The sequence below is a fragment of the Kitasatospora sp. NPDC058046 genome (assembly GCF_042885595.1).
GTDB lineage: Bacteria > Actinomycetota > Actinomycetes > Streptomycetales > Streptomycetaceae > Kitasatospora.
Genome location: NZ_JBHVRS010000006.1, coordinates 342462 through 400132, shown reverse-complemented (window position 1 = coordinate 400132; position 57671 = coordinate 342462). Strand labels below are relative to the sequence as shown.

At 73.8% G+C, this 57671-nt stretch carries 46 protein-coding genes (1 of these 46 only partly in view); 22 read left to right on the top strand and 24 right to left on the bottom strand.

Annotated elements, in window-relative coordinates; translation table 11 throughout:
- From ACFVU7_RS16170 to ACFVU7_RS16135, 8 genes are all read right to left on the bottom strand, one after another.
- On the bottom strand, positions 1–659 hold the 5' portion of the coding sequence (locus ACFVU7_RS16170; protein WP_388045519.1) for an RNA polymerase sigma factor. It extends 616 nt beyond the left edge of the window; the window shows 659 of its 1275 coding nt (coding positions 1–659); its start codon is at positions 657–659; its stop codon lies off the left edge, out of view.
- Positions 660–695: 36 nt separating this feature from the next.
- Entirely contained in the window at positions 696–1295 is a 600-nt protein-coding gene (locus tag ACFVU7_RS16165; protein ID WP_380739363.1) for a dTDP-4-dehydrorhamnose 3,5-epimerase family protein, read from the bottom strand.
- Between the two features lie 60 nt (positions 1296–1355).
- On the bottom strand, positions 1356–2618 hold the full coding sequence (locus ACFVU7_RS16160; protein ID WP_380739365.1) for a methyltransferase domain-containing protein: 1263 nt from the start codon (positions 2616–2618) through the stop codon (positions 1356–1358).
- Positions 2619–2676: 58 nt separating this feature from the next.
- Entirely contained in the window at positions 2677–3798 is a 1122-nt protein-coding gene (locus ACFVU7_RS16155; protein WP_380739367.1) for a DegT/DnrJ/EryC1/StrS family aminotransferase, read from the bottom strand.
- A 19-nt stretch (positions 3799–3817) separates the two neighbouring features.
- Entirely contained in the window at positions 3818–5074 is a 1257-nt protein-coding gene (locus ACFVU7_RS16150) for an acyl-CoA dehydrogenase family protein (protein WP_049650263.1), read from the bottom strand.
- Positions 5075–5124: 50 nt separating this feature from the next.
- Entirely contained in the window at positions 5125–6318 is a 1194-nt protein-coding gene (locus tag ACFVU7_RS16145) for an acyl-CoA dehydrogenase family protein (protein ID WP_117486086.1), read from the bottom strand.
- A 127-nt stretch (positions 6319–6445) separates the two neighbouring features.
- Positions 6446–7834 (bottom strand): NDP-hexose 2,3-dehydratase family protein, encoded by a 1389-nt coding sequence (locus ACFVU7_RS16140; RefSeq protein ID WP_388045516.1) that lies wholly within the window; start codon positions 7832–7834, stop codon positions 6446–6448.
- Positions 7835–7938: 104 nt separating this feature from the next.
- Positions 7939–9462 (bottom strand): FAD-binding protein, encoded by a 1524-nt coding sequence (locus ACFVU7_RS16135; RefSeq protein WP_388045513.1) that lies wholly within the window; start codon positions 9460–9462, stop codon positions 7939–7941.
- Between the two features lie 408 nt (positions 9463–9870).
- On the opposite strand from ACFVU7_RS16135, the gene ACFVU7_RS16130 reads away from it, so the two are divergent.
- A complete protein-coding gene (locus ACFVU7_RS16130; RefSeq protein WP_074002840.1) occupies positions 9871–10617 on the top strand; it encodes a DUF2306 domain-containing protein in 747 nt (248 codons plus the stop codon).
- A 25-nt stretch (positions 10618–10642) separates the two neighbouring features.
- Here the strand turns inward: ACFVU7_RS16130 and ACFVU7_RS16125 are convergent, their stop codons facing one another.
- Complete coding sequence (locus tag ACFVU7_RS16125; RefSeq protein ID WP_234348258.1) at positions 10643–10987, bottom strand: YciI family protein; 345 nt, start codon at positions 10985–10987, stop codon at positions 10643–10645.
- Between the two features lie 157 nt (positions 10988–11144).
- On the opposite strand from ACFVU7_RS16125, the gene ACFVU7_RS16120 reads away from it, so the two are divergent.
- On the top strand, positions 11145–12731 hold the full coding sequence (locus ACFVU7_RS16120; RefSeq protein WP_388045511.1) for an MFS transporter: 1587 nt from the start codon (positions 11145–11147) through the stop codon (positions 12729–12731).
- A gap of 131 nt (positions 12732–12862) precedes the next feature.
- Positions 12863–13552, top strand: coding sequence for a DUF899 domain-containing protein (locus tag ACFVU7_RS16115; RefSeq protein ID WP_049650269.1), 690 nt, complete (start codon positions 12863–12865; stop codon positions 13550–13552).
- A gap of 65 nt (positions 13553–13617) precedes the next feature.
- Here the strand turns inward: ACFVU7_RS16115 and ACFVU7_RS16110 are convergent, their stop codons facing one another.
- A complete protein-coding gene (locus ACFVU7_RS16110) occupies positions 13618–14250 on the bottom strand; it encodes a streptomycin biosynthesis protein StrG (RefSeq protein ID WP_241852903.1) in 633 nt (210 codons plus the stop codon).
- Between the two features lie 156 nt (positions 14251–14406).
- On the bottom strand, positions 14407–15087 hold the full coding sequence (locus ACFVU7_RS16105) for a TetR/AcrR family transcriptional regulator (protein ID WP_049650271.1): 681 nt from the start codon (positions 15085–15087) through the stop codon (positions 14407–14409).
- 152 nt (positions 15088–15239) lie between these two features.
- On the opposite strand from ACFVU7_RS16105, the gene ACFVU7_RS16100 reads away from it, so the two are divergent.
- The 3 genes from ACFVU7_RS16100 to ACFVU7_RS16090 all read left to right on the top strand — a co-directional run bounded on the left by ACFVU7_RS16100 (position 15240) and on the right by ACFVU7_RS16090 (position 19242).
- A complete protein-coding gene (locus ACFVU7_RS16100) occupies positions 15240–16724 on the top strand; it encodes an MFS transporter (RefSeq protein ID WP_388045509.1) in 1485 nt (494 codons plus the stop codon).
- 169 nt (positions 16725–16893) lie between these two features.
- Positions 16894–17697 (top strand): TIGR03084 family metal-binding protein, encoded by an 804-nt coding sequence (locus ACFVU7_RS16095; RefSeq protein ID WP_388045507.1) that lies wholly within the window; start codon positions 16894–16896, stop codon positions 17695–17697.
- Between the two features lie 153 nt (positions 17698–17850).
- Positions 17851–19242 carry an FAD-dependent oxidoreductase gene (locus ACFVU7_RS16090; RefSeq protein WP_388045505.1) on the top strand — a complete coding sequence of 464 codons (1392 nt, stop codon included), beginning with the start codon at positions 17851–17853 and terminating at the stop codon, positions 19240–19242.
- Positions 19243–19368: 126 nt separating this feature from the next.
- Here the strand turns inward: ACFVU7_RS16090 and ACFVU7_RS16085 are convergent, their stop codons facing one another.
- Positions 19369–20526 (bottom strand): epoxide hydrolase family protein, encoded by a 1158-nt coding sequence (locus ACFVU7_RS16085; RefSeq protein WP_388045503.1) that lies wholly within the window; start codon positions 20524–20526, stop codon positions 19369–19371.
- Between the two features lie 256 nt (positions 20527–20782).
- Entirely contained in the window at positions 20783–21196 is a 414-nt protein-coding gene (locus ACFVU7_RS16080) for an SgcJ/EcaC family oxidoreductase (protein ID WP_049650275.1), read from the bottom strand.
- A gap of 279 nt (positions 21197–21475) precedes the next feature.
- Here ACFVU7_RS16080 and ACFVU7_RS16075 point away from each other — a divergent pair, with 279 nt between their 5' ends.
- The 4 genes from ACFVU7_RS16075 (at position 21476) to ACFVU7_RS16060 (ending at position 27117) form a co-directional block, all read left to right on the top strand.
- Entirely contained in the window at positions 21476–22708 is a 1233-nt protein-coding gene (locus ACFVU7_RS16075) for a cytochrome P450 (protein WP_049650276.1), read from the top strand.
- Between the two features lie 20 nt (positions 22709–22728).
- Positions 22729–23748, top strand: coding sequence for an alcohol dehydrogenase catalytic domain-containing protein (locus ACFVU7_RS16070; protein ID WP_388045501.1), 1020 nt, complete (start codon positions 22729–22731; stop codon positions 23746–23748).
- A gap of 430 nt (positions 23749–24178) precedes the next feature.
- Positions 24179–26107: a CRTAC1 family protein gene (locus ACFVU7_RS16065; protein ID WP_181970774.1), complete on the top strand. Its 1929-nt coding sequence runs from the start codon at positions 24179–24181 to the stop codon at positions 26105–26107.
- Positions 26104–27117 carry an enediyne biosynthesis protein gene (locus tag ACFVU7_RS16060; RefSeq protein WP_375872994.1) on the top strand — a complete coding sequence of 338 codons (1014 nt, stop codon included), beginning with the start codon at positions 26104–26106 and terminating at the stop codon, positions 27115–27117. Before ACFVU7_RS16065 ends, ACFVU7_RS16060 begins: the two co-directional genes overlap by 4 nt.
- 90 nt (positions 27118–27207) lie before the next feature.
- On the opposite strand, the gene ACFVU7_RS16055 is transcribed toward ACFVU7_RS16060, so the two are convergent.
- Positions 27208–27939: a maleylpyruvate isomerase family mycothiol-dependent enzyme gene (locus ACFVU7_RS16055; protein WP_387827675.1), complete on the bottom strand. Its 732-nt coding sequence runs from the start codon at positions 27937–27939 to the stop codon at positions 27208–27210.
- A gap of 318 nt (positions 27940–28257) precedes the next feature.
- On the opposite strand from ACFVU7_RS16055, the gene ACFVU7_RS16050 reads away from it, so the two are divergent.
- From ACFVU7_RS16050 to ACFVU7_RS16040, 3 genes are all read left to right on the top strand, one after another.
- Entirely contained in the window at positions 28258–29295 is a 1038-nt protein-coding gene (locus tag ACFVU7_RS16050) for a DUF1702 family protein (protein ID WP_387827673.1), read from the top strand.
- A gap of 88 nt (positions 29296–29383) precedes the next feature.
- Positions 29384–30358 (top strand): DUF1702 family protein, encoded by a 975-nt coding sequence (locus ACFVU7_RS16045; protein ID WP_380740991.1) that lies wholly within the window; start codon positions 29384–29386, stop codon positions 30356–30358.
- 2 nt (positions 30359–30360) lie between these two features.
- Positions 30361–31719, top strand: coding sequence for a cytochrome P450 (locus ACFVU7_RS16040; protein ID WP_310593085.1), 1359 nt, complete (start codon positions 30361–30363; stop codon positions 31717–31719).
- 117 nt (positions 31720–31836) lie between these two features.
- On the opposite strand, the gene ACFVU7_RS16035 is transcribed toward ACFVU7_RS16040, so the two are convergent.
- Positions 31837–32628 (bottom strand): helix-turn-helix transcriptional regulator, encoded by a 792-nt coding sequence (locus ACFVU7_RS16035; protein WP_234348608.1) that lies wholly within the window; start codon positions 32626–32628, stop codon positions 31837–31839.
- A 578-nt stretch (positions 32629–33206) separates the two neighbouring features.
- Between ACFVU7_RS16035 and ACFVU7_RS16030 the strand changes: the two genes are divergently transcribed.
- From ACFVU7_RS16030 to ACFVU7_RS15995, 8 genes are all read left to right on the top strand, one after another.
- Positions 33207–33737, top strand: a complete 531-nt coding sequence (locus tag ACFVU7_RS16030; RefSeq protein ID WP_234348609.1) for a DUF5987 family protein — start codon at positions 33207–33209, stop codon at positions 33735–33737.
- On the top strand, positions 33734–35389 hold the full coding sequence (locus ACFVU7_RS16025; protein ID WP_380740993.1) for an FAD-dependent oxidoreductase: 1656 nt from the start codon (positions 33734–33736) through the stop codon (positions 35387–35389). The genes ACFVU7_RS16030 and ACFVU7_RS16025 overlap by 4 nt, the downstream gene beginning before the upstream one ends.
- Positions 35390–35592: 203 nt before the next feature.
- Positions 35593–36660, top strand: coding sequence for a carboxymuconolactone decarboxylase family protein (locus ACFVU7_RS16020; RefSeq protein ID WP_388045499.1), 1068 nt, complete (start codon positions 35593–35595; stop codon positions 36658–36660).
- Positions 36661–36949: 289 nt separating this feature from the next.
- Positions 36950–42841: an SDR family NAD(P)-dependent oxidoreductase gene (locus ACFVU7_RS16015; RefSeq protein WP_388045497.1), complete on the top strand. Its 5892-nt coding sequence runs from the start codon at positions 36950–36952 to the stop codon at positions 42839–42841.
- Entirely contained in the window at positions 42841–43338 is a 498-nt protein-coding gene (locus ACFVU7_RS16010; protein WP_074002823.1) for a thioesterase family protein, read from the top strand. Before ACFVU7_RS16015 ends, ACFVU7_RS16010 begins: the two co-directional genes overlap by 1 nt.
- 98 nt (positions 43339–43436) lie before the next feature.
- Positions 43437–43913, top strand: coding sequence for a flavin reductase family protein (locus ACFVU7_RS16005; protein ID WP_388045588.1), 477 nt, complete (start codon positions 43437–43439; stop codon positions 43911–43913).
- A 16-nt stretch (positions 43914–43929) separates the two neighbouring features.
- Positions 43930–44961: an NAD-dependent epimerase/dehydratase family protein gene (locus ACFVU7_RS16000; protein ID WP_388045495.1), complete on the top strand. Its 1032-nt coding sequence runs from the start codon at positions 43930–43932 to the stop codon at positions 44959–44961.
- Between the two features lie 172 nt (positions 44962–45133).
- Positions 45134–46318, top strand: coding sequence for a cytochrome P450 (locus ACFVU7_RS15995; protein ID WP_388045493.1), 1185 nt, complete (start codon positions 45134–45136; stop codon positions 46316–46318).
- A gap of 45 nt (positions 46319–46363) precedes the next feature.
- On the opposite strand, the gene ACFVU7_RS15990 is transcribed toward ACFVU7_RS15995, so the two are convergent.
- Positions 46364–47734: an ammonium transporter gene (locus ACFVU7_RS15990; protein WP_388045491.1), complete on the bottom strand. Its 1371-nt coding sequence runs from the start codon at positions 47732–47734 to the stop codon at positions 46364–46366.
- 278 nt (positions 47735–48012) lie between these two features.
- Between ACFVU7_RS15990 and ACFVU7_RS15985 the strand changes: the two genes are divergently transcribed.
- Positions 48013–48327 carry a DUF6968 family protein gene (locus ACFVU7_RS15985; RefSeq protein WP_388045490.1) on the top strand — a complete coding sequence of 105 codons (315 nt, stop codon included), beginning with the start codon at positions 48013–48015 and terminating at the stop codon, positions 48325–48327.
- Between the two features lie 39 nt (positions 48328–48366).
- Here ACFVU7_RS15985 and ACFVU7_RS15980 read toward each other — a convergent pair whose 3' ends face one another.
- The 8 genes from ACFVU7_RS15980 to ACFVU7_RS15945 all read right to left on the bottom strand — a co-directional run bounded on the left by ACFVU7_RS15980 (position 48367) and on the right by ACFVU7_RS15945 (position 57542).
- Positions 48367–48837, bottom strand: coding sequence for a nuclear transport factor 2 family protein (locus tag ACFVU7_RS15980; protein WP_388045488.1), 471 nt, complete (start codon positions 48835–48837; stop codon positions 48367–48369).
- A 114-nt stretch (positions 48838–48951) separates the two neighbouring features.
- Positions 48952–49587 carry a TetR/AcrR family transcriptional regulator gene (locus ACFVU7_RS15975; protein ID WP_380779208.1) on the bottom strand — a complete coding sequence of 212 codons (636 nt, stop codon included), beginning with the start codon at positions 49585–49587 and terminating at the stop codon, positions 48952–48954.
- 79 nt (positions 49588–49666) lie between these two features.
- Positions 49667–51277: a benzoylformate decarboxylase gene (mdlC, locus tag ACFVU7_RS15970; protein WP_388045486.1), complete on the bottom strand. Its 1611-nt coding sequence runs from the start codon at positions 51275–51277 to the stop codon at positions 49667–49669.
- Between the two features lie 144 nt (positions 51278–51421).
- Entirely contained in the window at positions 51422–52258 is an 837-nt protein-coding gene (locus ACFVU7_RS15965; protein WP_388045484.1) for an alpha/beta fold hydrolase, read from the bottom strand.
- Between the two features lie 168 nt (positions 52259–52426).
- A complete protein-coding gene (locus ACFVU7_RS15960; protein ID WP_388045482.1) occupies positions 52427–53683 on the bottom strand; it encodes an MFS transporter in 1257 nt (418 codons plus the stop codon).
- Positions 53676–54875, bottom strand: a complete 1200-nt coding sequence (locus tag ACFVU7_RS15955) for a cytochrome P450 (RefSeq protein ID WP_388045481.1) — start codon at positions 54873–54875, stop codon at positions 53676–53678. Before ACFVU7_RS15955 ends, ACFVU7_RS15960 begins: the two co-directional genes overlap by 8 nt.
- Positions 54876–54922: 47 nt before the next feature.
- Entirely contained in the window at positions 54923–55639 is a 717-nt protein-coding gene (locus tag ACFVU7_RS15950) for a DUF5825 family protein (protein ID WP_380781897.1), read from the bottom strand.
- Positions 55620–57542 (bottom strand): RiPP maturation radical SAM C-methyltransferase, encoded by a 1923-nt coding sequence (locus ACFVU7_RS15945; RefSeq protein WP_388045479.1) that lies wholly within the window; start codon positions 57540–57542, stop codon positions 55620–55622. The genes ACFVU7_RS15950 and ACFVU7_RS15945 overlap by 20 nt, the downstream gene beginning before the upstream one ends.
- Positions 57543–57671 lie beyond the last annotated feature (129 nt).

Genomic DNA, 57671 nt, shown 5'->3' with positions numbered 1-57671 from the left:
CGGACCAGGCGCAGCGCCCACGCCGTCAGGTCCGGGCGCACCACGTTCGACCCGCTGGACGCGGTGTGCCCCTCGTTGAAGATCAGGTACAGCACCTGGAGGACCACCTGCACCCGCGCGGCGCCCTCCTCGCCGACGGGCATCCGGAACCCGCCCCCGACCTCCTTCACCCGCTGCTTCGCCCGCCGGATCCGCTGGCTCATGGTGGCCTCCGGCACCAGGAAGGCACGGGCGATCTCCGCGGTGGTCAGCCCGCCGACCGCACGGAGCGTCAGCGCGGCCTGGGCCTGCGGCGAGAGCTCGGGGTGGCAGCAGAGGAACAGCAGGCGCAGGGTGTCGTCGGTGTCGCCCGGGCCGGCCTCGTCGGCCGGGGGGACGGCCGGCTCGCCGGCGGCCGACCGGGCCACCACCACGGCCTCGCGCCGGTGCCGGGCGCTCTCGCTGCGGATCACGTCCTGGAGGCGGCGGGTGGCGACGGTGAGGAGCCAGGCGACCGGGTTGTCCGGCACCCCGTCCCTCGGCCACTGCACGACCGCGGCGAGCTGCGCCTCCTGCATGGCGTCCTCGCAGTGGTCGAACTGCGTGGGGTGGCGGCGGGTGAGCAGGCCGAGCGCGCGCGGCGCCGACCGGCGCAGCAGTTCCTCGACGACGACCGCCACCCGGACCTCCCCAGCGTTGCGGTCCAGGCTAGCCGATCACCGCCCTCCGGACCCGGCCCGCCGGCACTCCCGGTAGTCGGGCAGCAGCCCGGCGGAGCGGGCCTCGGCGAGCGACGGCGCGTCCCGGTCGCGCGGCGAGAGGAGCGTCCGGGACGCCTCGGGGACGGGCAGGGCCAGCGCGGGGTCGAACGGCGACAGCGCCAGCTCGTTGCGCGGGACGTACTCCCGTGACAGCAGGTAGGACACGACGGTGTCGTCCTCCAGCGCGAGGAACAGGTGCCCCACGCCCACGGGCAGGTACACGGCGCGGTACCGGTCCGAGCCGAGCTCGACGGAGTCCCACCGCCCGAAGGTCGGGGACCCGACCCGCAGGTCGACGACGACGTCCAGGGCCCGCCCGCGCGGGCACGTCACGTACTTCTCGCAGCCGGGCGGGGTGGCCGTGTAGTGCACCCCGCGGAGCACCCCGCTCCGCGACCGGCTGTGGCTGGCCTGTCGGACGGCGAACAGCGTCCTCCCGGTGGCCGCGCGGAAGTCCGCCTCCTGGTAGCCGGACAGGAACTCCCCCCGGTCGTCGGGGAAGACGCGCGGGGTGAACTCCAGCGCGCCCTCGACCGCCAACTCCCGTACGTCCATGGCACTCCTCTCCTCGCGGGCCGGCCGGGGAAGGCCGTTCCCCGGCCGGGCGGGCCGCGGTCAGTCGACGCGTACCTCGGGGACGTAGCGGATCCACCGGCCGCCGGCCTCGCGGAAACCGGTCTCCTTGGCCATGATCTCGTCCGCGTGGTTCCAGGCGAAGAGCAGCGCACAGTCCGGGTACGGGTCGGCGAACGCCTCGGCGGGGCGCACCGGGATGTGCGTTCCGGGGGTCAGGCGGCCCTGCTTGGCCGGGGTGGTGTCGCAGACGAAGGAGACCAGGTCGGGGCCGATGCCGCAGTAGTTGGCGACCGTCGCGCTCTTGGCGGTCGCGCCGTAGGCCACCACGGTGCGGCCCTCGTCGCGGAGCCGGGTGAGCAGTGCGAGCAGGTCGTCCCGGACCGCCGCCACGGCGTCGGCGAAGCCGCGCAGGGTGTCCGGGGCCGCGAGCCGCCGCTCCTGCTCGTGGGCGAGCAGCTCGCCCACGGCCGGCGAGGGGCGCCGGGTGCCGGGCCGGGCGAGGGTGTACCTGATCTCCCCGCCGTGCACCGGCAGTCGGCGGACGTCGACGAGCTCGAAGCCGAAGCGTTCGGCCATCGCGTGGACGGAGCGCGCGGTGAAGAGGTAGAAGTGCTCGTCGTAGATCTGGTCGAAGGAGGTCTTCTCGACGACGTCGCCGAAGTACGGGTCCTCGAAGACGAAGACGCCGTCGGGTGCGAGCAGTGCGTCGACGCCGCGGAAGACGGACTCCAGGTAGGGGATGTGACAGATGGTGTTGGCCGCGTAGATCACGTCGGCGGGCCCCTCCGCGCGCCGGACGTCGGCGGCGGTCGCCTCCTCGAAGAAGTCGCCGCGCACCCGCACGCCGGCTGCGCGCGCGACCTCGGCGACCTTGCGGGAGGGTTCGAAGCCGAGGTGGCGGACGCCGGCCTCGCCGACGGTCCGGAGCATCACCCCGTCGTTGCAGCCGATCTCGACGGCGAACGCGCCGTCGCGGGCCAGTTCCGAGGCCAGGAACCCGCCGGCGGTGCGGGCGAAGTGCTCGCGCATCACGGCCGACCCGGAGGAGTAGTACGGGTAGTCCTCGTGGAACATCCGCTCCCTGGGCACCTCGTCGACCAGCTGCACCATGGTGCAGGCGGTGCAGCGGGCGACCCGGAGCCGGTAGAAGAACTCGTCGGCGACGGGCGTCCGCGCCGGGAAGGCGTCGGAGAGCGGTTGGCGGCCGAGGTCGAGGAACTCCTCTGTCGCCGCGCCGCAGATCCGGCACGGGTGCGGTGGGGCGGGCGGGGCGGGCGGCGCGGTGTCGATCCGGTCGGTCATCGTCGGGCCTCCATCGTCATCGTCGTCGGCACGGCTGCGGGCGCGGGGGAGCGGGAGGTCAGAGCCCGGCCAGGACCTCGCGCAGGGCCTCGATCACCCGGTCCTGGAGGTCCGGGGGCAGCGAGGGGTACATCGGCAGCGAGAAGATCTCGCCGGCGAGCCGCTCGGTCACGGGCAGCGCGCCCTCGCCCACGCCGAGGTGGCGGAACCCCTTCATGGTGTGGACGGGCCACGGGTAGCTGATGTTCAGGGCGATGTCGTGCCGGAGCAGTTCCTTCAGGACGAGGTCGCGCCGCGGGTGGCGCACCACGTAGAGGTAGTGGACGTGCTCGTTGCCGGGCGTGGTCCGGGGCAGCACCAGGCCGTCGGGGGCGGCGAGGTCGGAGAGCGCCTCCTCGTACCGGCGCGCCACGCTCCGGCGGCCCTCGATGTACGCGTCCAGGCGGGTCAGTTTGCGCCGGAGGATCTCGGCCTGCACCTCGTCCAGCCGGCTGTTGTGGCCGGGGGTGTCGACGACGTAGTAGGTCTCCTCCATCCCGTAGTAGCGCAGCCGCCGCAGCGCGCGGTCGGTGTCCGGGTCGCGGGTGACCACGGCCCCGCCGTCGCCGTACGCGCCCAGCACCTTGGTCGGGTAGAACGAGAAGGCGCCGGCGTCGCCCATGGTGCCGGCCGTCCGGCCGCGGTGGCGTGCCCCGTGCGCCTGGGCGCAGTCCTCCAGGACCGCCAGGCCGTGGTCGCGCGCCACCCGGAGCACCGCGTCCATGTCGACGCACTGGCCGTAGAGGTGGACGGGGACGATCGCCCTGGTGCGGTCGGTGACGGCCGCCGCGAGCAGGTCGGTGTCCATCAGGTAGTCGTCCTCGCGCACGTCGACGAAGACGGGCACCGCCCCCACGGCGTCGATCGCGACCACGGTCGGGGCGGCCGTGTTGGACACCGTGACGACCTCGTCGCCCGGCCCGACGCCGAGCGCCTCCAGCCCGAGGACGATGGCGTTGGTGCCGTTGTCGACCCCGACGCAGTGGTCCAGCCCGTGCCAGGCGGCGAACTCCGCCTCGAAGCCGCGCACGCTCGCGCCGAGCACCAGCTGCCCGGAGCCGAACACCGTCTCGACGGCGTCGAGCAGGTCCTCGCGTTCGTTCCGGTACTCCGGAAGGTAGTCCCATACCCGCGTTGTCATCTGCGCCCTCCTCGGTGGGTCAGCGCCGCCCGGCGGGGCGGGCGGCGCGGGTGCTCATGTAGTCGTCGTCCCGGTCGATGCGCAGCGCCCGCGCGCTGAGGTGGTCGACGGCGTCGGGGTAGGTGTAGGGCTGCATGAACCACCCGGCCCGGACGTCCCGGTAGAGCCGGGCCAGGCTCGAACTCCCGGCGTACGAGGCGCCGCCGACGATGGTGAGGCAGTCGTTGACGATGTCGGGCGCGAGCCGGTTGAGCGTCAGCTTCGCGCACTGGAACGCCGTCATCATCCGGGGGCCGCGCACCGCCGGATCGGGCACGCCGGCGGTCAGCGCGTCGGCCTCGGCCAGGGCCGCGGCGGTGGTGGCGCGCGCCGCGTACAGACGGGCCTCGACCTCGGCGACGAGCGTGCGGACGGCGGCGGGCGCGCCGGGGCGCTCCCGCTGCCACTCCACGGCGGCGTCGCGCGCGGCCCGGGCGACGCCCAGGTAGATGCCGAGCATGGTGATCGAGCTGACGGTCTGCCCGGCCAGCGCGGCGTCGCCGCGTTCCCCGACCGGGCCCCGCACCAGCACGTCGGCGTCCGGTACGGGGCACCGGTCGAAGGCGATGTCCCAGGTGCCGGAGGCGCGCATCCCGAGGCCGTCCCAGGTGTCCAGGACGGTCAGGCCGGGGGTGCCGAGGGCGACGAGGGGCGCCGCGAGGCAGGTGCGGCCGTCCGCCTCGACCAGGGCGTAGGCGAAGAAGTGGGTGGCCACCGGGGCCATGCTCACCAGCGTCTTGCGGCCGGAGAGCAGCCAGCCGCCGGAGCCGTCCGGCTCCAGCCGCGTCACGGTGCCCGGGGGGTCCTTGACGGCGCCGCACACCCGCGCCTCGCCGGTCGCCATGGCGCGCAGCACCCGCTCGGCGAGCGCCGCGGCCTCCGGCTTGCCGTTGCGCCACTCGTACGCCAGCGTCAGGCCCCGGCTGAACTGGACGTGCAGGGCGAGCGCCGTCGAGGCGTCGGCCCGGGCCACCTCCTGGAGCGCCAGGGCGACGTCGTGGAGGCGGTCCACGCCGAGCCCGCCGAGCTCCGCCGGGACGGTGCCCCCGAGCACGCCGGCGCGTGCGAAGCGTTCGAAGACCTCGACCGGGAAGGTGCCGGTCCGGTCCCGTACGTCGGCGTCGGCGCGGATCGCCGGCACCTGCTCGGAGACGAGGCCGAGCAGCCTGCGGCCCGCCTCGCTGACCGGCGCGGACAGGTCCGGGCGCGCGGCCTCGTTCGCGGCCTCCGTCAGCACAGTTCGCCTCCCGTTTCGTTCCGGCCGGGCATCGCGCTCGCACCGGCGGTTCAGAGGTACTGGGTGTTCGGTGCCTGGCCGCACAGCAGCCGGCCGTAGAGTTCGAGGTTGGTGTTCGGGTGCATGACGGCGTGCAGGTGGAGGGTCCGGACGTCCCGCTCGATCCGCTGGATCGGCACGTCCAGGTAGACCGAGGACGCCCCGCTCGCGGTGGCCAGGATGTCCACCGCCTCCTTGACGCGCGCGCAGACCGCGCCGGTCTCCAGGCGGGCCAGGGCGCGTTCCTCCAGCGTCCAGGGCTCGGCGGCGGCGTTCTTCGCGTCGACGAGGTCCGCGAGGCGGTAGCAGTGGAACTCCGCCTCGTCGATCTTCACCGCGGCCTCCGCGACCTGGAGGTGGGTCAGCGGCGCCTCGCGCTGGTCGGTGTAGTCGGTGTAGGTGATCCGCCGGTCGGGGAGGCGCTCGAAGAAGGCGTCCTTCGCGGCGATCGCGAGGCCGAGGGCGGTCGCGCTCACCGTCGCGCAGGCCGTCGGCATGATCGGGGCCCGGTAGATCTCCGAGCCGGCGTTGCTGCCCGCCCCGCCGCCGCCGATCATGACCGGCTCCATCGGGATGTAGCGCTCCGCGGGGACGAAGACGTCCCGCGCGACCGTGGTGACGCTGCCGGACCCGCGCAGCCCCACGGTGTGCCAGTCGTCGACCACCTCCAGGTCGGAGACCGGGATCAGCGTCATGATGGGCCGGGGGGCCGCGTCGGGGGTGAGCAGGACCGCCGCGTTGGTGTCCCAGGTGCTGTGCTGGACGCCGCTGTTGAACTTCCAGGAGCCGTTGACGAGGATGCCGCCGTCGACCGGGACGGCGGTGGCCGTCGGGCTGATGATGCCGCTGACCAGGGCGTCCGGGGAGGCGAGGACCCGGTCCTGCACCTCGTCCGGGAACAGTGCGGCGACCCAGGCGCTGATCGACCAGACGCCGGCCGTCCAGGACGCCGCGCCGTCGGCGCGGGCCAGCTCCACCAGGAGCTCGGCCTGGGTGCGCATGTCGACCTCGTAGCCGCCGAGGCGCCTGGGGATCCGGGTGCGGAGCAGGCCGGCGTCCGCCAGGACCGAGACGGTCTCCTTCGACAGGCGCCGGTTCTCGTCGCCCCAGGGCGCGTTGTTCCTCAGGACCGGCGCCACCTCGCGCGCCCGGCGGAGGATCTCGGCGCGGTCGGGGACGGCGGTCGTTGCGGTGGTGTCCGTCATGACGTGCTCTCCCTGGTGAAGGACGGGGCAGCGGAATTCGGGGCATGGCGGGGGCGGGTCCACCGGTCGCGCGGTGGCGGTCCCGCACCCCGTGGACGGCGTTGCGGGGGGATCGGAGCCGGGGGGATCAGAGCCGGACGGCGCGCGTGGTCAGCGCCGAGAGCAGGGTGCGGGCCTGGACGTTCACCCGCCCGCCGCGGGTCACCAGCGCGGAGAGTTGACCAGGCGTCACCCAGCAGTACCCGGGCGGTGGTTGGGACGGCGCCTGCGCTCCGTCCGCCTCCACGATGGCGTAGCGGCTCACCGCGTTCAGGAAGCGGCCGCCCTCCTCGGAGTGGAGGGCCGAGTAGCGGACGCGGGAGGGCGCGGCGGTCTCGACGACGTCCAGGAAGTGGTGGCGGGGCCCGCGGGGGCGGCCGCGGTGGTGCTCCGGGGTGCACTGCACCGTCGGCGCGAGTTCCGCGATCTCCTGGAAGCCGACCTCCACGCCGGCCCGGGCCAGCAGGTGCGGCACGCCCGAGAAGTACCGCAGCACGAAGGCGCTCAGCCCCAGCCGTACGGGTTCGACCAGCGGCTGCGTCCACTGGGCCACCTCGCGGCTGCCCGCCTCGACGGCCACCGCGACCACGCGGAAGTGGCGGTCCGGGACCCGGCGGATCGCGTGCGCGGTCCGTATCCAGCCCCCGGTGTCGCGCAGCGGGACGCGCCGCACCCGCAGCGAGCGGCGGGCCCGCTCCGCGGCCAGCCAGCCCTCGATGTGCTCCACGGAGATCAGCCCGCTCGCTCCCGAGACGGGGAGGGGGAGGCAGGAGAGCACCGTGCGGGCGTCCATGTTGACGAGGTTGTCGCGGTGCAGCAGCGCGGCGATCCGGTCGAGGGTCAGCCAGCGGAAGTTCTCGGCGACCGGCACCTCCTCGTCGACCAGCACGATCGTGTTCCGGTTGAACTTCCGGTTGAACCAGTCGCCGTGCTCGGACTGCAGCACGTCCGCGACGGGACGCCCCCGGGACGGATCGAGGAAGTACTCCAGGTAGGCGACCGGCGCGCCCTTGTGCACGCCGGTGTAGTTGCTGTGGGTCGCCTGCACGGTGGGGGAGAGCTGGACGATGTTGGGGTTGCCCGGCTCCATCTTCGCCTGCATCAGGTAGTGGCGCACCCCGCCGAAGTCCTTGGCGATGATCCCCAGGATGCCGACCTCGGGCTGGTCGATGATGGGCTGGCGCCAGGTCGGCACCGGGCCGTCGGCCGTCTCCACCTCGACGCCCTGGATCGAGAAGAAGCGCCCGCTGTCGTGCACCAGGTCGCCGGTGTCCGGGGCGAAGGACCACCCGCGGAGCCGGTCGAACGGGATGCGCTCGACCCGGAAGCGGTCGGCCCGCACCCGGGCGGACAGCCAGTGCGCTATCTCGTCGGCCGAGGCGCCCGGACCGTCCCGTCCCGGTGCCGTGACGGGGCGCCGGGTGAGGGCCGGAAGCCGGGTGCCGATGCCTCCACGAACCGTACCGATGGTGCTCAACTCCACGTCCTTTCAGGGGAATCGGCTGTCACGGGAATCGGCGCGGAGGTCACCCCGGGGGGCCGGCCCCGGCCGGGCGGCGCGAACCGCCCGGCCGGAACGCGCTAGGACGGGAGTTCCACCGACATCGCGTGGCGGAAGACGTTCCCGGGGTCGTACCGCTTCTTGACCGCCTGCAGCCGGGCGTAGTTGTCCCGGTAGTACAGCGTCGTCCAGGAGACCCCGGAGTCGTTCAGCTTCGGGTCCAGCAGGTCGACGTCGGGGTAGTTGATGTAGCTCCCGGAGTTCCGCTCGTCCGGGAGCGGGACGCCGCCGGTGGCGGCGTAGACGTCGCGGTAGAAGGAGCGGACCCAGTCGAGGTGCTCGGCGCCCGAGCCCCCCTCCCAGTTCCCGGTGGAGTAGACGGCCTTCACGATCGCGTCCCGCTGGGCCGTGGCGGTGGCGTCGGCGGGCAGCGCGTTGACCTGGCCGCCGAACCCGGAGAGGCCGAGGTTCGCGGCCGGGTTGTGGTAGTCGGTGCTGCTCAGGTACCTCCAGATGACCGCTATCTGCTCGTCCGTGTACCCCTTGCGGAGGTCCCCGGCCTTGTGCTTGTAGTTCCCGGACGGCTCGTAGGGCCAGTTCTGCGGGGACATCCAGGGGATGACCTGGTCGGTGTCGATCACGGGCGTGGCGCCGACCCCGGCGGTGAGGAAGTCGACATGGGTGTTCAGTCGCTCCGACGCGCCCGGGAGCGCGTCGTCGATGACGGAGATCAGGCCGAGCATGCCCCCCGAGCGGTGGAAGAGCTGGAGGACCCCCCAGATGTCGCAGGCCGGCGTGCCGGGATCGCTGTTCCGCTCGTACCAGGTGCCGTAGTTGCGGATCAGCGTGCCGAACGACGCCTCGTCCATGCCGTCCCAGGAGTACATCACCGTCCGCCGGCGCGCGTTGCCGGGGGCCTTCGGCAGCAGGTCCGCCGGCCGGTCGGAGCGCACGCCCCGGCTGCGCAGCCAGAACCGGGTGACGACGCCGAAGCTGCCGCCCCCGCCGCCGGCGTGCGCCCACCACAGGTCCCGGTTCGGGTCGCCCTCCTCGCGGGTGGCGACGACGGTGCGGGCCCTGCCCTTCTCGTCGACGACCACCACCTCCACCGCGTACAGGTGGTCCGCCACCAGGCCGTCCCGGCGGGAGAGGTGGCCGTAGCCGCCGCCCGTCAGGTGCCCGCCGATCGCCACGTCCATACAGGCCCCGGCCGGCAGGGTGACACCCCACTCCTTGAAGAGGGTGCGGTAGACGTGCCCGAGCGTGGCGCCCGGACCGATCGCGAAGGCCCGGCGCTCCGGGTCGTGGCGGACCTCGTCCAGCAGCGACAGGTCGATCAGCGTCTCGACCTCCGGAGCGAAGGTGAAGCCCTCGAAGCAGTGGCCGCCGCTGCGCACCCCGATCCGCTTCCCGGCCCGCACCGCCTCCTCGACGACGGCGACGACCTGCTTGGTGCCGTGCACCACGCGCACCGAGTCGGGGCGGCCGACGAACCGTTGGTTGTGGCCGATGGTCAGGCTGCTGTACCGGGTGTCCTCGGGGCGGACGACCGTCCCGTCGGCCCGGGCCGGGGCGAGACCTCCGGGATCCGTCACATCACTCACGTACTACCTCCGGAAACAGTGGGCGGAGTTGTCTCCCCGGCGGCTCTCGGCGAAGCCTCCGCACGTGGGCGCGGACCGGCGCGGTGACCGGGGCGGCCACGCGGCGGCACGTCGAGGCCCGGGGGTTCGTTCGACGAACTCCGTCAGCGTACAGGTGAGTTGACGAACCATGAGATCGATCCGACCGGACCCCGGACGCTGCGGACCCGACCGGTCCCCGACACCGTCCAGCACAGCCGTCCCTCCTCGCCCGTCGCCCCGATCGGCTCCAGACGCATCGTCGTCCGTCGCAGCGGCCCCTGTCTTCTCGTGGATTGCGCAGGAGGGACAGCAAGCCGGGAGGTGCCGTCCGGCCGCTCGGTTTGTGAAGCTGGCGGCCATTCGTCACCCGGGCGGGGAAGGACACCCATGGCTCAGCAGACCGACAGCACCGCCACCGCCGCGCTCCCCGAGTCCGGCCGGCGCCGCGACTCCGGCGGGCGGGACGAGTCCGGCGGAGGGGGTGCGGACGGCGGGCGGGGCGCGGGGCGGGCCTCCGCCCGCCGGTGGGCCGCGCTGCTCGCCCTGCTCGTCGGGCTCTTCCTCGTCGACGAGCTCCCGCCCTACCTGCGCTTCGATCCGGCGAAGGCGCGCATCAACCTGGACCCCCAGGTCCCGTGGCACTACGCGGTCCTGGTGGCGCACATCGCCTTCGGGTCGATCGCGCTGGTCACCGTCGTGCTCCAGCTGTGGCCCGGGCTGCGGCGGACCCGCCCGCGGGTGCACCGGCTCAGCGGCCGGCTCTACGTGTACGCCGGCGCCCTGCCCTGTGCCGTCACCGCGCTGGTGATCATGCCGCTGATGCCCGAGTGGCGCGGCGACATCGGGATCGCGCTCCAGGCGCTGCTGTGGATCGCGACCACGGTGGCCGGGACGGTGGCGGCCCGCCGGCACCGCTGGGCCGAGCACCGCCGGTGGATGCTGCGGAGCTTCGCGCTCGCCGCCGGCGTGCTGTGGGGCCGCGCCATGGTCGACGTCATGGTCCACACGGGTGCGCCCGTCCCGCTCGACTACCTGTTCGAGGTCGCGCGCTGGCTCGGCTGGATGGTCAACCTCGTCCTCGTGCAGCTCTGGCTGGACCGGAAGCCGCGGCGACGGCTCCCGGTGTCCGCCTGAGGGAAGGGCCGCCGGGCCCCTCCGGTCACGCCTCCGGCCCCACCATGGGCCTGATCTCCACCCGGGCCAGCCGGGCGTCGGGAATGCGGGCGGCGATCTCCGCCGCCCGCTCCATGCCGTCGCAGTCGACGATGTCGTAGCCCGCCAGGTGCTCCTTGACCTCGGCGAACGGACCGTCCACGACCTGCACCGCGCCGTTGCGGACCCGCACCGCCCGGCTCCGCTCCGGGGGAGCCAGCACCGAGCCGCCGACCCACTCCCCGGACGCCTCCAGTTCGCCGATCAGCGCCGCGTGCTCGGGGCCGAGCGAGGCCCGCTCCGCCTCCGTGAGCGCCTCCCACACCACCGGGTCGCTGTAGATCAGCAGCATGTACTTCACGCACGTCCTCCGCGGCCTGTTCCGGAACTTCGTGGACGACGATAGCGAAGCGGATGTCGGATCGCAGGCCGCGGCTCCGACCCCGGGGTGACGGACGCCCTCCGGGGGCGGTCCCGTCCCGTACAACCCGACTCTGGAGGACGTACCCATGACCTCGCCGACGACCGCGGCCTCCCCGCCGCGAGCGGGGCGCCGCGAGTGGACGGGCCTGGCGGTTCTCGCCCTGCCCACACTCCTGCTCGCGCTGGATCTCAGCGTGACCTACCTGGCGCTGCCCAGCCTGACCGACGACCTCGGGGCCAGCGCCACCGAGCAGCTGTGGATCACCGACGTGTACGGCTTCCTGACGGCCGGCTTCCTGGTCACCATGGGCACGCTGGGTGACCGCGTCGGCCGCCGCAAGCTGCTGCTGTACGGCGCGGTGGCCTTCGGGATCGCCTCGGCGGTGGCCGCCTGGTCGACCAGCCCGGGCATGCTGATCGCGGCGCGCGCCGCGATGGGCGTCGCCGGGGCCACCCTGATGCCCTCCACGCTCGCGCTGATCAGCAACATGTTCCAGGACCCGCGGCAGCGCGGCATGGCCTTCGCCGTGTGGATGAGCTGCTTCATGGGCGGCGCGGCCGCCGGGCCGGTCATCGGCGGCGCGCTGCTCAGCCACTTCTGGTGGGGCTCGGTGTTCCTGCTGGCCATCCCGGTGATGGTGCTGCTGCTGGCCGTCGGCCCGGTGTTCCTGCCCGAGTACCGCTCCCCGCAGGTCCGCGGCGCGGACCCGCTGAGCGTCGCCCTGTCCCTGCTGGCGATGCTTCCCCTGGTCTACGGCATCAAGGACATGGCCCGGGACGGGGTCCAGCCGCTGGGCGCGGCCGCGGCCGTCGCCGGCCTGGCCTTCGGGGCCGTGTTCGTGGCGCGGCAGCGCCGGCTCGACGACCCGCTCCTCGACGTCCGGCTCTTCAAGCGGCTCGCGTTCACCGCGGCGCTGGTGATCCTGATGCTCGGGGTGGCCACCCAGGGCGGGGTGATGTTCCTGATCAGCCGGTACCTGCAGTCGGTCGAGGGGTTCACCCCGCTGCACGCGGGCCTGTGGCTCGTCCCGTCCTCGCTGGCGATGGTGGTCGGGAGCATGCTGGCGCCGCTCGCCGCACGCCGGTTCACCCCCCGGGTGGTGATCGCCGCCGGCATGGGCCTCGCCGCGGTCGGCTTCGCGCTGCTCGCGGTCCTGGACACCTCGGACGGGCTGTCCCAGCTGGTGGGCGGCATCATCCTGGTCTTCCTCGGGATCGGGTTCGTGGGCGCGCTCGGCCAGGACCTCGTGGTGGGTTCCGTGCCCCCCGCGAACGCCGGGGCGGCGGCGGCGCTCTCGCAGACCAGCGGCGACTTCGGCATCTCGCTGGGGGTGGCCGCGCTGGGGAGCATAGGAGCCGCCGTCTACGGTGCCCGGATGGACGGCTTCAGCCCGTCCGGGGCCCCGGCCGGCGCGCTCCCCGACGTCCGGCAGAGCGTCGAGGCCGCCGCGCAGGAGGCCGGGCGGCTGTCCGGGGACGCGGGCGCGCGCCTGCTCGAGCACGCGCGCGACGCGTTCACCTCGGGCCTGAACGCCGCCGCCGTGGTCAGTGCCGTCCTGGTCGCCGCCCTCGGTGTCCTGGCGCTCGGCGCGCTCGGGTCGCGCTCCGCGGCCGGGGCGGTGTCCCCGGCGGCGGAGGAGTCGCCCGCACCGACCGCCACGGCCGTGGAATGACCCGCCGCAGCAGAGCGCCGCGGAACACCGCGGCCCGGAACACCGCGGCACGGAACACGGCAGTACGGAGCACGGCAGTACGGAACACGGCAGTACGGAACACCGCACCGCACGAGAGGAAGAACGGCACCATGGACACGGAACCGCAGTCGGAGCTCCCCCGGGTCGTCGGGCGGGAGGAGTGGCTCGCCGCCCGCCGGGAGTTCCTGGTCAGGGAGAAGGAGTTCACGCATGCCCGGGAGGCGCTGAGCGCCGAGCGCAGGCGGCTCCCGATGGTCCGGGTCGAGGAGGACTACGTCTTCGAGGGCCCCGACGGCAAGGCGTCCCTGGCCGACCTCTTCGAGGGGCGCCGGCAACTGATCGTCCATCACGTGATGTTCGACCCGGAGTGGGAGGAGGGCTGCCCCAGCTGCCGGTTCCAGATCCGGGAGATCGGGTACCTGCCGCACCTGCACGAGCGGGACACCACGCTGGTGCTGGTCTCCCGCGCGCCGCAGGAGAAGATCCGCCGGTACAAGGAGCGGATGGGCTGGGACATCCCGTACTACTCGTCGTACGGGAGCCGCTTCAACTACGACTTCCACGCCACGCTGGACGAGTCCGTGACCCCGCTCCTGATCAACTTCCGGACCAGGGAGGAGCACGAGGCCGCCGTCGGCCCCTGGGACATCTGGGGCCACGAACTCCCCGCGGTCAGCGTCTTCCTGCGGGACGGCGAGGAGGTCTACCACACCTACTCGACCTTCTCGCGCGGGCTGGACATCCTCCTCGCCGTCCACAACTACCTGGACCTGACGCCGCTGGGCCGGCAGTTGGGATGACCGCGCCGGTGCGCCGCCGGCCCCGCGTCACGGACGCGGGGCCGGCGGCGCCGGAGCGGAACCGGTCAGAAGACGTCGAAGTAGTCCCCGATCCACAGCCCCCGGCCGGCGTCCACCGTCCGCAGGTCCGAGGCGCGGTAGTCGGCGAGCCGGATGCAGCGGAAGTCGAAGCTCACCCGGGTCGAGTCGGTGTCGTTCACCTTGTTCCCGTGGTTCCAGCCGACCGCGTCGAAGACCAGCAGCTGCCCCACGTCGAGTTCGGTCGCCGCGTAGTCCTCCGACCCCTGCTCCCGCTCGACCCACACGGAGTTGGTCCCCCAGGCCCGGGTCAGCGGCAGCCAGAAGTTCACCTCGCCGTCGGCGTGGTGGTAGTCGCCGTCCTTGTGGAACTCGCCGACCGCGACATTTCCCGGGAAATGGATCCGGAAGGTGGGAACGCGCTGGAAGCAGAACTCGTCGGTGCCGAGCACGTCCGGCACGAAGGATTTCACGAAGCCGCGGTACAGGTCCCGGAGCCTGGGCTCGAACTCCCGGTAGAAGGCGGCGTGGAACTCCGTGGACTGGTCGGTCCGCCAGGTGAGCAGCTCCATCGGGGCGTCCGGCCGCAAGGCGCTCAGGTCCTCGGTCCGGTAGATCGACCGCACCGCCGCGGCGAAGTCGAACACGGCCGGATCGTACTCGTAGGTCTTCGGCTGCATGCTCTCCCACACTCCCCGAATTCTCCTGGCGGATGGCGGACAATGCCTCCTGTTCGAGAAGCTAGCGCAGCGGCCCTTCTCCACCAAGACGTTCCGAACGGCAAGAGCACGACGGGAGAAAGCGGTCCGGAAAGAGTTCGGGTGCCCGGCGCCGGACTATTCCGGCCCCGCCGCGTCCACCACCGGCACCACCTCCTCCCGCAGCCGCCGGGCCGAGGCCGCCACCGATCCGGCGGCGGCCTCCCGGGTGTCGCCGACACCGACCATCAGCCCCACCAGCTGCGCCTCCAGCAGGCGGTCGGCGTCGCAGGGCTCGATCAGGTAGCCGCCGAGCTCCAGGACGACCAGGCCGTGCACCGCCGACCACATCTGGTGCGCCACCAGTTCCGGGTCCGCCGGGCGGAACCGGCCCGCCCCGACGCACCGGGCCGCGCACTCGGTCACACCGGCCAGCGTGTAGCGGCCGTACTGGCGGTCCTCCTCGTCGAGCGAGAACCCGGCCAGCGAGGAACCGCCGAACATCACCGCGTACAGGTGGGGGTTGGCCAGCGCGTTGCACCGGTACGCGCGGCCCAGCAGCGCGAGGTCGCACACCGGGTCGTCACTGGGCCGCACCTGGGTGAAGTGCTGCTGGAGCCGGGCGAACCCCTCGTGGACGATGGCCCGCGCCAGCCCGCGCATTCCGTTGAAGTGGGTGTACAGGGCCATCGTCGAGGTGCCGACCTCGCTCGCGATGCGGCGGGTGGACAGTGCCTGCGGCCCCTCCTCCGCCAGCAGCCGGGCGGCGATGGTCACCAGCCCCGGGCGGGCACGGGGATCCGAGCGACGCGGACTCATGTCCCCAGTCAACCAAAACGCCGTGGTGCCGGAACCGGTCGCGGGTCCACAACTCCCGATCCCAGCACACTGCGAGAAGCGGCCCTCAGTACGCCCGGCGTAGCTTCCCAGTCACCCGGCGCGACCGCCGCCCCCGACCGAAAGGCCGCCCCGTGTTCTCCAGACCCCTCGGCGCCGCGATGCTCCTGTACGCGGGCAGCGCGATCGTGCTGGTCTCCTCCGCACTGGCCTTCCACCACGCCTTCGCCATGGACCCCGCGATGCCGATGCCGATGGAGATGGCGCACGCCCCGGCCGACGCCGGACGGAAGCTCGGCGGCATGCCGCTGGCGGAGATGCCGGAGATGTTCACCGCCTTCGCCGGACTGCTGCTCGTGGTGGCCGGCGCCGCCCTGCGCGGACGGCCGCGCTCGGCCCCGACCGAACTCCGTGGCGGCCGGCGCGGCCGGCTGCTGATCGCCGTCATCGGTACGGCCGCCCTGACCGTCGACATCAGCAAGACCTCCACGCTGGGCTTCGTCATCCCCGGCATGCGGGCCGACTACGGCCTCGACCCCCGGACGGCCTCCCTGCTGGCGGTCTGCGGACTGACCGGGACGGCGGCCGGGGCGCTGCTGTTCGGTGTGCTCACCGACCGGATCGGGCGCCGCAGCTCCTACCTGATCGCCACCCTCGGCTTCACCGCCACCAGCATGTGCGGCTCGATGCCCACCTTCCGCGGGAACCTGCTGATGTGCGGGCTGATGGGCCTGGCGGTCGGCGGCCTCGCCCCGCTGCTGATCACCCTGCTCACCGAGGCGGTCGGCGGGCGGGTCCGCGGCTCGGTGGTGGTGGCGCTCTCCGTCGTCGCCACCGCCGTCGGCTACCTGATCGCCGCCGGCTCGGCCCTGTGGCTGGAGCCGGTGTTCGGCTGGCGGATCCTCTGGCTGATCGGCGCCCCCACCGGCGCCGTGCTGGCCGTCCTGACGCCCTTCGTTCCCGACTACGTGGCGCTCTCCGCCCCGGCGGCGCGGAGCGCAGCGGTCCCGCGGCGGGACTCACGGTCCGCGCGGGCCCTCACCCACGGCCTCCAGCGGGCGTTCGCCACCCTGATCGGCCTGCTCACCTTCGGCCTCACCACCTGGGTGCCGAGCCTGGCCCGGATCGGCGGTGTGCCGGTGCGCACCGCGAACCTGATGCTGACCGTGGCGGCGGTGGTGATGGTCCCGTGCGCCCTGCTGCTGATGCTGGGCTACCGCCGGTTCGGCCCGACCAGCATGGCGGCGGGCCTGGCCACCGTCACCGCCGTGCTGCTGCTGGCGCTCACCGCCAGCGGCGCGGTGGCCCAGGTGGGCTGGATCTGCGCGGGCGCGCTGGTGGCGGCGCTGTTCTCGGTGAACTCGATGGCCGCGATCTTCCTGCCGATCGCGGCCGACCTGGCCGATCCGGAACGGCGCGGCCGGACCACCGGCTGGGTCTCCTTCTTCAACCGGCTGGGCGGCCTGTGCGGGCCGCTGCTGCTGGCGGGCCTGGTGTCCTCGGCCTCCGACGTCCTGCTGGCGGTCTCCGTGCTGGCGCTGCTGTGCGGCGCGGCCGCCTGGTACATCAGCCGCCGGAGCCGGCTCGCGGCCCCGGCGCTCGGCGCGGCCTCCGAGTGACGGGGGCCCGAGTGACGGGGGCGCGGGAGCGGCCGGTGGCAGAGCACGGGCGGAGAAGCCCGCCGATCTCCGGGAACAGATACTGGATTCGCCCAACTCGCCATGGTTCGAGGCGGATTGGGAGTGCGCCGGGCATCCGGCCGGGTTCCGCTCAACGGAAGGAAGAGGCATGGTCGACCGACAGGACGTGATCTCCGCGCTGGTGCTGGACGGCGAGGCCGTCGACGCGCTGGTGGCGAACCTGCCCGAAGCCGACTGGGCACGCCCCACGCCGGCCCCCGGCTGGACCGTCGCCCACCAGGTCGCCCACCTCACGGCCACCTTCAAACTGGCCGGACTCGCGGCGGGCGACCCCGAGGCCTTCCGGGCGGTCGCCGCCGGCATCGGGCAGGACATGGACGGTGCGGTGCAGCAGGCCCTCAGGCCCTACCTGGCGAAGGCGCCGAAGCTCCTGCTGGAGAGCTGGCAGACCGAGCGCCGGGCCGCCGAGGAGGCCCTGGCGGCCGTTCCGGTGGACCGGCCGCTGCCGTGGCTGGTCCGCCCGCTGACGGCCCCCGTGCTCGCCGCCGCCGGCATGATGGAACTGTTCGGCCACGGCCAGGACATCGCCGACGCGCTCGGGGAGCGCCGCGAGCACACCGACCGGATCCGCTACCTGGTCGAGTTCGCCGTCCGTACCTGGGACTTCGGCTACCAGGCCCGCGGGCTCACGCCGCCGGAGACAACGTTCCGTTTCGAGATCACCGCTCCGTCGGGCGCCCGGTGGGAGTTCGGCCCCGCCGACGCGGAGCAGCGCGTCAGCGGACCCGCCGTCGACTTCTGCCTGCTGGTGACCAGGCGCCGGCACCGCGACGACCTCGCCCTGACGGCCCGTGGCGAGGACGCCGAGGCCTGGCTCGACCTCGCCCAGGCCTACCGCGGCCCGGCCGGTCCGGGCCGCACGCCCGGCCAGTTCCGGTCGAACGGGCACTGACCGGGCACTGACCGCAAGCGCCACCGGGTCCGCGGCACCGGGCGGGGGTGCCGCGGACCCGCGCGCACGCGCGCTCCGGGCGAAGACCGACAGCGCGGCGGCGCACCAGCACGGGGACCGCCACCCGTCCCACACCCGACAGAAGGGACCGTCATGGGCACCCGTACCGACGAATGCGCCGTGGTTCTCGGCGGAAGCATCGCAGGCCTGCTGGCAGCGAGGGTGCTCGCCGAGTCCTATCCCCGGGTCGTCGTCGTCGAACGCGACCGGATCCTCGGCGTCCGCGGGCCGCGGCGCGGCGTCCCGCACGGCAACCACGCCCACGGGCTGGTCGCCCGCGGCCACCAGATCATGGAGTCGCTGTTCCCCGGCCTCACCGACGAACTGGTCACCGCCGGGGTGCGGCCCGGCGACTTCAGCGCCGACATCCGCTGGTACTTCAACGGGCTGCGGCTGCGGCCGGCGCACACCGGCCTGCCGTCCGTGCCCGCCACCCGGCCGGTGCTCGAACACCATCTGCGCGAGCGGGTGCGGGCGCTGCCGGAGGTGACGTTCCTGGAGGAACACGACGTCATCGCCCCGGTGACCGACACCACCAGGCGCCGGGTCACCGGGGTCCGGGTGCAGCGGCGCGCCCCCGGGAGCGCGGAGCGCACGCTCTCCGCGCACCTGGTCGTCGACACCACCGGCCGCGGCTCGCGCACCCCGCGCTGGTTGGCCGACCTCGGGTACGAGGCGCCCACCGAGGAGCGGATCGAGATCGACCTGGCGTACACCACCCGCCACTACCGGCTCAAGGGGGATCCGTTCGGCAGCGACATCGCCATCATCCCCGCCGCCACGCCCTCGCACCCGCGCGGGGCCTTCTTCTACCGGGTGCCCGGCGAGGACAACCGGGTGGAGCTGTCGGTGACCGGGATCGTGGGCGACCACCCGCCCGTCGACCCCGAGGGGTTCCACGCCTTCGTCCGCTCGCTGCCCGTCCCGGAGATCCACGAGGCGATCCGCGACGCCGAACCGCTCGACGAGCCCCTGCGGTTCCGCTTCCCGGCCAGTGTCCGCAGGGACTACCACCGGCTGGAGCGCTTCCCCGCCGGGCTGGTCGTCCTGGGCGACGCGGTGTGCAGCTTCAACCCGGCCTACGCCCAGGGCATGACCTCCGCCGCGCTGCAGGCCCTGGTGCTGCGGCGGCACACCGCGGGGCGGCGGCTGCCGAACCCCCGGGCCTACTTCCGCGACGTCGCGCGGGAGATCCGGGCCCCCTGGTCCTTCGCCGCGGTGACCGACCTGGGCTACCCGGGCGTCGCGGGCCGCCGCACCCCGCAGACCCATCTGGTCAACCGCTACGCCGCGCTGGCCCAGCGGGCGGCGGTCCACGATCCCCGGATCACCGAGGCACTGGTGCGGATCGCCGGACTGGTGGCCACCCCGCAGTCGCTGATGCGCCCGCGCACCCTGCTGCGGGTGCTGCGCGCCGCCCGCCGACCCGTCCCGCCTCCGGCCGGCGCCCACGCGGGCGCTCCGGAGCTCTCCGGCCGGAACTGAGCCGTCGGCGGCCGATCGGAACGGGCCGCCCGCCGGAACAGCCGCGCCCGCCGGTACGGCCGCCCGCCGGAACGGCCGCGCCCGGCACCGGACCCCCGGTGCCGGGCGACTCCGTGGACGGTCCGCTCAGCGGACCCGACGCGCGAACTCCCGGACGTCGTCGACGAACAGCCCGGGCTGCTCCAGGGCGGCGAAGTGCCCGCCGCGGTCGAACTCGGACCAGTGGGCGAGGGTCGGCAGGATCCGTTCGGCCCAGCGCCGGATCGGCCGGACCGCGTCCTCGGGGAACACCGCCACCCCGACCGGTGCGGACAGCGGCCAGGGGCCGGCCCAGGTGCGGAGGAAGTCGGCGTCCAGCCGGTTGGACTCGTAGTAGAGCTGGGCGCTGGAGCCGGCGGAGGCGGTGAACCAGTAGATCGCCACGTCGGTCAGCAGCCGGTCCCGGTCGACGACGTCCTCGGGAACCGTCCCGGCCGCCGTCCACTCCATGAATTTCTCGACGATCCAGGCGAGTTGGCCCACCGGCGAATCGGTCAGGCCGTACGCGAGGGTCTGCGGCCGGGTGGACTGGATCTTCCGCCAGCCGGCCCCGTCCTGTTCGAAGTACCCGGCGAACTCCAGCCGGGCCCGGTCCGCCGGGTCCAGCCGGGCGAACTCGGCCGGGTCCTGCGGCGGGAAGGTGGCGAGCATGTTGAGGTGGACGCCGGCCACGTGCTCCGGGTCGGCCAGGCCCAGCTGCAGCGAGACCGGCATGCCCCAGTCGCCGCCCTGGACGAGGTACCGGTCGTAGCCGAGCCGGCGCATCAGCTCGGTCCAGGCCCGGGCGACCCGGGCGGTGTCCCAGCCGGCCTCCCGGGGGTGGCCGGAGAAGCCGTAGCCGGGCAGCGAGGGTATGACCAGGTGGAACGCGTCGGCGGGATCGCCGCCGTGGGCCCGCGGATCGGTCAGCGGGCCGATCACGTCCAGGAACTCCGCCACCGAGCCGGGCCAGCCGTGGGTGACGACCAGCGGCAGGGCGTCCGGCTCGGGCGAGCGGACGTGCAGGAAGTGGACGTCCACGCCGTCGACTTCGGTCAGGAACTGCGGGAAGGAGTTGAGGTGCGCCTCGGCCTTGCGCCAGTCGAAGCCGGTGCGCCAGTACTCGGCCAGTTCCTTCAGGTAGCCGAGCGGCACGCCGCGCCGCCAGCCGGCGCCGGGGACTTCGCCGGGCCAGCGGGTGGCCGCGAGCCGGCGGTCCAGGTCGTCGAGGGCTTCTTGCGGGATGTCGATACGGAAGGGACGCATCCGAGTCCTCTCAGCGGGACCGTGCGCCGACCCGGGCCGGCGCCGGAGGGGTGGCGGCCGGCGTACCGGCCGGTCCGTGCGGGGGTGCCGCAGCCGTACGGCACCGTCCCGCACGGCACTGTACCGGCCGCGCGGCGCCCCGGAGCGTCGATCGGCCGGGCCGCCGGGGGAGGGCCGGCGGTCGGTGCGGAGCCGGGGCCGCCGCGCGGTCTCCGGGGGGAGAACAGGCGACGGCCCCGCCGCTCCGGCTCCGGGCTCAGGCGGCGACGGGGGTGTTCTGGTACGAGGCGATCCGCCAGTCGGCGCCCTGCCTGGCCAGCACCCAGGTCGCCCGGATCGCCCGCTCGGGCGTCACCTCGGTGTCCCCGGGGGCCAGCACGCCGCCCTTGGTGACCAGGACGGCCACGTCGTCGGCCAGCGGGCGGACCGACTGCGGCTCACCGGTGACCTGGGTGCCCTTGAACGGGCCGGCGAACGCCTGCGCCATGAAGGCGCGGATCTGCTCGCGGCCGGTCAGGTAGACGTCCCCGGGCAGGATCAGCGTCGCGTCGTCGGTGAAGACCGAGGCGAAGCCGTCGGCGTCGTGCCGTGCCCAGGCCGCGATGATGAGTTCCGGGACGGCGCGCAGCGCGGCGACGTCGGCGGCGGTGGGCGGGGGAGTGGCGGACATGGCTCTCTCCTTATCCGGCGGTTCCCGGCCGCGATCACCACGGCCCGGTGACGGCCAGCGTCACACCGGGCCGTCGGCCGCCGCATCTTCCCGATTGCGCTGGGCGGCCGCCCCGCCGCCCGGCGGGGGGACGCCGCAAGCCGGGAGATGCGGGCACCCCGCGCGGGTGCCAGCCTCGACAGGGCCGGTCAACGGCCCTGGCCCCGCTGCCGCGTGGCCCCGCGACCCGGCGACTCCGTGACTCCGCCCGCGCCCCGCTCCGACCGCCTGGAGGCTTCCGTGTCACTCCCCGCCCCCGTCGTCATCGACCGAGCCGGACGTGACATCCACGCGGAGGGCGCCCGGATCCGGGCGAACGGCCCGGTCGCCCGGATCGAACTGCCCGGTGGCGTACCGGCCTGGTCGATCACCGGCCAGGACGTCGCCCGGCTGGCCCTGGCCGACCACCGCCTGTCCAAGGACCCGCGCCGGCACTGGGCGGCGTTCGCCGAGGGCCGGATCGGCGCGGACTTCCCGCTCATCGGCTGGGTGCTGATGGACAACCTCACCACCCGCTACGGCGCCGACCACACCCGGCTGCGGCGGCTGACGGCCGGCGCCTTCACCCCGCGCCGGGTCGAGGCGATGCGGGCCGAGGTGGAGAAGGCCGTCGAGGAGCTGCTGGACGACCTCGGCCGCCTCGCGCCCGGCGAGGTGGTCGACCTCAAGGCCCGCTTCGCCCATCCGATGCCGGCCCGGGTGATCTGCGACCTGTTCGGCGTGCCGGCCGGGGACCGTGAGCGGATGCTGCGCGGCGGCGAGGTGAACGTCGACACCACCATCACCCCGGAGGAGTCCGCGGCCAACGTCGAGCGGTGGCACCGGGAGATGCTGGAGTTCGTCGAGGGCAAGCGCCGCGACCCCGGGGACGATCTGACCAGCGACCTGGTCCAGGCCCAGGAGGAGGACGGATCCCGGCTGAGCGACTCCGAACTGGTCGGCACCCTGCACCTGCTGCTCGCCACCGGGACCGAGCCGGTGATGAACCTGCTCGCCAACACCGTCCGGGCCGTGCTCACCCACCCCGACCAGCGGGCGCTGCTCCGGTCCGGCGCGGTGGGCTGGGCGGAGGTGATCGAGGAGAGCCTGCGCGCCGAGGCGCCGGTCGCGCACCTGCCGTTCCGCTTCGCGGTGGAGGACATCGAGCTCGGCGGGGTCACCATCGCCAAGGGGGAGCCCGTCCTGATCAACTTCGCGGCGGCGGGCCGCGACCGTGCCGTCCACGGGGAGGACGCCGACGCCTTCGACGCCACCCGGGCGAACAAGGAGCACCTCTCCTTCGGCCACGGCGTCTACCGCTGCATCGGCATGCCGCTGGCCCGGATGGAGGCCGAGACCGCCCTCGCCGCGCTGTTCCGGCGCTTCCCGGACCTCGAACTCGCCGTACCCGCCGAGGAGTTGGCTCCGCAGGCCACCTTCATCATGAACGGTGTCCAGACCCTCCCGGTCCGGCTCGGGCCGCGGAGCAGTTGACAGGAAAGGTGGTTCGGCCGATGTGGGCAGCCGTCGTACCCGAGGCCAAGGCGCGCTGGGAGCTTCGCGAGATCCCCACCCCGAGGCCCGGTCCCGGCCAGGTGCTGATCCGGGTCCACGCCTGCGGGGTCTGCCACAACGACCTGCTGGTCAGTCAGGGCGTGTTCCCCTTCCCGGCGTTCGCTCCGGTGGTGGTCGGGCACGAGGCCGCCGGGGAGGTCGTCGAGGTCGGCGCCGGGGTGACCGGCCGCCGGGTCGGCGACCGAGTCGGCGCCACCTGGGTGCAGGCGACCTGCGGCCGGTGCGCGTACTGCCGGCTCAACCTCCCGCTCTCCGGGCAGTCCGGGATGAACTGCCCGGAGGCCGTGATGAGCGGCCTCACCGTGCAAGGAGGACACGCGGAGTACGTCGCGGTGGCGGCCGCGAGCACCGTGCTGCTGCCGGACGCCGTCCCGTACGAGACCGCCGCCCCCGTGCTGTGCGCGGGCTACACCGCGTGGAGCGCGCTGCGCGCGGCCGATCCCGGACCGGGTGAACGGGTCGCGGTGCTCGGGATCGGCGGACTCGGCCACCTCGCCGTGCAGTTCGCCCGGGCCGGCGGCTTCGAGACCGTGGCCGTCACCAGCTCGCCGGACAAGCACCGGCTGGCCCGGACCCTGGGCGCGGACCACGTGGTCGCCGACGGTGAGGGGCTGCGGGCGATCGGCGGCGCCGACGTCGTCCTGGTGACCGGCACCTCCTACCGGGCCGCCGCCGGGGCCCTCCAGGGGCTGCGGCCGAACGGCCGGATGATGCTGGCCACCATCGACCCGGTCGAGCCCTTCGCCATCCCGCCGACCAGCCCGTTCTGGGCGCAGCGCCAGCAGGTGATCGGCGCCACCCACAACGGCCTCGACCGGCTCACCGAGGCCCTCGACCTGGTCGCCTCCGGGGCCGTCACGCCGCTGGTCGAGACCTTCCCCAAGGAGCGGGTCGCCGAGGCGCTGGACCGGGTCGAGCGGGGTGAGGCGCGCTTCCGCGCGGTCGTCACGTACGCCTGACCGGTGAACCGGTGAACCGGTGAACCGGTGAACCGGCGGACGGGGGAAGTCATTCCCCCCCCCGACTAACCGCCCTTGAGTTCTGGAAGCGCCCTCCCGCGGCACGCGCGCGGGAGGGCGCTTCGTCGTGCGGTCGCGGGCCGGCCGACGGTCCCGGCGGCGGCCGCAATTCCTCCCGCTGAGCAACGGGGAAGTAGCGATTCCGAGTGCTTTGCGTACATCCTCGTACAGTAGACCCGCGCGTGACGTGCCTATCGCCGGCGCATTTCGGGTCGTGAATTCCGTCATCCCGAACCTTCCTGCCAGCAGGGGGTTTTGGCCGCGTCCTGCACTCGACGCGGGCACGGGGTCGTATTCGATCCGTCGAGAGGGGAACCCGGTGGCGTACCGTGAACGAATCCGCAGACTGATTCCAGGCCTGGTGGTGATAATGGTGGCCACCTCGCTGTTCTTCGCCGTACGGACCTCGGTCGCGGCGGCCGGGGCGGAGGAGGTCGCGAAGCAGTACGGCTTCAAGGAACTGCCCATCGCGATGCCGCCCGGCTACGAGCAGCGGCCGATGCGGACGGTCCGGACCGTCAACCCGGCCTACCAGAAGATCCGTTCGTGGATCTCCTCGGTCGGGGCCAGCATCGCGATCAACGACCTGACCGGGCACGGCGTGGCCGACGGCATGTGCATCGTCGACACCAGGACCGACAGCGTGATCGTGACGTACACCCCGACCGCCCGGCCGGCCGACCGCTTCACGCCCTTCGTGCTGGACGGCAGGCCGCTGCCGATGGACGACACCATGGCGCCCACCGGCTGCACGCCCGGCGACTTCAACGGCGACGGCCGGATGGACCTGCTGGTGACGTACTGGGGCCGCACGCCGATCCTGTTCATGGCCAGGTCGGACGCCACGACCCCCGCCGCGGCCTCCTACGTGCCGCGCGAGCTGGTGCCCTCGGAGTCCCTGGACGGGAAGTACCACGGCCCGCGCTGGAACACCGACGCGGACTACGTCGGCGACATCGACGGCAGCGGGCGCCCGTCGATCGTGATCGGCAACTACTTCCCCGACTCCGACGTGCTCGACCCGAACGGGCTGAACAACGTCGTGATGAACGACTCGCTGTCCAGCGCCAAGAACGCCGGCGGCGACCACGTGCTGCGCTGGCAGCAGAGCACCTCGGGGACGGAGCCCACCGCGTCGTACGTGGAGGAGAAGGGCGCGATCCCCTACGACGCGTCGACCGGGTGGACGCTGGCCATCTCGGGCGCCGACCTGACCGGTGACGGACTGCCCGAGCTGTACATCGCCAACGACTTCGGACACGGGCACCTGCTCTACAACCGGTCCACGCCCGGGCACATCGAGTTCAGCGAGGCCAAGGGCGAGCGCACGCCGACCACGCCCAAGTCCTTCGTCCTCGGCAACGGCTCGTTCAAGGGCATGGGCGTCGACTTCGGCGACATCGGCCGCAACGGCGACTTCGACATGATGGTCAGCAACATCACCGTCGCCTGGGGCCTGGAGGAGAGCAACTTCCTCTGGATCAACAAGGCCAAGGACGAGGCCGACATGCGCCGCAAGCTCGCCGCCGGCATCGCCCCGTTCACCCAGGAGGCCCAGGAGCACGGCATGGCCTGGACCGGGTGGGGCTGGGACACCAAGATGGGCGACTTCCTCAACAGCGGCGACCTCGCGGTGCTCCAGGCCACCGGCTTCGTCAAGGGGAAGATCGACCGCTGGCCGTGGCTCCAGGAGATGGCCATGACCAACGACGACCTGCTGTCCAACCCCGCGATGTGGCCCAACGTCCAGCCCGGCGACGACATCGCCGGGGACGAGGCGATCGCCTTCTACGCCAAGACCCCCGACGGCCCGTACGTGAACATCAGCTCCCGGCTGGGCATCGCCGTGCCGACGCCGACCCGCGGCCTCGCCACCGGCGACACCACGGGCACCGGCCGGCTGGACTTCGCGGTGGCCCGCCAGTGGGGGCCGCCCGCCTTCTACGCCAACACCGCGCCGGCGCTGGGCAGTCAGCTGAACCTGCGGCTCTACCGACCGACCGGCGAGGGCGCCGCGGGCCAGGGCCTGGTGAACACCGGGGCGCCCGCGTACGACGCCACCGTGCGGGTCACCACCCCGACCGGCACCCAGATCTCCCGGCTCGACGGCGGGGGCGGCCACGGCGGCTTCCGCAGCTTCGACGTGCGCTTCGGCCTCGGCGCCCACCAGGGGCCGGTCACCGTCGACCTGAGGTGGCGGGACGCGGCCGGGGGACTGCACGAGAAGAGCGAGCAGCTCAGCCCCGGCACGCACACGCTCGTGCTGACCGACCAGGTCCAGGAGGTCCCGAACCGATGAGCGCGAGCGTGCAACCCCGAGCCGGCGGCGCCCCGGCGGCCGCACCGGCCGCCCCCGCGAAGCCGAAGGACCCGCGGTACCTCGCCCTGCGGAACTTCGCCCTCTCGATCAGCGTGTTCAACATCTTCGGCTACACCCTGCTCGGCTTCGAGCAGCCCTGGCTGTGGCCGTTCGTCGCGGTGTTCACCGCCTACGCCTGCGAGATCGGCTTCGAGCTGATCAGCGCCTGGGCCCAGCGCCGCGCCCCCCGCTTCCGCGGGAACGGGTTCCGCGGCGTGTACGAGTTCCTGCTGCCGGCCCACATCACGGCGCTCGCGGTCAACATGCTGACCTACGGCAACAACCAGCTGCTGCCGATCGTCTTCGGCGTGGTCATCGGCGTCGGCGGCAAGCACGCCCTGCAGGCACCGATCGCCGGCCGGATGCGGCACTTCATGAACCCGTCCAACTTCGGGATCACGATGTCGCTGGTGTGCTTCGGCTCGTGGTTCAGCATCGCGCCGCCCTACGAGTTCACGGAGAACGCGAACACCTTCTTCCGGGTGATGATCCCGCTGATCATCGCCACGGCCGGAACCGTGATCAACGCGCTGCTCACCAAGCGGACCCCGCTGATCGTCGGCTGGCTCGGCGCGTTCGCCATCCAGGCGTTCCTCCGGCACTGGATCTGGGACGTCGCGCTGTTCTCCGCGCTCGGCCCGATGACCGGTGTCGCCTTCGTGCTGTTCACCAACTACATGATCAGCGACCCGGGCACGACGCCGGTGAAGGGCCGGGCCCAGTTCGTGTTCGGCAGCTCGGTCGCCTTCGTGTACGCGATCCTGATGGTGTTCAACGTCGTCTACACCCTGTTCTTCGCCACCACGCTGGTCTGCGCCCTGCGCGGGCTCGGGTGGTGGGTCGTGCACCTGCGCCAGCGCTCCCGGCGGGCGGACGCCGCCGCCGGGGCGTCCGGCGGCGGAACGGCCGTCCAGCCGCAGCAGAGCCAGGTCGGGGCGGCCGTGGCGTGAGGCCGCACCACGACCGCCAGGTGACACCGTGACCCCTCCGTGGCGCCGCCCGCGCGGGCGGCGCCACGGAGCCGTTCCGCGGTCCGGGCGCTACCGCGCGGCGACGGCGGCCTCCACGGGCCGCTCCGGCGGCCGGAACGGCCCCCAGGTGAACGCGGGCAGCCAGGCGTCCGGCGCGGTGCTCCAGGCCAGTCCGGAGACCTGCCCGACCGTCCGCCGGCCGGTGAGCGACCGGAGCAGGTCGTGGCGGTGCCCCTGGAGGACGGCGGCCGGCTCGCCGTCACCGGCCTGCCACTCGGCGCCCGCCGTCCGGATGCGCAGCGCCGGAAGCCCATGGGAGCGCACCGAGTTGGCGAAGCCCCGGACGACCAGGTCCAGGGCCGAGGGGTACGACGGCTGGTCCGCGACCACCGGCGCCCGGAGCGCGCCGCGCAGGTCGAGCTCGTGGGTGAACGCGTCCATCATCATCATGGTGTGCCGCAGCTGCGGCGTGTCCGAGAGCACCCGCTCCACCGGGCCGTCCAGCCGCGACCACTCCTCGAGCAGGCCGGCCAGGCCGGTGCCGGACTCGGCGTGCGGCACCTCCCACAGGTTGCCGGGCACGTCGGCGGCCACCGTCCGGCAGACCTCGACCAGGTGGCCGAGCAGGTCCAGGACGGTCCACCCGGGACAGGCGGGGACCGGGACGCCGGCCGCCCCGAGCCGGGCGGCGAGCAGCAGTTCGGTGATGTTCCGCCGGGACCGGCGGTAGGCCACGCAGTCGGGCGCCCGGTCCCAGAGCGGCTCGGGCGGGGCCTCGTCCTGCTGGTGACGCGTGTTCATGCGCGCACTCCTTCGATGGGACGGCCTGGACGGGGAACGGACCCGACGGCGCCGGGGATCAGCTCCCGCACGGCCCCATTCCACCGCGCCGCCGGGGATTTCGACAACACGGTCCGCGGCACCCCCGGGCGCGGTTTCCGAGGCCTTTCGACGGCTTGGCCGAGGAAACCTCAGGTGGGGAAAGGCCGCTTCGTGAAAGGGAGTTCGGGTAGCGACGGTCATCCGGCCGAAAAGAACGCAACCGCGGAGATGCGGCCGCCCCCGCCGCCCCCGGAGCATGGAGGGGCCGTCATTCAGGACGCTGGGCTGGGAGGGATCGTGCCGACGACCTTCGGATCACTGCGCCGACTGGTGCTGACACCGTCACTGGCCTCGGTGGCCTTCGCGGGGCGGGGCTTCCCGGTGACCCCCACGGCCGCCACCGAACGCCTGGAGGCGGTGCCCCAGGCGGTGGTCTGCGGTTTCGAGTGGGGCATCGACGCCCGCAACCAGTGGGAGGTCGAGCGCCGGCTGCGCCTGGTCGACCCGGAGCAGCGCGGATTCGCCTACGAGGGCGCCACGATGGCCTTCACCGTCCTGGACGCGACGGGCCGGGGCAGCCGCACCCGCGACCTGCTGGCCGGGCCGGGGCAGCCGCACATCTTCCTGGCGTACATCGGCATCGGCTTCGCCATGGCGCGCCTGCCGCGGCCGCTGTGGCGCAAGGTGCTGCCGGACCTGGCCGGGACGCCGTACCACCCGACGATGAGCTGGCTGGCGGTCGACGGGTACGGCTTCGACCTCGCCTACTTCGGCACCCGGCGCTGGGTGGACGAGCAGCGCGAGGTGAAGCCGTACCCCTGGCAGGGCGCGCCGGAGTACTTCCGGCGGGCCGTCGACCAGGGCATCGGACGGGCGCTGTGGTTCATCCACGGCGGGGTGCCGGAGCAGGTGGCCGTCGCGGTGCGGAGGTTCCGCGCCGACCGGCGGGCCGACCTGTGGAGCGGGGTGGGACTGGCCGCGACCTTCGCCGGCGGCGCCACGGCGGACGGCCTGGCCGTCCTGCGCGGGGAGGCGGGGGAGCACCGGGCGGAGCTCGCCCAGGGGTCGGTGTTCGCCGCGAAGGCGCGCGCGTACGCGGGCTTCGTGCCCGCGCACTGCGAGGCCGCCGCCACGGCCCTGACCGGCCTGTCGGTCGACGGGGCCGCGAAGCTGGCCGACGACTGCGCGGTGGACGAGCCCGCCGCGGCCGGCCGTGCCCCGGGCGCCGCCGGACCGCCGGCGTACGAGCTGTGGCGGGCCAACGTGCGGACGCACTTCCGTGCCGCCGGGCAGCCGGACCGGCCCCGGCCGCCCGCGGCGGCCCCCGCGAACTGAGCAGGTGCGGAGAAGCCCCGCCGGAGCCGGCCGGGCACCATCCGCGTGGCAGCGCACCGACGTGAGGAAGACCTGAGAGGAGAATGGCGTGCCCAGTGCATGGCGAACGCTCCGACGACGCGTTCTCACCCCGAGCACCTCGGAGACCCTACTGGAGAAGCGCGGCTTCCACCGGAAGTCACCGGACGCCCAGCACCTGCTGGAGTCGGTCGGCGGGCGGTTCCTGGAGGGCTACGCGTACGCGATGGAGGCCCGGGACCCGGCGGCGGCGGAGCTCCGCCTGGAGGGCGTTCCGGCCCCGTTCCGCGGCTTCGCCTACGAGGGCGCCGGCATGGGCTTCGCCGTGCTCGACGGGCTGCCGCTGTCCGGCCGCGGCTCGGTGGGGCGCTTCCTCGCCGGGCGGGGCGCGGACCACGTCTACATGGTCTATGTCGGGATCGGCTGGGCGATGGCCCGGCTGCCGAGGTTCCGCTGGCCGGACGTCGACGGGCTCGACCCGCTGCTGCGCTGGCTCGTGCTCGACGGGTACGGCTTCCACCAGGCGTACTTCCGTACCGCCCGGTACGTCCACGAGCAGTACCGCGAGCCGGCCTTCCCCTGGCCGGCCGGTGACACGCCGTCGTACGCCGGCCGCGCGATCGACCAGGGCATCGGCCGGGCCCTGTGGTTCGTCGGCGGCACCGACGCGGACCTGGTCGCGACCATGATCGAGAAGTTCCCGGAGTCCCGGTGGTCCGACCTCTACAGCGGGGCCGGACTGGCGGCCACCTACGCCGGGGGCGCGGACGAGGCGGAGCTGCGGGCGTTCCGGGACCGGGCCGGACCGCACCGGGCCATCGTCGCGCAGGGCAGCGCGTTCGCGGCCGAGGCCCGGCTGCGGGCCGGTCTGCTGGTCCCGCACACGGAACTGGCGACCCGGGTCCTCTGCGGCATGGGACCGGAGGAGGCGGCCAGGGTCACCCGGGACGTCCGGCCGGCCGGGCCGGTGCCGGGCGCGCTGCCCGCGTACGAGGTGTGGCGCCGGGCCGTCGCCGACCGCCTGGCGAACGACGGGGGGTGCTAGCCGTGCCCGCGACCCGCCGGGTGCCGCCCGGCCCGCCGCGCCGGGCCGCTCCGGTCCTGCTGCGCAGGCTGGTGGGGGACCGGCTGGAGCTGATGCGCTCCGCCGCGCGGGAGTACGGCGACGCGGTCCGGATCTCCATCGGCCCCAAGACGCTCTACTTCTTCAACCACCCCGAGCACGCCAAGCACGTGCTCGCGGACAACGCGGCCAACTACCACAAGGGAATCGGCCTGGTGCAGGCCCGACGCGCCCTCGGCAACGGCCTGTTGACAAGCGAGGGCGAGCTCTGGCGCAAGCAGCGCCGGCAGATCCAGCCCGCCTTCCAGCACAAGCGGATCGCCCGGCAGGCCGGGGTCGTCGCGGAGGAGGCGGTCAAGCTGGTCGGCCGGCTGCGGGCGCACGAGGGCGGCGGGCCCGTCGACGTGGTCCACGAGGTGACGGCGCTCACCCTCGGGGTGCTCGGCCGCACGTTGCTGGACGTCGACCTCGGCGCCTTCGAGGCGGTCGGCCACGACTTCGAGGCCGTGCAGGACCAGGCGATGTTCGACATGGTCACCATGGGCGCGGTGCCCGCCTGGGTGCCGCTCGCCAAGCAGCTGCGCTTCCGGCGGGCCCGGCAGGACCTGCAGCGGGTGGTCGACCGGCTGGTCGCGGACCGGACCGCCCGCGACGGCGGGCGGAGCACGGGCGACGACGCGCTGTCCCGGCTGATCACGGCCACCGCGGAGGAGCCCGACCCGCGGGTCGGCCGGCAGCGGATGCGCGACGAACTGGTCACCCTGCTGCTCGCCGGCCACGAGACCACGGCGAGCACCCTCGGCTGGACCTTCCACCTGATCGACCGGCACCCCGAGGTGCGGGAGCGGCTGCACGCCGAGGCCGTCGAGGTGCTCGGCGACCGGCTGCCCGAGTTCGAGGACCTGCACCGCCTCCGGTACACCTCCAGGGTGGTGGACGAGGTCATGCGGCTCTACCCGCCGGTGTGGATCCTCCCGCGGCAGGCGCAGGCGGACGACGAGGTGGGCGGCTACCACGTGCCGGCCGGCGCCGACGTCCTGATCTGCCCGTACACGCTGCACCGCCACCCCCGCTTCTGGGACGCGCCCGAGCAGTTCGACCCGGAGCGCTTCGACCCGGACCGGGCCACGGACCGGCCGCGCTACGCCTACATCCCGTTCGGGGCGGGGCCGCGCTTCTGCGTCGGCAACCACCTCGGGCTGCTGGAGGCCGTCTTCACGATCGCCGTGGTGGCCCGGGACCTCCGGCTGGTCAAGGTGCCCGGCCACCGGGTGACGCCCGAGCCGATGCTGTCGCTGCGGGTGGCGGGCGGCCTGCCGATGACCGTGCACCCGGCCGGCTGAGGCACACCCTCCGTCGCGGCCCGGATCCCCCCGCAGAGGACCTCCGCGGGGGGATCCGGGCCGTAAGGACTTCGCCGTCCGTCGGGTCTTCACCGTCCTGTCGGGGCGGGCGGCGGCTCAGGCGCTGTCGGCCCGGGGGGCCTCGGCGACCTGGGACAGCTCGTTGAACGCCGTCGACCGTACGTCCAGCAGCGCCAGCAGGACCGGTGGGTCCAGGGCCCGGATCGGGCGCAGCCGCAGTTCCATCGGCAGCAGCGGCACGTCCGGCCGCACCTCGATCGGTCCGACCGATCCCACCGAGACCTCGCCGTCGCCGGTCAGCACCTCGTCGAAGGAGACGGGGACGGAGTGCGCCAGCAGGTACCAGGTGCCGCTCGGCACCCGGTCGAGCAGGAAGGCCCCGGGGCGGGGGAGGACGCAACAGGCGGCCGGCCGTCCCTCCGGGATCCGGGTCGGGAAGAGTCCGACGAACACCCGGCCGAGGTCCCCCGCGACCGAGGCCCGGATCTCGCCCCGGAACGTCGAGAGTTCCGCGCCGCGGCCCCGGCCGTGTAAGTCGACCTCGATCCGGGGAGTGAAGCCCCGGAGCTGACGGAACATCGTGGGGGAGGCGCCGACGCTGCTGGTGAACCGGGAGCTGAACGTGCCGACGCTGTTGTACCCGACTCGGTGGCTGATCTCCGTCACGGTGAACGTCGTCTCGATGAGGAGGCGTTTCGCGGTCTCCAGGCGTATGGCGGAGAGGAATCGCCGTGGCGAGACCCCGGTCATCCGTTGGAACTCACGGGAGAAATGGAATTTGCTGTACATGGCCGCCTGCGCCATATCGTCTATGGTCAGCAGCTCGCCGATGTTCTCGTGCATGGTCTCGATGGCCCGGGTCACGGCTTGCTCGATGGCAGATTTCATGATCGACTCCAGGTTCTCTGCTGTACATGCGAATGAACAGAAATTCCGCCCGTGCGATGGTCGGGTACGAAAGTCGCGGCCGTGGTTTCCGGGCCGGCGGTCAGAGAGGCCATGGCATGCGAAGGCGTCCCCCGCCGGAAAGGGGAGGACGAAAGGGGGCCGCCGCCATAACGAGAGACGACGTTATCAGTTGGTGCATGACAAGTGCAATGGCGCGTTGGCACATTCCGTTGGCATGTCTGAAAGTTGGGATGCCGGGGGGGTTCGTATGTTTGAACCCGATTGTCAAGGGCGATTGCCGGAACGGGCGGGATCGGGTGCGCACCACTGCCGACCCGCGGTGGGGGATGGTGCGCTCACGGGTCAACGCCGCCGCGCGGCCGCCGGGTTGAGGCCGCCGAAGCCGATCAACGCTCCTCAGCAACGCAGGAGATGCGGAGGTGGAGGTATTGCCCGGACGATGCCAAAGTCGCGTATGCGAATCGGGGTCGGCCGGTGCGTCGGGCCCGTTTTTTCGACGACCACCTGAGGAGATGCCGGTGGGCTCGCGTATCCCAGATCAGCAGGATTACCGCACCATGACGCTCGAGGCGTTCGCGGACACGATCGTCCCGGGGGAGAAGCGCTCCCCCGACGACCGGGCCGTGGCTGGCGCCTCGACCGGAGGCGGCGCGGTGCAGGCAGGCGCCATCGAACTGCTGGAGACGCCCGCGACCGGGCTCTCGAACGCCCTGGACGACTACGAGCAGGCGCTCAACCGCCACGCCCGCGCCTACGCGGAGGAGCACGGCCTGCCGCTCGACGACGCGGTGCCGCCGTTCGTCGCCCTTCCGTTCGCGGACCGCACCGGCCTGGTGCGGACGCTGACCGGCCCGGACCACCCGGAGCGCGAACTGTGGGTCCTGCTGGCGCTGTTCAGCAACATGGCCTACGACACCGCCGCCCACCTGCACACCGCGGACGCGATCGCGGCGGGCCACCCCGGTCTCACGGCGATGGGGTTCATGGACCCGGACGCCGATGGCCTGTGGCGGTTCTCCGACTTCTCGTACCGGCGGCAGCTGGCCGAACCCCACCCGGGCACCACGTCCACAGGGAGCCCCGCATGACGAGCACCGAGAGCACCGACGTCCTGATCGTCGGCAGCGGCTTCGGCGGCGCCATCGCCGCCTACCACCTGGCGGCCGGCGGCGCGCGGGTCACCGTGCTGGAGCGCGGCCCGTGGCTGGAGGCGCCCGACTTCGAGCACGACTTCCTGCTCGGGTCCTCGTACACCCGCATCTTCGACTTCGTGGTCGGCGACGGCATGAGCCTGCTCGGCGGGAACTGCGTCGGGGGCGGCAGCGTGGTGTACTTCGCCGCGATGCCGCGCGCGCCCCGGTTCGCCTTCGAGCGCCGCGGCGGCATCGGCCGCCGGATGTGGCCGGCGGCCATCACCAGGGACACCCTCGACCCCTGGTACGACCGGGTGGCCGAGGCGCTGCCGATCACCCAGCAGGACTGGAACGACGTCACCTACGCGGGCGGCCTGTTCGCCGCCGCCTGCGACCACGCGGGGCGCACCGCCAACCCCGTCCCGGCCGCCATCGACCGGGCGAAGTGCACCAACTGCAACTGGATGATGTCCGGTTGCCGCTTCGACGCGAAGCGGTCGCTGCTGCTGAACTACCTGCCCGCCGCGCTCGCGCACGGGGCCGAGATCCGGCCGTTGCACGAGGTGCAGCGGCTCTCCCGGACGGACGGCGGCGGCTACCGGGTGCACTACGAGGTCGTTGACGACACGGACTACCGGGTGCACGTCGGCAGCGGCACGATCGACGCGAAGATCGTCGTGCTCGCGGCCGGCGCCGGCGCCACCCCGGTGATCCTCCAGCGCTCCGAGGCGGACCTCGGCACGATGCCCTCCGCCGTCGGCCGCTACTTCTCCGGCAACGGGGAGCGCCTCAACACGGCCGTCGTCGACGAGGACCGGGCCCGCGACCTGCTCGGGCTCAAGCGCTCCGACGGCCTGGCGTTCGGGGCCAACCAGATCGGCAAGGGGCCGGTCGTGGCGAGCTGGGACAACCTCGACGGCTCGCTCCCGGAGCACTCGCGGTTCTCCCTGGAACAGCTCTACTTCCCGCCCGGGTTCGGCACCATCCTGGCGCAGGTGCCCGACGCGACCGGCCCCGGCTGGTTCGGCGTGGAGAAGAAGGAGATGGTCCGGCGGTGGCAGTCCTGGCTGACCGTCTTCACCATGGTCGAGGACGACAACGAGGGCGTCTTCGGCCCGCCGCCGGCCACCGGCAACGCGGACCGGATCTCCCAGCAGATGCTCGGGCGCGGACCGATCAGGTACCGGCCGACCGAGAACACCCTGCGCGGCTGGGCCGAGTCGGACGCCGTGGTGAAGGACATCCTGGAGCGCGACGGCCTGGCCCGCGTCATGCCGTGGACCAACGACCTGGTGGGCGCGTACACCGTGCACCCGCTGGCGTCCTGCCGGATCGGCGACGACCCGGGGACCTCGGCGCTCGACGACCGGCACGAACTCCGCGACCACCCGGGCATCTTCGTCACCGACGGCTCCGCCGTCCCGGGAGCGCTCACCGTCAACCCCGCGCTGACCATCTCCGCGCTCGCCGAACGCGCGGTCCCCGGCATCGTGCGCGCAGCGCGGGAGCGCGGCGTGAACGTCCGGTACGGCGCGCCCTCGCCGGACGGCGGGACCAGCGGACGGCGCGGGGTGCGGACGCAACTGCCCGGCCTGACGCGGCCTTAGGGCGTGTCTGACCATTGGCGTCGGATCAGGGCGCGGCGTTGGGGTGCGTGCATCGCAAGGCGGAGGAGGGAGCCACTGCGGAGCATTGGCGACCGACGACAACGCGGCGAGGTGCGTGCCCCGGCGTCGCGCACCCGGCGGGAATTGTCAGACACGTCCCAAGTGCGCCACGGCGACAGATCGAGCCAGAGAGGAGGAGACCGATGGTGATACCGCTGCTGCGGCCGGCCCTGCGGCCGCTGGCGCAGATCCGCCGGGTCGCCCCGGTCCGCCCGGCCGACGCGGGGGAGGAGGTGGCCCGGGTCTACGCCGAGGTCGAGCGGGAGTTCGGCCTGCTCGCACCGCCGATCGGCCTGCACGCGCCCTCGCCGGCGGTGCTCGCCGCCTCGTGGGTGATGCTCCGGGAGACCCTGCTCGCCGCCGGGCGGGTCGACCGGGCGCTCAAGGAGGCGGTGGCCGTCGCCGTGTCGGAGGCCAACGCCTGCCCGTTCTGCACGGAGGTGCACGGCGCGACGCTGGCCGCGCTGCGGCCCGGACCGGGGGCGTCCGCCGGGGCCAGGGCGGCGGCGGGGAGGGACCGGGAGGTGGCCGACTGGCTCCGGGAGACCGGGGACGGCGCGGGCGGCCGGGGTGCGCGACCGCCGTTCCCCGCGGACCGGGTGCCCGAACTGGTCGGCGTGGCGGTCACCTTCCACTACCTGAACCGCATGGTCAACCTGTTCCTGGAGGAGAGCCCGCTCCCGGCCGGCCTCCCGGCGCCCGCGCGGTCGGCGGCGACGGCCGTGCTCGGCCGGCTGATGCGCCGCAGCGCGCGCGGCACCCCGCCCGCCGGGGCCTCGCTGGACCTGCTGCCCTCCGCGCCGCTGCCGGCGGACCTGCGGTGGGCGGCGGGCACCCCGAGCATCGCCGGCGCGTTCGCGCGGGCCGCCGCCGCGATCGACGAGGCGGGGGCCCGCTCGGTGCCGGACGGCGTCCGGCGGCTGGTGACGTCCGGACTCGCCGGGTGGGACGGCGGGCCGCCCGGGACCGGCCGCGCCTGGGTCGAGGACGAGGTGTCGGCCCTGCCCGAGGAGCAGCGCCCGGCGGGCCGGCTGGCGCTGCTGGTCGCCAAGGCCTCGTACCGGGTCGACGACGGTCTCGTCGCCGAGTTCCGGCGCGGCCGGCCCGGTGACGCCGCGCTGGTCGAGCTCGCCTCCTGGGCCGCCCTGGCGGCGGCCCGGGAGCTGGGCGCCAGGCTGGGGGAGCGCGCTCTGACGGGCGGTCACGGCTGACACCGAAGCCGCCCGCGGCACTCCGGACGCACCGAGGCCCCCGCCCCGCGGCGGGGGCCCCGGTGCGTTCACGGCCGTCGGCTCCGGTGCGCCGCGCGGAATATCACGGCGTTATGGAATGCGAACGCGGGGAAATAACGCCGTTATTGAAAGAACGCGACCCGCGCGGGTGGTAAAGCAAACTCGGAGAAGGCATTTTCCCGGCCTTGGTCGCACGCTTGACCGATGGGTGGATCGCCGGGTTGGCGAAGGGATTCGCCGTCAATTCATCTCCATGGGTGGTGGATACATGAGCAGTGAACGGATCGCAATCGTGGGAATCGGCCTCCGCTATCCGGACGCCAATTCCCCGGGCGAGTTGTGGGACAACGTACTGGGCGGCCGCCGGGCCTTCCGGAGGCTGCCGGACGAGCGGATGAACCAGGCGGACTACTGGTCGGCGGACCGCACCGCGCCCGACCGGTACTACGCGACCAAGGCCGCCGTCCTCCGGGACTACAGCTTCGACCGGGTCGGGTACAGCGTCGCCGGCAGCACGTACCGGGCGACCGACCTGACCCACTGGCTGGCCCTCGACGTGGCCGCCGAGGCGCTCGCCGACGCCGGGTTCCCGGACGGCGCGGGCCTGCCGCGGCAGGCCACCGGTGTGGTGGTCGGCAACAGCCTCACCGGCGAGTTCTCGCGCGCCAACACGATGCGGCTGCGCTGGCCCTACGTGCGCCGGACGGTGGCCGCCGCCCTGGCGGGCAAGGGCTGGCCCGAGGGCGACGTCGCCGCCTTCCTCGGGGAGCTGGAGCCGCAGTACAAGGCGCCCTTCCCGCCGATCGACGAGGACTCGCTGGCGGGCGGCCTCGCCAACACCATCGCCGGGCGGATCTGCAACCACTTCGACCTGCGCGGAGGCGGGTACACCGTCGACGGCGCCTGCTCCTCCTCCCTGCTGTCCGTGGTCACGGCCGCCGGGGCGCTCTGCGACGGCGACCTGGACGTGGCCGTCGCCGGCGGGGTCGACCTGTCCATCGACCCATTCGAGGTGATCGGCTTCGCCAAGACCGGCGCGCTGGCCACCGGGGAGATGAAGGTCTACGACCGGGACTCCAACGGCTTCTGGCCCGGCGAGGGCTCCGGCATGCTGGTGCTGATGCGCGAGCGGGACGCGGTGGCGCAGGGGCGGCGGATCTACGCGAGCATCAGCGGCTGGGGGGTCTCCTCGGACGGCAGGGGCGGCATCACCCGGCCCGAGGCGGGCGGCCACCGGCTGGCACTGGACCGCGCCTACCGGCGGGCGGGCTACGGGGTCGAGACGGTCTCGTACTTCGAGGGCCACGGCACCGGCACGGCCCTCGGCGACGCGACCGAGATCGAGGCGCTGTCCTCCGCGCGCCGCGCCGCCGACCCGACGGCCCGACCGGCCGCGCTCGGGACGGTCAAGGGGAACTTCGGGCACACCAAGGCCGCGGCGGGCGTGGCCGGCCTGATCAAGGCCGCCCTCGCCGTGCACCACCAGGTGATCCCCCCGGCGACCGGCCACCACGACCCGCACCCCGGCCTGCTCGGCGAGACGGCGGCCATGTACGTGCCGGGCCGGGCCGAGCTCTGGCCGGCCGACCAGCCCGTCCGGGCGGGCGTGTCGGCCATGGGCTTCGGCGGGATCAACACCCACGTCGCGGTCGCCGAGGGCCCCGGCCGCACCCGGCGCGAGGCGCTCGACGAGCGCACCACCCGGCTGGTCGCCGGACGCCAGGACGCCGAACTGCTGCTGCTGGACGGCGCGGACCCGGCCGCGCTGCGCGCGGAGCTGGGCCCACTGCTCGACCTGGTGCCCCGACTGGCCCAGGCCGAACTCGCGGACCTGGCCGGAACGCTGGCCGAGCGGCTCTCCGGCGCCCCGGTCCGGGCCGCCGTCGTCGCGACCTCGCCGGACGACGCCGCGCGGGCCCTCGAACGGCTGGCCGCGCTGCTCGACTCGGGCGCGCGGGAGGCGTTCTCGGCCGCCGAGGGGGTCTTCCTCGGCCGGGCGCGGACCGCGCCCCGGATCGTCTACCTCTTCCCCGGGCAGGGCTCGGGACACGGCGCCGTCGGCGCGATCCGGCGCCGGTTCGCCACCGCGGAGGAGGTGTTCGGCGCGGCCGGACCGCCCGCCGGTGCGGACCAGGTCGCCACCGAGGTGGCCCAGCCGCGCATCGTCACCGGTTCGCTGGCCGCCCTCCGGGTGCTGGACGGACTGGGCATCCGGGCCGGGGCCGCGGTCGGGCACAGCCTGGGCGAGCTGACGGCGCTGCACTGGGCCGGGGCGATGAGCGAGGAGCAACTGGTGCGCCTCGCCACGGTCCGCGGCCGGGTGATGGCGCGGGCGAGCCTCGGCGGCGGCGCGATGGCCGGCCTGGCGGCGACCCCGGAGCGGACCGCCCGGCTGTCGGACGGGTCGGACGTCGTCGTCGCGGGCTACAACGGCCCCCGGCAGACCGTCGTCTCCGGCCCCGCCGAGGCGGTCGACGAGGTCTGCCGCCGGGCGGCGGCCGAGGGCGTCACGGCGACCAGGCTGCGGGTGTCGCACGCCTTCCACTCGCCGCTGGTCGAACCGGCCGCGGCCGCGATGGCGGCCGAACTGGCCGGGTTCGAGCTCCGCCCGCCGGTCCGCCCGGTCGCCTCCACGGTCACCGGGCGGCTGCTGGACCCGACCGCCGACCTGCGGGAGCTGCTGCGCGCCCAGGTGCTGCTCCCGGTCCGGTTCCACGAGGCCGCCGAGGCCGCGGCCGCCGACGCCGACCTGGTGGTGGAGGTCGGCCCCGGCCGGGTGCTGTCCGGCCTGCTGGCGGAGATCGCGCCGGACCTCGCGGTGCTGGCGGTCGACACCGACAGCGCCTCGCTCGGCCCGCTGCTCAGGGTCGTCGGCGCCGCCTACGTGCTCGGTGCGCCGGTGCGGACCGCGGCCCTGTTCGGCGACCGCCTGGTCCGGCCGCTGCCGCCGGAGAGCGAGCCCACCTTCCTGGCCAGCCCCTGCGAGGCGGCTCCGGCCATCGGCGCGGCCCTGGTGGCGCGGGCCGGCGGGGCGGACGACGGGGCGGAGGAGGGAGCGGACGGCGCCGAGCGGTCCGAGCGGTCCGCGCGTCCGGCGGGCGCGGACACCGGCACCGGCCCGGTCTCCACCCTGGACCTGCTGCGCCGGCTCGCGGCCGAGCGGGTCGAGCTGCCGCTGGACTCCGTCACCGCGCGGACCCACCCGATGGACGACCTGCACCTGAGCTCCATCACGGTCGGCCAGATCGTCAACGACGTCACCCGGGCGCTGGGCCAGCCCGCGCTCGCCGCCACCACCGGCTTCGCGACCGTACGGCTGGGCGAACTCGCCGAACTGATCGACCGGTTGGCGGACACCTCGCAGGCCGGGGCGGAGCCGGTGGGCGAGGTCCCCGGGGTGGCCCCGTGGGTGCGCCCCTTCGCGGTCGAGTACGTGGCGGCTCCCCTGCCGGCCGGGCCGCACCCCGGCCCCCGGGCGTCCGACCCCCGGGCCGCGGCCGACGGCTGGACGGTCTTCGCCACGCCCGGCCACCCGCTGGCCGCACCGCTGCGCACCGCGCTCGCCGCGGCGGGCCTCGGGGACGGCGTCCTGCTCTGCCTCCCGGACGAGTGCGGCGCGCAGGACACGGAGCTCTTCCTGACCGCCGCACGAGCCGTCCTGGCCGCCCCCGAGGGCACCAGGCTGGTCGTGGTCCAGCACCGCCTCGGGGCCGCGGGCCTGGCGAAGACCCTGCACCTGGAACACCCGTCCGTCCCGACCACGGTGGTCGAGCTGCCCGACACCGCCCCCGAAGGGGCCGCCCGCGACGAGGCGGTGGCCCGCGTCGTCGCCGAGGCCGCCGCCACGGCCGGCTTCGCGGAGGTCCGCTACCAGCGGGACGGCCGCCGCACCGTCCCGGTGCTCCGCCCCCTGCCACGCCGCCCGGTGGCGGAGGGCGAGTCACCGCTCGACGCGCGGGACGTCCTCCTGGTCACCGGCGGCGGCAAGGGCATCACCGCCGAGTGCGCCCTGGCGGTCGCCCGGGACTCCGGGGCGGCCCTGGCCCTGATCGGCCGCGCCGACCCGGCCGCCGACCGCGAACTCGCCGGGAACCTGGCCAGGATGGACGCCGCCCGCCTGCGCTACCGCTACGCCCGGGCGGACGTGACCTCGCCGGAGGAGGTCGCCGCCGCGGTGGGCCGGCTGGAGCGCGAACTCGGCCCGGTCACCGCGGTGCTGCACGGCGCCGGCCGCAACGAGCCGGCCGCCCTGGACGCGCTGACCGCCGAGGACTTCCGGCGGACCCTGGCGCCCAAGACCGACGGCCTGGCGGCGGTGCTGGCGGCCGTCGACCCGGACCGCCTGAAGCTGCTGGTCACCTTCGGCTCGATCATCGGCCGGGCCGGGCTCCGCGGCGAGGCCCACTACGCCACCGCCAACGACTGGATGACGGAGCTGACCCTCCGCTTCCGGGACCGGCACCCGCGGGCCCGGGCGATCGCCCTGGAGTGGTCGGTCTGGTCGGGCGCGGGGATGGGCGAACGGCTCGGCGTCGTCGAGGCGCTGATCCGGGAGGGCATCACGCCGATCTCCACCGAGGACGGGATCCGGGTGCTCCGCGAGGTGCTCGCGGACCCCTCGGCCGGCCCCGTCCTGGTGGTGAGCGGACGGGCCGGCGGCCTGCCCACCCTGGCCACGGTCCAGCGCGAACTGCCGCTGACCAGGTTCGTGGAGCGGGTGGTCGCCCACCACCCGGAGATCGAGCTGATCACCGAGGCCGAGCTGTCCGAGGGCAGCGACCCGTACCTGACCGACCACCGGCTCCAGGGTGACCTGCTCTTCCCGGCCGTCCTGGGCATGGAGGCGATGGCCCAGGTGGCCGCCGCGGTGAGCGGGCACCAGGGCTCGCCGCTGCTGGAGGACGTCGAGTTCCGCCGCCCCGTGGTGGTCCGCCCGGGCGGCTCGACCACCATCCGGATCGCCGCGCTGGTGCAGGCCCCCGGAACGGTCGACGTGGTGCTGCGCAGCGAGGACACCGGCTTCACGGCCGACCACTTCCGGGCGAGGCTGCGCTACCCCCGGCCCGAACCGCCCGGCACACCGCCGCCGCTCGGGTCCGACCTGCCGACGGTGCCGGTCGACCCGGTGACCGAGCTGTACGGCGGCGTGCTGTTCCAGGGCAAGCGGTTCCAGCGCCTGCTGGAGTACCGGCGGGCGAGCGCCCGGCACGCCCTGGCGGAGATCTCCACCGCCGCCCAGGCGCCCTGGTTCGCCGCCTTCCTGCCGCAGGAGCAGCAGTTGGCCGACCCGGGCACCCGGGACGCGATGATGCACGCCATCCAGTGCTGCGTCCCGGACGCCACCCTGCTGCCGCAGAGCATCGAGCGGCTCTGGCTGGCCGACCGGGCGGACCAGGACACCGGGTTCGTCGTGCTCGACGCCCGGGAGCGCTCCCAGGACGGGGACCGCTACGTCTACGACCTCGTCGTGCGCACGCCCTCCGGAGCGGTGGTCGAGCACTGGCAGGGGCTGACCCTGGTCGCCGTGCGCCGGCGCGACGGCGCCGGCCCGTGGGTGCCCGCGATGCTCGGCTCGTACCTGGAACGCAGCCTGGAACGGGTCCTGGGCGGCAGCCGCGCGGTGGTCGTCGAACCCGCCGCGGACGGCGACGCCGGGCACCGCGACCGCCGGGCCCGCACCGCGACCGCCGTCGGTCGGGCGCTGGGCCGGCCGGTGGAGCTGAACCACCGGCCGGACGGCAGGCCCGAACTCGGCGGCGGGCCGGGGCTCGAGGGCTGGACGGTGTCGGCCTCGCACGACGGCGGCCTGACCCTGGCGGTGGTGGGCCGGGGACGCCTCGCCTGCGACGCCGAGTCCGTCCTGGAACGGACCCCCGAGGACTGGGACGCGCTGCTCGGCCCCGGCCAACACGCCCTGCGGGACCTGCTGGCGGCCGAGGCCGACGAGGCCCCGGAGGTGGCCGGCACCAGGGTCTGGAGCGCCCTGGAGTGCCTGCGCAAGTCCGGTGCGACCACGCAGGCGCTGACCCTCGACCGCGTCCACCCGGACGGCTGGGCCGTCCTGTCCGCCGGCGACGCCGCCGTCGCCACCTGGGTGACCACCGTCAACGGACGGCCCGGGCCGGTCGTCTTCGCCGTACTCGCCGGAAAGGAGAACTGATGTCGGGCTACTACGAGCTGCGCCACACCGTGGGGTTCGAGGAGACCAACCTCGTCGGCAACGTCTACTACGTGAACTACCTGCGCTGGCAGGGGCGTTGCCGGGAGATGTTCCTCAAGGAGAAGGCGCCCGGGGTGCTCGCCGAGCTGCGGGAGGACCTGAAGCTGTTCACCCTCAAGGTGGAGTGCGAGTTCTTCGCCGAGATCACCGCGTTCGACGAGCTGTCGGTCCGGATGAGGCTGGAGGAACTGACCCGGACCCAGGTCCAGTTCAGCTTCGACTACCTGCGGATCGACGGCGGGCAGGGGAGCCCGGTCGCCCGCGGCCGCCAGCGGATCGCGTGCATGCGCGGGCCGAACACGGCGACCGTCCCGGCCCCGGTGCCGGAGGAGCTGCGCCGGGCGCTGGCGCCGTACGCCGAGGACGCGGTGGCCGCCCGGGTCCTGGCGGCGCCGGCCCCGCCCGGCCGGCCGGTGGGCACGGGGAGGGCGCGGTGAGCGACAACGGCCGCGCCCTGGTCGACGACCCGTCACCGTCCACGACCTCGCCGTCCTCCCGGCACGCCGCCGTTCCGCCGGACGCGCTGCGCGAGACGATGGCCCGGTTCGCCACCGGGATCACGGTGCTGACCACCGGTGGCGAGCACGCCCACGGGATGACCGCCAACGCGTTCAGCTCGGTGTCGCTGGAGCCGCCGCTGGTGCTGTGCTGCGTCGCCCGCACCGCGACGATGCACCGGGCGATCACGGCGACCGGGTCCTTCGCGGTCTCCGTCCTGGGGGCCGAACAGGAGCCGCTGGCACGGTACTTCGCGGGCCGCGGCCGACCGCGCGGCGCCGCCCAGTTCCACGGCGTCGACTGGCGGCCCGGCCCGTTCACCGGCGCCCCGCTGCTGTCGGGCTCGCTCGCCTGGCTGGAGTGCAAGCTGGCCGCGCAGTACGACGGCGGCGACCACTCGGTCTTCCTCGGCAGCGTGCTCGGGTCGGGCTGGACGGAGGGCCGGCAGGCGCTGCTGTTCTACGGCGGAGGATTCCACCGGGGCGTCGGCGGTGCCGGCGACGGGACCGGCTGAGCGGAGGGGTGGTCCGATGTTGGTGAGCGTGACCGGCGGCACCGGGTTCGTCGGCATCCACTCGGTCGCGGCGATGGTCCGGGGCGGGCACCGGGTGCGGATGCTGGTGCGCGACCCGGCCCGCGCGGAACGGGCCCTCGCCCTGCTGGAGGTGGACCCGGGCGCCGTCGACCTGGTCGTCGGGGACGTGACGGACGAGGGCGGTGCGGCCCGCGCGGTGCGCGGCGCCGACGCCGTCCTGCACGCGGCCTCGGTGTACTCCTTCGACAGCCGGCGGTACGCGGCCATGCGCCGGACCAACGAGCGGGGGACCGACCTGGTGCTGGCCGCGGCCCGCCGGTCGGGCGCCGATCCGGTCATCCACGTGTCGAGCATCGTCGCGCTGCTGCCGACCCGCCGGCGGCCGCTCCGGGAGGACTCCCCGGTCGGCCGCCCCCGGGAGACGTACATGGCCACCAAGGCCGCCGCCGAGCGCGTCGCCCGCCGCCACCAGCGGGACGGCGCACCGGTGGTCATCAGCTACCCGCCCGCGCTGCTCGGCCCGCTGGATCCGGGGCCGGGCGACCAGAACACCCGGCTGCGCAACACCCTGCGCGGGCTGATGCCGGTCTGGCCGCTCGGCGGCTTCCCGGTCGGCGACGTCCGCGACACCGCGCGGCTGCACGCCCGACTGCTGACCGCACCGAGGACGGGCCTCGACCGCCACTTCGCCCCGGGCCGCCAACTGGCCACCCGGGAGTACGTGCGGACCCTGCGGGAGGTCACCGGGCGGCGGCTGCCCGCGGTCTTCCTGCCCGCCCGCGCCATGCTGCCGGTCGGCGCCCTGGCCACCCTGGTGCAGCGCGGCTGGCCCTGGCACATCCCCGCGGAGTACGGCGCCGTCTACACCTGCGCCTGCGCGGCTCCCGTCCACCCGGCCGCGAGCACCTGCGGACTGCTGCCGAGGCCGATCGCGGAGACCATGGCCGACACGGTGCGCTGGCTCAGCGGTCAGGGGCTCCTGACGGACCGGCAGGCGGGCCTCCTGGCGGACGGGAAGGGCAGGTGAGGGGCCCGGCTCCCCGGGGGTGAGGCGCGCCGGGGGCGGCTCCGGCTCGGGGGAGGGGGCGCGTGCGAGGCCGCCGCGCCCCCGCGCGCCGTACGGGATAGCCGCCGGTGTGCGCGGTGGCCCGGGGCCGGGGGTATCGGGAAGGGGATACCGGATGATCACGGGAGGTTCCATGAGCGAGCAGGACGTGCCGCCGATCTCGATCTTCTACCGTCGCGACGGGTTCGACCCGGGCCCGGCCCTGGGCGAGGCCCAGCGCGGGGACCCGGCCCGGCGGGTCCGGGACTTCTGGCTGCACCGGGTCGGCGAGTACCGGCTCGTCACCCGGCACGCCGACGTACGGCGCGTCCTGGCCGACCAGGAGACCTTCGCGATGTACGACCCGGAACGCGCCCCGGTCCTGCCGAACGAACTCCTCAACATGGACCCGCCGGAGCACACCCGGCTGCGCCACGTGCTGACGCCGGAGTTCACCGGGAAACGGATCCGCTCCCTGGAGCCGATGATCCGCGCCCTGGTCGGCGAACTGCTCGACGCCATGGAGGCGCGGGGGCCCGCGGCGGACCTGATGGACGCCTTCGCCCTCCCGCTGCCGCTCGGGGTGATCTGCGCGATGCTCGGCGTCCCCGACCCGGACCAGGGGGACTTCCACCGCTGGTCCCGGACCACGCTGGACCTCGGGCTCCCCATGGAGGAACGGCTCGCGGCCGGCCGGGAGTCGCACGCGTACGTGGCCTCCCTGGTGGCGGAGAAGCGGCGCAGCCCGGACGGCGGGATGATCGGCATGCTCGTCCGGGAGCACGGCGGCGCGGTGTCGGACTCCGAACTGGTCGGGGTCTGCGAGCTGCTGCTGCTCGCCGGCCACGTCACGGTGTCCAACACGATCGGCCTGGGCGTGCTCGCCCTGCTGTCGCACCCGGAGCAGGCCGACCGGCTGCGCGACGCGCCCGAGGGCGATCCGGTGGTCGACGCCGCCGTCGAGGAACTGCTGCGGTACCTGTCCGTGTCCAGCACCGCGCTGGCCCGGACGGCACGGTGCGACACCGAGATCGGCGGCGTGCCCGTCAAGGCCGGCGAGCAGGTCGTCTGCCAGCTGCCGGTGGCCAACCGGGACCCGGCGCTCGGCGCCGGGATGGACCGCCTCGACATCGGACGCGAACCCGTGTCGCACCTGACCTTCGGGCACGGCCCGCACCACTGCCTCGGCGCACCGCTGGCCCGCGCCGAACTGCGGATCGCGCTGCCCGCGCTGCTGCGGCGGCTGCCCGGCCTCGCGCTCGCGTGCCCCGCCGAAGAGGTGCCCTACCGGGTCAACAACGAGGTCTACGGGCTCCACGCACTGCCCGTCACCTGGTGACGGCGGCCCTCGGCCGGTGACGGGGGCCCCGGCACGTCCCGCCGGCTACGGGGCCCTCCTCCGCAACGCTTTCCGCACGGCCGCCGCCAGGCCGTCCGCCATTCCCCGGGACCGGGACCGGGACCGGGAGCGGGGCCGGGACGCCGGGGGCTCGGGCCAGGGAGCTCCCGACGCCGTGAAGTCGTAGGCGGTCTCGGCGTGCTCGGTCTGGTCGATGCCGACCACCTCGACCTCCTCGGCGACCCGGAAGCCGATGGTCCGCTGGATCGCCAGGCCGAGCAGCCAGGAGAGCACGAAGGAGTAGCAGGCGACCACCACGACTCCGACCGCCTGCCTGCCGAGCTGCCCGAAGCCGCCGCCGTAGAACAGGCCCCTGGCGCTCTCGCCGACGTGCCCGGTGGCGAGCAGGCCGATCAGCAGCGAGCCGATCGCCCCGCCGACCGCGTGCACGCCGACCACGTCGAGCGAGTCGTCGAAGCCCAGCCGGTACTTGAGGCTGACCGCCGCCGCGCAGACCGCGCCGGCGACCAGCCCGATCACGATGGAACCGAGCACCGAGACCGACCCGCAGGCCGGGGTGATGGCGACCAGTCCGGCCACCGCGCCGGAGGCCGCGCCCAGCGAGGTGAAGGCGCCGTTCCTCGCCCGTACGTAGGCCAGCCAGCCGAGCATCGCGGCGGCGGTGGCGATCTGGGTGTTCAGGAACGCCGCGCCGGCGACGCCGTCGGCGGCCAGCGCCGAGCCCGCGTTGAAGCCGAACCAGCCGAACCAGAGCAGCCCGGAGCCGAGCATCACCAGCGGCAGGCTGTGCGGGCGCATCGGGTGCTTCCGGAAACCGACCCGCTTGTCCAGCACCAGGCAGAGCGCCAGGCCCGCGACCCCGGCGTTGACGTGCACCGCGGTGCCGCCGGCGAAGTCGATCACGCCCACCCGGTCGACCAGCCAGCCGCCGCGCCCGTTGTCGGTGCTGAACACCCAGTGCGCGACCGGGAAGTACACCACCGTGGCCCAGACCGTGACGAACAGCGTCCAGGCGGTGAACCTGGCGCGGTCCGCGATCGCGCCGCTGACCAGCGCCGGGGTGATCACCGCGAACATCAGCTGGAACACGGCGAACACGGTGACCGGGATCGAGCCGTGCAGCTCGTCCCGCCCGATGCCGCGCATCCCCAGGTGGTCGAGGTTGCCGATCAGGCCGTGGAAGGCGTCGGAGCCGAAGCTGAGCGAGTAGCCGTAGAGCACCCACAGCACGCTGACGATCGCCAGCACGACGAAGCACATCGACAGCATGTTCAGCGTGCTCTTGGCCCTGACCATGCCCCCGTAGAAGAAGGCCAGCCCTGGGGTCATCAGCATGACCAGGGCCGCACTGATGAGCACGAAGGCGGTGTCGCCCGCACTGAAACCGGCCGGCATCGGTGGCGGACTCAGCCGAGCCGGGTGCCGGTGCTCCGGTGGACCGCCGTCCTCCCGGACGGCCCGGGGTGGCCGCGCACCCGGAGCCGCCGGGCACGGCGGTCGCGAGCAGGGTGAAGGTGCGTACTCATCGCGAAGCTCCTCGGAATCTCCTGCGGGCGGCCCCCTGCTCCACCGGAATGCTAAGGCGGCTCCTCGATCGGTGCCCGCTGGGGGAACCCGCGGCGGTAGGCGGGCGGAGACCGGTCCGGTGGACGAACGCGTGGTGTACTGCTGCGATGAGTGCTGAGTACGAGCTCGGTCGGGTCGTCGCCAGTCGTGAGCTGGTCTTCACCGCTGCGGACGGCACGCGGGTGCCGGTGCTGTTGGAGGTCGGGGCGCCGTCCCGCGACCCGGAGGGGCCGGACTGGTACTGCCCGTACCGGATCACCGGGCACCCCGGCATCGCCGACCGCGTGACGGCGATCTTCGGCGTCGACTCGTTGCAGGCGCTGCAGCTCGCCCTCACCTGCCTCCCCGACGAGTTGAGCGACGCGGCCGGGCTGACCTTCCTGGGCGGGACGGACCTGATGCTGGGGAGCGGCGGTTCGTGAGGGCGGAAGCCTGACGGATCGGGGGCCGGGCCCGGGCGGTCAGGACGGTGCGGCCGCCGCCGAGGAGGCGACGGCGGCGGCGAAGTCGGGGTGCACGCCGAGCTGGGCGAGCATGACGCTGAGCCCGACGTAGCAGTTGAACTCCTTGACCTTCCCGTTCTCGACGTACCAGAAGTCGGCGGTGGGGATGCCGAGTCGGGCGCCGGTCGCCCGGACGGTGCCGGCGGGCGTCTCGAAGGGGCCGGTGACGGTGCCCTCGATCGTCAGCTCGACGGCGACCACGTCGCCGATGACGTGGACCCGGTGGAGTTCGCGGTGGATGTCGGGTGCCAGGGCTGCCATGAAGACGACCTGGTCGCCGAGGTGTTCGCCGCGGTAGCTCTCGCCCGCGACGACGTTGTTGAACACCCCGTCCTCGGCGAACTCGTCGATGAAGCCCGGTACGTCGAGGACGTGGCCCTCGGCCGCGTGGTAGGCGGCCCGCACCACGGCTTCCGCGTCGGTGGTCATCGCACTTCCCCTTCCATGAAAGCAATCAAATGCTTGCTTGAAATTATGGGAGCGCCATGGCGAGTGGTCAAGCATTTGCTTGAATGGTTCTGGTCGGACGAGGGTCCGTGCAGGTCAGCCGGGGTACGGCTGCCCGTGGAACGCGCCGGTCAGGACGGGCAGCAGCTGCCGCTCGATCCGTTCGGCGGGCTCGCTGGCCAGCTCGGCGCCGATGGGGGCCAGGGCGAGCCAGTTCAGCAGGCCGGCGGCGCAGCGGGTGCGGAAGACGAGTTCCCGCTCGTCGACACCGGGCAGGTTGGCCGCCAGGACGCGGACGGCGTCCTGGCGGGCCCGTTCGAACTTGCCGCTCAGGCGGTCCCAGCCCTGGGGCGGGTCGATGCCGACCCGGGCGACGGTGCGCATCACGGCCAGTTCCGGTCCGCCGGCGGCCAGTGCCCTGATCATCGGCCGGGCGAACGCCGCCGCGAGCTCCTGGAGGGTCGCGTCGGGGCCGAGCGGGTCGAGCGCCTGGATCTGGGCGTCCAGGTACCGCTCCAGCGCCTGCTCGATCGCGGCGTCGCAGAGCGCCCTCAGCGAACCGAAGTGGTAGCTGACCGCGGCGACGTTGGCCCCGGCGCGGTCGGTGACGTCGCGGAGCTTCACGCCGTCCTGGCCGCGTTCCGCCAGGAGGTCCAGGGCGGCGGCCAGCAGGCCGTCCCGGGTGCGCCGACCGGTCTCCCGGCGCTGGTCCGTCTTCTCTGCCCGTGCCATGGTCCGGACTCAAGCAGGGGCTCGCGATGATTGTCAAGCGACTGATTGAGTTCCTGCCGCCCGGGCCCGGCCGTACCCCCTACAGCGTGGCGGGTTGGGGTTGGGTGGGGACGACGATGACGGTGGTGGTGTCGGCGGTCAGGGCCGTGGTGAACTCCCGTTCCAGGTCCTCGGTCGTCTCTACGTCGACGGCGTGGCAGCCGAAGCCGCGGGCGAGTGAGGCGATGTCGAGGCCGGGGAGGTCGAGTGCGGGGACGCCGGGGGTGTCCTCCAGTCGGGCGAAGGACTTGAGGATCGCGTACTCGTGGTTGCGCATGACCACGTAGACGATCGGGAGGCGGTGCCGGGCCGCGGTGTAGAGGGCCTGGACGCAGTACTGGAAGGAGCCGTCGCCGATCAGGCCGACCACCGGGCGGCGTACTCCGCGCTCCCGGTCGGCGAGCGCGATGCCCACGGCGGCGGGGACGGCCCAGCCGATGCCGCCGCTGGCCGTGGAGAAGAAGGATCCGGGGCGGGTGGTGGGCAGCCATTCGAGCTGCTGGGCCATGGTCGACGTGGACTCGTTGACGATGACGGCGTCCGGCGGGCGGACCCGGCTCAGGGCGGCGTAGACGGCGGGCGGGGGGAGCGGGAGGGTCGGGGAGGCCGGCAGGACCCGGGGCCGGGGCATCGGGTCGGGGGCGGTGCGGGCCGTGCCCTCCTGGACCAGGTCCAGCAGCCCTTCGAGGGCCAGCCGGGGGTCGCCGAGCAGGCTGTCGCCGGCCCGGGCGGTGGCGGCGGCGTGCGGGTCGCCGGTGAGCTGGAGCAGGGCGGTGCCCGCGGGGAGGTAGTCGCCCGGTACGTACGGGTAGTAGCGGAAGACCTCCGCGCCGATCACGGCGACCAGGTCGTGTCCGGTCAGGCGTTCGCCGACGGCCTTCACCGACAGGCCCAGCGGGCCGGCGTAGAGCGGGTGGTCCTCGGGGAAGGAGGTGCGTTCCGCGAGCGGGGGGCCGTAGACGGTGGCGCGCAGCTTCTCGGCCAGGGCGACGGCCGCGTCCCAGCCGCCGCCGCGGTCGACCTCGGGTCCGAGGACGAGTGCGGGCCGGCGACTGGCGGAGAGGCGTTCGGCGAAGGCCCGTAGCCGTGCGGGGTCGGGGGCCACCCGGTGGCTGACCGTCCGCACCCGGGTGAAGGCGGACAGCGGCTGCTTCCAGTCGTCCAGCGGGATCGACAGGTAGACCGGCCCGGCGGGCGGCTGGAGCGCGTGCGCGTAGGCGCGCATGACGGCCTCGGGGACGTCCTCGGCGCGGGCCGGTTCGTAGGACCACTTCACCGAGGGCAGCGGCAGCAGGGTGGCCTCGCGGTTGGCGAGGTACGGCTCGCCGATCAGCAGGTCCCGGTGCTGCTGGCCGGAGGTGACGATCAGGGGCGTGTGCGCGTGGGAGGCCGACACCAGGTTGCCCATGGCGTTGCCGGTGCCGGCCGAGGAGTGCAGGTTGACCAGTGCGGGGCGGCCGGTGACCTGGGCGAAGGCGTCGGCCATCGTGATCGCGGAGGCCTCCTGGAGGGCCAGGACGTAGCGGAAGTCCGCGGGGAAGTCCTGGAGGAAGGGCTCCTCGGTGGAGCCCGGATTGCCGAAGACGGTGGTGAGTCCGAGCGTGCGCAGCAGGTCGTACGTCACGGTGCGGACGGTGGATCGCTCGGCCATGGGTGCCACCGGCTTTCCCTCGGGGGCGTCGGGGCGATTCGGCTGCGGCCGTCGCACGGCCCGACACCAGCAGGAGAGCACCGGTCCCGAGGGCCCCGCAACCGGACGGGCGGGTGCGGGGCCCTCGGGGCAGGACGGATCCGGCTACTTCGCGAGGAAGGTCAGCAGCGCCTTGTTGACCTCTTCGGCGTGGGTCCACAGCAGGCCGTGCGGTGCGCCCTCGATCTCCACGTACTCGGCGGAGGGCAGGGCCCGGTGGAACGGGCGGGCGGTGCTGTCGATGGGCAGGATGCGGTCGCCGGTGCCGTGCAGGATGAGGGCCGGCACGTCGATGCGCGGGATGTCGGCGCGGAAGTCGGTGTACCAGGTGGAGGGTGCCGCGGCGGCGGCGTACCAGCCGCCGGCCGCCGCGACGTTCCAGCTGTTGCGGACGGCCTCCTCGCCGATCCGGGTGCCGAGGTTCTCGTCGAGGTTGTAGAAGTCCTGGTAGAAGGCGGTGTAGTAGGCGTACCGGTCGGCCTTCACAGCAGCCACGATGCCGTCGAAGAAGTCCTTCGGGGCCGCGCCGTCCGGGTTGTCGTCGGTCTTGAGGAGGTAGGGCTCCAGCGAGCCGAGGAAGGCCACCTTGGCGACGCGGCCGGAGCCGTACGCGGACACGTAGCGGGCGACCTCCCCGGTGCCCATCGAGAAGCCGACCAGGACGGCGTCCCGCAGGTCGAGGGTCTCCAGCAGGGTGTGCAGGTCGGCGGCGAAGGTGTCGTAGTCGTAGCCGGTGGTGGGCTGGGAGGAGCGGCCGAAGCCGCGGCGGTCGTAGGTGACGACCCGGTGGCCGGCGTCCAGCAGTGCGGCGCTCTGCCGTTCCCAGGAGTGCCCGTCCAGCGGGAACCCGTGGATGAGGACGACCGGTTGCCCGGAGCCGTGGTCCTCGTAGTAGAGCTCGACGGGGGCGGAGTTCTCCTGGCCGACGGTGACGAAAGGCATGGGCGCTTCCTTTCTCTCGGGCAGCGTCAGGGCTGCGGTGGGTCACACGCTAGGACCGGCCGGGTACGAATGGTTGCCGCTGGGGGCACCGCGTGTCGTCCGGGAGCGGCGTGGGGCGTGGGTAACGCTCCCGAGCTGGGCGGAACGGCACACCACGGCGCGGGGGCGTCACAGCTCGCGCATCTCGCGCCTGGTCAGCGCGTACCCGAAGGCGCCGATCAGGCACAGCCCGGTCGTCGCGAACACCCACCGGCTGCCGAAGGCGTCCACCGCCGCGCCGGCCGCGATCACCGAGACCGGGAAGACGCCCAGCGCGCAGAAGGTGACGGCCGCCATGACCCGGGCCAGCAGCGCGGGCGGGGTGCTCTTCTGCACGCCGGTGACGACCAGGACGTTGGTCACCGTGCTGGCGCCGCCCGCCACGCAGAGCAGCAGGACGGCGCCGACGAGGCCGGTGAAGGGCACCAGGCCGATCGCCGCGCCCATCACCAGGCCGGAGAGCATCGCCGTGCGGCCCCGGGAGCGCACCTCGGTGAGGCCGGCCGCGAACAGGCCGCCGACCAGCGCGCCGCCGGTGAACGCGGCGAGCAGCAGGCCCAGCCCGGCGGCCCCGGCGGAGAAGCCGTGGGTGGCCAGGGCCGGCAGGGCGACCCGGGTGGCGCCGCCCACCGTCAGGTTCGCGATGGCCGTCACCGTCAGCACCGCGCGCAGCAGCGGCGATTCCCGCAGCAGGGTACGGAAGTTCCGTGGTACGGAGGCGCGTTCGGAGATTGGGCGGGCCGGTGCGACGAGGCCGCCGCGACCGATCAGCAGCAGCGTCGCCGTGGACACGGCGAAGGTCGCCGCGTCCACGCCCAGGGCGGTGGCCGGGTTCAGCCAGGCGACCAGCGGGCCGGCCACCGCCGGGCCGAGCAGGCCGGCGCCGAAGGTGACCGTGCTGTTCAGGGCGTTGCCCGCGTGCAGGTCCTCGGCGGGCAGCAGGGCCGGGGTGATCGCCCAGGCGGCCGGCAGGAAGACCCCCGCCCCGAGGCCGACCAGCAGGGCGAGTCCGCCGATCAGCCAGAACGCGGCCGCCCCTCCTGCGGCGACCGCGCAGAGCCCGGCGGTGGCGAGCAGCCGGCCGAGGTCGGCGGTCAGCATCACCCGCCGGGCGCCGAACCGGTCGGCGAGGATCCCGCCGAGCGGGGTGGCGGCCAGCCGTCCCGCGCCGTAGGCGGCGACCACCAGGCTCAACTGGCGGGCGCCGCCGCCGAGGGAGTAGACCAGCAGCGGCAGGGCGACCACCTGGAACGCGTTGCCGAACTCCGAGGTGGCCTGGCCGATCACCAGCAGCCGGAAGCCGCGCGAGCGCAGCGGGGCGACGCCGAACCGGGGGCGGAACCGCAGCAGGCCCGATGCGCCCTCCGTCCTCGCGCCGCTAGCCATCGAGCGAGACCGGCAGCGACTCCAGGCCGCGCAGCATGATCGTGTTGCGCCAGGGCAGGGTCTCCTCGGCGGCGGCCAGCTCGATCCGCGCGAAGCGCTCCAGCAGGCCGGTCAGCGCGACCTCGCTCTCCAGCCTGCCGAGGAAGGAGCCGAGGCACCGGTGCAGGCCCTGTCCGAAGGCCAGGTGGCCCGGATCGCCCCGGTCCAGGATCAGCCGGTCGGGATCGGTGAAGCGGGCCGGGTCCCGGTTGGCCGCGCCGAGCGAGAGCAGCACCAGTTCGTCCGCCGGGATCTCCACGTCGTCGACCATCACGTCGGCGTTGGTGAACCGCAGGGTGGCCATGCTCACCGGGGACTCGTAGCGCAGGAACTCGTCGATGGCGACGGGCATCGCCGCCGGGTCGGCGCGCAGCCGGGCGAGCTGGTCGGGGTGGTGGAGCAGGGCCAGGGTGGCGGTGCCGAGCAGGTTGACGGTGGTCTCGTGACCGCCGATCAGCAGCAGGAAGACCATCGAGAACACCTCCTGCTCGGTGAGTTCGCCGGCGTCGCGGGCCCGCACCAGGTCGGTCAGGACGTCCTCGCTCGGGGACGTCCGTCGGGCCGTCATCAACTCCCGGAGGTAGTCGTTCATCTCGGCGGTGGCCTGGTCGAAGGTCATCTCGCCGCCCTGGGTGAGGATCGCCGTCGACCAGGTGCGGAAGGCGTGCATGTCCTCCGGGGGGAAGCCCAGCAGCTCGCAGATGACCATGATCGGCAGCGGGAAGGCGAAGTCCGCCACCAGGTCGGCGGTCTCCCGTCCGCGCAGCCCGTCCAGCAGGCCGCCGGCGATGCGCTCGACCATCGGCCGCATCAGGTCGACCCGTCGGCGGGTGAAGACGCCCTGGATCAGGCGGCGCAGCCGGGTGTGGTCCGGCGGGTCGCTGTTGAGCATGTGGACGACCTCGGAGCCGAGCGTCAGGCCGGAGCCCCGCCCGCTCGCGATGGCCTGGCTGCGGCGGACGTCCTGCCCGAAGCGCGGGTCCATCAGCGCCGCCCGGACGTCCTGGTAGCGCGTCACCAGGTAGACCGGCAGGCCCTCGCCGAACTCCACGACGGAGACCGCGCCGGCCTCGCGGATCCGGGCGAGGGTGGGGTAGGGGTCGCGGATGAAGGCGGACATCCGCCCGGCGGCGTCGTCGACCGCGGTGGTCATGGATCTCTCCTTGGACTCGGAACTCTCGCGGTTACGCGGTTGCGCGGCTACACCGTCAGCGACGGGAAGGGCCAGCGGCGCACCCGCATCGGCAGGAACCAGGCGCGGCCGGCCTGTTCGGTGATCAGACCGGCCTCGGCGAAGTCCCGGTGGACGGCCTCCGGCAGCCGGCCGACCTCGACGCCCTCGGCCAGCGCGTCCACCTGCGCCAGGTGGGCCGGCTCGTCGATGGTGAACAGCTCCAGCGTCCCGAACCGGCGGTCGCGCACCTCGACGAAGCCGGGGCCGCGCCGGAAGACGCACTTGCTCGGGTAGTACGTGCCGCGCCAGTCGGCGACGACCTCCTCCGGCCCGCCGGTCAACCGCTCCGGCGGGTACAGGTGGTGGAACCGGCGCCGCGCGGCGCAGCCGTCCGTGCAGACCGCCTGCCAGAGCACGGCCAGCCCCTGCCCGGTCGCCTCGCGCAGCAGCATCAGTGCCCGTGCGGAGGCCGCGGGCGCGTCCGCGCAGAGCCGCACCGGCTCGGTCAGCCGCAGGCAGCGGACCCCGGCGCGGTGCAGCCCGGTGACCTCCTCCTGCGCCGGGCCGGGCAGGGTGCGGCGGCCGAGGGCGAAGCCCGGCAGCTCCCGGGCGGCGGGGTCGTAGTCGAGCCAGAGCTCGACCTCCGGGCCGGCCGCGCGCCAGGCGGCGTCGGTCCTTCCAGCACCGGTCCTTCCGGCGTCGTCCCGTGCGGCATCGTTCCGTTCAGCCGATCGCGACGGCATCGGGCACCTCCTCGGTACGGGGGAGGGCGGCGGCGGGGCCGTGCCGGTGCCGCATCCGCATCAGCACCTGGTTGTCGGACTCGACGGCGACCTGGAGGTAGCCGGCCCCGTCGTGGAACAGCAGGCCCAGCGTGGTGAAGCGCTCCAGCACCGGTTCGACCGCCGCCGCCCCGCCGGGGACCTTGGCGGCCAGTGCGGCGGCCGAGCGGGGCTGGACCAGCAGCCGGAAGACGGCGAGCTCCACCGGATCGGTCAGCTCGACCACCCGCCAGTCGTACCCGGGACGGGTGTTGACGAGCACGACCCGTCCGCCCGCGTCCCGGTAGCTGAGCCGGCTGTCGGGGAACCGCGCGAGCCAGGTGTCCACCGCCGCGCCCAGCCGTTCCGCGAGCCCGCCGCCGATCCCGCGCGGCGGTGCGGTGAACACGTAGGCCAGTTCGTTGAGTTCACTCTCCGGCAGGCGGTACGTCGCGCGGTACTGGAAGGCCGGCCTGGTGATCGCGAAGCCCAGTTCGGGGCGGTCGAAGTACGGGCTGAACCGCTCGATCGCGATCCGCCCCGCCCCGGTCGGCGGGTCCAGGTGGTGCAGGACGGGCAGTTGGCTGATCACCGACTCGTAGTCCTCCGGCTGTTCGCCGGGGAAGCCGTAGAGGTAGTTCCAGGTCACCGAGACCCCGGCGCTCTGCGCGTCCCGCAGCGCGCGGACGTTCTGGCAGCCCGTCACCCCCTTGTCCATGATCCGCAGGACCCGGGTGCTCAGGTTCTCGATGCCGGGCTGCACCTGGGCCGCGCCCGAGTCGCCGAGCAGCTGGAACTGGTGGCGGCGCAGGTTGGCCTTGATCTCGAAGTGCAGCCGCAGGTCGACCGGGAGTTCGGCCAGCGACTTCAGGACGGTGTCGAAGTAGCCCATGTCCAGGATGTTGTCGACCACGTAGACGTCCAGCAGCTGGTGGCGTTCGGCGAGCGCGAGCACCTCGGCGAGGAAGTCCGCCGGCGGCTTGGAGCGGAACTCCATCGAGGAGCCGTTGAGCCCGCAGAAGGTGCAGTGGTGCTTCTCGCCCCACCAGCAGCCCCGGGAGCCCTCGACGACCAGCTTGGGATCGACCCAGCCGGCCGCGACGGAGGCGTCGAGCCGCTCGAAGAAGCCGTCGTAGCGGGGCGCCAGGATCGCGGAGGGCGGCAGCGGGCGCTTCGTCATCGCGTTGGCCGTCGACGTCCCGGAGCCGTCGCGCCAGCACAGTCCGGGGACGGCGGAGAGGTCGCCGCCCGCCGGGAGGCCGTTCAGGAGGGCCGGGAAGGCGGCCTCGCCCTCGCCGCGCACCACGTAGTCCAGGAACGGGAAGTTGCGGTGCAGCGCGGCGCCCTGCGGGCCGTCGCAGTTCGCGCCGCCGAACACCGTGCGCACCTGCGGGCAGCGCTGCTTGAGCAGCCTGGCGGCGGCGAGGCTCGCGGTGTTCTGCTGGAAGGTGGTGGTGAAGCCGACCAGGTCCGGCGGGTCGGCGGCGAGTTCCTCGACCAGGCGGGCGATGAACGCGGGGGCGATCGCGCGGGTGGCCCGGGTCAGGGCGATCTCCTGCTCGCTCGCGCCGTTGGCGGCCAGGTACTCGAAGTAGCCGGTGCTGTCGGTGCTGTTGTCGTCGGCCTCGTCGCCGCCGTCGTCGCCGTACAGCGCGCCGGCGAACGCCCAGTCGCCCGCGCCCTGGAAGTAGGACTTCTCGGAGAAGTACTGGTAGTCGTCCGCGCCGAAACCCGCGGTCTCGGCGGCCCAGTCCACGAAGTCCAGGTTGGCGTACCGGACGTCGACCTGGTGGCCGGCGCGCGCGGCGGTGGTGTGCAGGATCCCGAGCGCCAGCGACGGCACGTCGATCGCGCCCCAGGGCATGTGCAGAAGAACGATACGCATGGTGGCCAGTTCCGTCGGTCGCAGGCGGTCGGTCAGGGGTGTCGGCGGGGTGTGGCTCCGGGGGGCGCCGCGGGGCCCCCAGGCGGCTGGGGGGGGGGAATGAGGTGCAGCGACGTCGGTGGGGGGGAA

Bases quoted from the DNA above. Each gene is read 5' to 3' on its own strand.
- ACFVU7_RS16165 (WP_380739363.1), bottom strand. From the start codon at position 1,295: ATGGACGTACGGGAGTTGGCGGTCGAGGGCGCGCTGGAGTTCACCCCG.
- ACFVU7_RS16160 (WP_380739365.1), bottom strand. From the start codon at position 2,618: ATGACCGACCGGATCGACACCGCGCCGCCCGCCCCGCCCGCCCCACCG.
- ACFVU7_RS16155 (WP_380739367.1), bottom strand. From the start codon at position 3,798: ATGACAACGCGGGTATGGGACTACCTTCCGGAGTACCGGAACGAACGC.
- ACFVU7_RS16145 (WP_117486086.1), bottom strand. From the start codon at position 6,318: ATGACGGACACCACCGCAACGACCGCCGTCCCCGACCGCGCCGAGATC.
- ACFVU7_RS16130 (WP_074002840.1), top strand. From the start codon at position 9,871: ATGGCTCAGCAGACCGACAGCACCGCCACCGCCGCGCTCCCCGAGTCC.
- ACFVU7_RS16125 (WP_234348258.1), bottom strand. From the start codon at position 10,987: ATGCTGCTGATCTACAGCGACCCGGTGGTGTGGGAGGCGCTCACGGAG.
- ACFVU7_RS16120 (WP_388045511.1), top strand. From the start codon at position 11,145: ATGACCTCGCCGACGACCGCGGCCTCCCCGCCGCGAGCGGGGCGCCGC.
- ACFVU7_RS16115 (WP_049650269.1), top strand. From the start codon at position 12,863: ATGGACACGGAACCGCAGTCGGAGCTCCCCCGGGTCGTCGGGCGGGAG.
- ACFVU7_RS16110 (WP_241852903.1), bottom strand. From the start codon at position 14,250: ATGCAGCCGAAGACCTACGAGTACGATCCGGCCGTGTTCGACTTCGCC.
- ACFVU7_RS16105 (WP_049650271.1), bottom strand. From the start codon at position 15,087: ATGAGTCCGCGTCGCTCGGATCCCCGTGCCCGCCCGGGGCTGGTGACC.
- ACFVU7_RS16095 (WP_388045507.1), top strand. From the start codon at position 16,894: ATGGTCGACCGACAGGACGTGATCTCCGCGCTGGTGCTGGACGGCGAG.
- ACFVU7_RS16090 (WP_388045505.1), top strand. From the start codon at position 17,851: ATGGGCACCCGTACCGACGAATGCGCCGTGGTTCTCGGCGGAAGCATC.
- ACFVU7_RS16085 (WP_388045503.1), bottom strand. From the start codon at position 20,526: ATGCGTCCCTTCCGTATCGACATCCCGCAAGAAGCCCTCGACGACCTG.
- ACFVU7_RS16080 (WP_049650275.1), bottom strand. From the start codon at position 21,196: ATGTCCGCCACTCCCCCGCCCACCGCCGCCGACGTCGCCGCGCTGCGC.
- ACFVU7_RS16070 (WP_388045501.1), top strand. From the start codon at position 22,729: ATGTGGGCAGCCGTCGTACCCGAGGCCAAGGCGCGCTGGGAGCTTCGC.
- ACFVU7_RS16065 (WP_181970774.1), top strand. From the start codon at position 24,179: ATGGTGGCCACCTCGCTGTTCTTCGCCGTACGGACCTCGGTCGCGGCG.
- ACFVU7_RS16060 (WP_375872994.1), top strand. From the start codon at position 26,104: ATGAGCGCGAGCGTGCAACCCCGAGCCGGCGGCGCCCCGGCGGCCGCA.
- ACFVU7_RS16055 (WP_387827675.1), bottom strand. From the start codon at position 27,939: ATGAACACGCGTCACCAGCAGGACGAGGCCCCGCCCGAGCCGCTCTGG.
- ACFVU7_RS16035 (WP_234348608.1), bottom strand. From the start codon at position 32,628: ATGAAATCTGCCATCGAGCAAGCCGTGACCCGGGCCATCGAGACCATG.
- ACFVU7_RS16030 (WP_234348609.1), top strand. From the start codon at position 33,207: ATGACGCTCGAGGCGTTCGCGGACACGATCGTCCCGGGGGAGAAGCGC.
- ACFVU7_RS16025 (WP_380740993.1), top strand. From the start codon at position 33,734: ATGACGAGCACCGAGAGCACCGACGTCCTGATCGTCGGCAGCGGCTTC.
- ACFVU7_RS16020 (WP_388045499.1), top strand. From the start codon at position 35,593: ATGGTGATACCGCTGCTGCGGCCGGCCCTGCGGCCGCTGGCGCAGATC.
- ACFVU7_RS16015 (WP_388045497.1), top strand. From the start codon at position 36,950: ATGAGCAGTGAACGGATCGCAATCGTGGGAATCGGCCTCCGCTATCCG.
- ACFVU7_RS16010 (WP_074002823.1), top strand. From the start codon at position 42,841: ATGTCGGGCTACTACGAGCTGCGCCACACCGTGGGGTTCGAGGAGACC.
- ACFVU7_RS16005 (WP_388045588.1), top strand. From the start codon at position 43,437: ATGGCCCGGTTCGCCACCGGGATCACGGTGCTGACCACCGGTGGCGAG.
- ACFVU7_RS16000 (WP_388045495.1), top strand. From the start codon at position 43,930: ATGTTGGTGAGCGTGACCGGCGGCACCGGGTTCGTCGGCATCCACTCG.
- ACFVU7_RS15995 (WP_388045493.1), top strand. From the start codon at position 45,134: ATGAGCGAGCAGGACGTGCCGCCGATCTCGATCTTCTACCGTCGCGAC.
- ACFVU7_RS15990 (WP_388045491.1), bottom strand. From the start codon at position 47,734: ATGCCGGCCGGTTTCAGTGCGGGCGACACCGCCTTCGTGCTCATCAGT.
- ACFVU7_RS15985 (WP_388045490.1), top strand. From the start codon at position 48,013: ATGAGTGCTGAGTACGAGCTCGGTCGGGTCGTCGCCAGTCGTGAGCTG.
- ACFVU7_RS15980 (WP_388045488.1), bottom strand. From the start codon at position 48,837: ATGACCACCGACGCGGAAGCCGTGGTGCGGGCCGCCTACCACGCGGCC.
- ACFVU7_RS15975 (WP_380779208.1), bottom strand. From the start codon at position 49,587: ATGGCACGGGCAGAGAAGACGGACCAGCGCCGGGAGACCGGTCGGCGC.
- mdlC (WP_388045486.1), bottom strand. From the start codon at position 51,277: ATGGCCGAGCGATCCACCGTCCGCACCGTGACGTACGACCTGCTGCGC.
- ACFVU7_RS15965 (WP_388045484.1), bottom strand. From the start codon at position 52,258: ATGCCTTTCGTCACCGTCGGCCAGGAGAACTCCGCCCCCGTCGAGCTC.
- ACFVU7_RS15960 (WP_388045482.1), bottom strand. From the start codon at position 53,683: ATGGCTAGCGGCGCGAGGACGGAGGGCGCATCGGGCCTGCTGCGGTTC.
- ACFVU7_RS15955 (WP_388045481.1), bottom strand. From the start codon at position 54,875: ATGACCACCGCGGTCGACGACGCCGCCGGGCGGATGTCCGCCTTCATC.
- ACFVU7_RS15950 (WP_380781897.1), bottom strand. From the start codon at position 55,639: ATGCCGTCGCGATCGGCTGAACGGAACGATGCCGCACGGGACGACGCC.
- ACFVU7_RS15945 (WP_388045479.1), bottom strand. From the start codon at position 57,542: ATGCGTATCGTTCTTCTGCACATGCCCTGGGGCGCGATCGACGTGCCG.